The following is a 53,792-nucleotide window of genomic DNA, read 5'->3' on the forward strand; positions in this document are numbered from 1 at the left end:
TGTGCCGACTGGCAGGGTGCCGAAGAAGCCGCCGCGTCGATCAGGTCGTCCGGAGGGACGGCCGAGGCGGCAGGGATCGACGTCCGCGACCCCGCCGCCTGGTCGGCGCTCGCCGCGGACGTGATGGCGCGTCATGGGCGCATTGACATCCTCGTCAACAATGCCGGCATAGCTGTTCCCGGCGACACGGTGATCGACGTGAGCGAGGAGGTCTGGGACCGCATCCTCGACATCAATGCCAAGGGCGTCTGGCTCGGCATGCGGGCCGTGTTGCCGGCGATGGTCGAACAGAAATCCGGCAAGATCTGCAATGTCGCCTCGACGGCTGCCCATATCGGGCTTCGCAACGCGGCCGCCTACTGCGCCTCGAAGGGCGCGGTGCTCGCTCTGACCCGGCAGGCCGGCGTCCAGTATGCGGCCGACAATGTCCAGATCAACTCCGTCTCCCCCGGTACGACGATGACGGGGATCCAGAAGGATATCACCGACGAGCAACGCGCGGCCTTTCTGCCGCTGACGCCGATCGGCCGTTTCGCGCAGTCGCCGGAAGTCGCCGCCGCAATCCTCTTCCTGTGCTCGGAGGGCTCGTCGTTCATCACCGGCGCCGATGTCAGCGTCGATGGCGGCATGGTCGCTCTCTAGGAGGCGGGAACGTGAAAGTCCTTCTGACAGGCGCGGCCGGCCTCATCGGCATGGCGCTCCGACCGCTGCTGGCGGCGCGTGGCCATGAAGTCTTGCCGATCGACATCACCGATTTCGGGCGGGACGATCCGGAGCTCCGGCTTGTATGGCTCGACGATCGACCGGCGCTCGAGGCGCTCATTGCAGGGGCTGGCATCGAGGCCATCGTGCATTGCGGCGCCATCTCGGGTCCGATGCTGGCCAAGGGCGAGCCGCTGAAGCTCGTTTCGGCGAATATCGATGCGACGGCGCTGCTTCTGGAACTTGCGCGCCGTAACGCCATGCGCCGTTTCGTATTCTGCTCCTCGATCAGCGTCTATGGCAGTGTCGGCGACGGCTTGATCACCGAAACGACGCCGCTCCGTCCAACATCGATCTACGGCGCCACCAAGGTCGCCTGCGAGCAGCTCATCCAGGGCTTCGCGGCCGAGTACGGGCTTGATGGCGTCAGCCTCAGGATCGCCCGTGTCTACGGTCCCTACCGGCGCGCCAATTGCTATCTCGGTTCTCTGATCCGGGATGCCGAGCGCGGCGAGGAAACCACGATCCCGTGCGATCCCGCATTCGCCTACCACTATGTCTATGTCGACGATGTCGCCGCGGCGATCGCGGCGGCGCTCGAAAGCAATGACCTGCCGCACCGGGAATACAATATCAGCGCCGGCGCGGCGCTCACCATGCCCGAGATTGTCGAGGCCGCCCGCATCGCGATTCCGCAGCTGCGTGCGCAGCTTGTTCCAGGCCGGGACGATGTTCCCGACATCCAGCAGGCCTTCGATATCACGCGCGCCGCCGCGGACATCGGCTGGCGGCCGGATTTCGACATCGCCAGGGGCATCACCGCGTATCGAGACGCCATTCGAAGTGGCCGTGTGGCCCCGTGAGAAAAGAAAAGACCCTCCAATGACCGAACCGCTCACTCCCCTCCTGGCCGCTGACTCCATCCTCGACGCGGGCGCTCGGTCTCTCGTCGAGGCGCTGTTCCTGCGCGAACAGCAGCGCGTACGGGCGCTTCCGAGTGATGATCCGCTCAATCCGATCCGGCGTCGGCGCGTCGAGATTACCCGCACCGAGATTGCCGGCCAGCCCGAGACACTTGCGAAGACGCTGGATACACAGGCCGCCGACGTCGCCGCGATCGCCCGTGACCTCGGTCGTGCGCCGCTCTCGCGCATCGTGATGACCGGATGCGGAGATTCCTGGGCCGTGATGATGGGCGCGCGCCTTCTCATGGAGCAGTTGCTCGGCATTCCCTGCGAACCGATGCAGGCGCTCGACTTCGCTTACTACTTCAATCGCCCGATCGGTCCGGAGACGCTCGTCGTCACGTTGAGTTCGACCGGCACGACGCCTCGCACGGTCGAGGCGCTCATGATGGCCAAGGCGCTCGGCGCGCGCACCCTCGCCCTCAGCAACACTCCTGGCTCGGCGTTGATGGCGGAAGCCGAGTTCGCACTGCTCGTCCATGCCGAGCGCAAGGGCTGGCCCACCCAGGCCAGTACGGCGTCCATGGGCCTCCTGATGGCATTTGCTATCGCACTCGGCCGCGAACGGGGACTGGCCGCGTCGGCTGTCGCGCCCTATGCCGCGGCGCTCGATCGGATCGCCGGGCAGATCGATGCGGCCATTCCCGCGACGGAGCCGACGATCGCCGAGATCGCGGCGCGCGAGGCGAGCGGCGGAATGTTCCTGTTCGCTGCCGGCGGGCCGAGCTACGCTTCAGCCTTCTTCGGCGCCGCCAAGGTCAAGGAGTGCACGCCTGACCACGCTCTGGCGATACCGCTCGAGGAGTTTCATCATTTTCACTCCCAGAAGAAGGGCGAGCCGCTGTTCCTGACGGCGCCCGCCGGTCCTTCGCGTCATCGGGCCCGCGACACGGCGGAGGAGGGGAGGAAGGCCGGCGGCACAATCTACGCAGTCGTCACCGAGAGCGATCCGCTGCTGTCGGACGTCGCCGATGCCGTGATTTCCCTTCCGGCGATTCCGGAGCCGCTGGCGCCGCTCGTCTACACTGTTCCGGTTCAGCTCTTCGCCTATCATCTCGCCATGGCGAAGTTTGCCGCGGCGGAACGCGCGATGTCCTGACGATCATGGCGCCCCGGCTTCTCTGTCTCGGCAATCTGACGATCGATACCGTCGTTCTGCCCAATGGTGAGGAGCACTTCGACTGCATCGGCGGCGACGCACTCTATTCCGTGCTCGCCGCACGGCTCTTCGAAGAGGGAGCGCGGATGCTGGCGCCGATCGGCGACGACCTGCCCGCATCGACACTGGCCTTCATCGAGGCGGGCGGCTTCGCCGAGGCGCTTCCGAGGCGCGCTCGCCCCACCCTGCGGACCAGCGTCGTCTATAGCGGCCCCGATGATCGCCGCTGGACCTTTGCCTATGACGAGGCCGATTTCTTCGACCTCTCGCCCCGGCCTGAAGACATCCCCGCTGAAGCGCTCGGCGGCGACGCTGCGGTCCTCCTCGCCATGAGCCTCAAAGCCCAGGAAGACCTGGTGCCGTTCCTGCGGCGTGGCGGGACGCGGATGATCGCACTCGATCCGCAGCAGGACTATCTGCTTGGAAACGAAGTACGGCTGATGGCCCTCATTGGACAGCTCGACATCTTCATGCCGAGCGCCATCGAGGCAAAGCGCCTGCTGGGGACCGAGGACTGGTCCAGCGCCGCCCGTCAGTTTGCGGCGCTTGGTCCGTCGATGGTGGTGATCAAGCTCGGCGGCGAGGGGTGCCTGATCCATCACGCGCCATCCGGTCGCGACATCAGGATTGCTGCCGCTGCGTCGGATGTGGTGGACACCACTGGCGCCGGCGACAGTTTCTGCGGCGGCTTCATGGCTCGGCTCGTTCAGGCGCCCGACGATCTGGAAGGCGCGGGATGGGCCGGATCGCTGGCAGCCGCCGCCGCACTGTCAGATTTTGGCGCGCGCGGGATCATGCGCGCCGAGGCGGGGACCGTTCGTGCCGCATGGCGCGACAAGCGCACTCCATCCGGTTCCGCGTCCACACACCTCGCTTGAAGAAATGCCTCTTTGATGACACCGTCGCAAAATTAAACAGGTCAGACCTCTGATGTCAGTTGACAGGGGTGACGTCTGTTTGCATTCTGAATTCAATTCAAGGGTGATCGCTTTGGACGATCTTCAAATCAGTCAGTTGTCGAGCAGGATCTGGAAGGCGGGGCTCCCGCGCGAGGATCTCGTCGCACGTGTCTCGGCGGCGATCCGCGAACAGATCCAGGCCGGCGAACTTCAGCGTGGCACGCGGCTGAAGGGCGAGACGGAGCTTGCACGGCAGCTTGGTATCAGCCGGCCGACCTTGCGTGAGGCAACGCGGATGCTGGCTCAAGAAGGGCTGATCGAGATCAAGCATGGCGTCGGCACCTTCGTTGCCGAACACCTGCCGCATGTGCGCGGCACGCTCGATGTGATGCGCTCGATGTCGGCCCTGATCCGGGCCGTCGGCGGCGAGCCGCGCGTCCGCGAACTGAAGATCGAGCTCACCGCGGCCAGCGACGCGATCGCCGAAGTGCTTGGACTTTCGCCGCGCGCGCCGATCGCGGAGATTTCGCGTGTTCGTCTGATCGACGATAGGCCGCTCGCGCTCGGCTATGAATATATCCCTCTCTTCGATGCCGAGCGTGAATACGCGCTGGTCGAGGGCTTCGATGGCGGCTCGATCTATGAATTCATGGCCAAGGGCCTCCGCCGGCAGCTGGTGCGGAGCGAGATGGCGGTCACCGCGGTCGCGGCCGGCAAGGCGCAGGCCGAGCGGCTGGAACTGAAGCCGCGGGCGCCGCTGCTGCTGATGCGCGAAGTGCATTACGACGAGAGCGGCCAGCGCGTGCTCTATTCCGTCAACTACCACAATTCGGAAGTCGTCGACTTCAGCCTCATGCGCACATGGGTGTCGTCGTGAGCAGCGGTTACAGCGCGTTCGGCAACCTTTCGATCGACGATCTCGTCTTCGCGGACGGCACCACGAAGTGGCGCGTCCCCGGCGGCAACGCGATGTACGCAGCGCTCGGAATGGCAGTCTGGCAGGCCGAGGCTCACGTAATAGCCCCTTTCGGGTCCGACTATCCGATGGAGGGGCTCGACGTGAAGGTCGATGTCTCCCATTCCCCGCGCCTGCCGAACAGCCTGCGCAACTGGGGCCTCTATGAAGACGACGGCTCCCGGCACTTCATCTTCCGCTTCGCGACCCGCAACTGGGAAGCCTTCAGTCCGCGCGCGTCAGCCGTCGTGCCCGGCCTGCAGGTGGCGGCGCATCTCGCGCCGATGCCGTGGCCTGTCCAGGCGGAACTCCTGGCGACGCTCAGGGACTGCGGGACGCGGCTGATCTCGATCGACTTCGATGATCGCGATCTCGCCAATACCGGCCTTCCGCGGGTGACCGAGCTTTTGCGCGTCGTCGATCTGTTCCTGCCGAGCCGGCAGGACGCGGCTGCCATGTTTCCGGGCGCATCGCCTGTCGAGGCATTGCGCCGACTGCGCGAACTCGGCCCCGACGTACCGCTGATCGGCATCAAATGCGGCGCCGATGGCAGCATCGGGCATGCGGTCGGCAGCGCCGATCTGATCCGCGTGCCGGCGGTTCCGGTGGAAGTCCACGACGCAACGGGGGCCGGCGACACTTTCTGCGGCGGGGCGCTCGTCGGTTTCAGCATCGATGGGGAAGCCGTCGACGCGCTGCTGCACGGCGCCGTCTCGGCCTCCTTCTGCGTCGAGACATTGGGACCGGCGGGCCTCGCCGGAGCCACTCAAGAGATTGCCGAAGAACGGCTCGAGGCGCTGAGGCAGCGCGTGGAACTGCAGCCGATCTGAGCGAGGACGCTGGCTCCGGCCGGCAAGGAAACCGGCTTGGGCCGGGAACAAACGATCGACAAGGAGCAAGCGGTGCAAAACGAAAAGACGATCATGTTGCAGGAAATTGCGATGCAGCCCGCATTCGTCCGCGACAATATCGACGAGATGCTGACCTTCATGCGCGGCGTCGTGGCCGATCGCGAGCCGGGTACCCTCCTGCATGGCTTCATGATCGGTTGCGGTGACAGCTATTGCGCCGCGCTCGCCGCGCGCATGCACATGATGAAGATGACCGGACGTTTCATCGAGCCGGTCGAGGCGCTCGAGTTCTCGCGCTACCTGGTCAATGATCTTCCGCCGTCGAGCTTCGTGTTCGGCATCTCGAATTCGGGCACGGTCTCGCGCACGATCGAGGGTGTCCGGAGTGCGCGTGAGAAGGGGGCCTGGACCTTCGGCGTCACCGTCAGCGCCGACAACACGCTCGCGAAGACGGCCGAGACGCTGATCAAGGTCAACGCGACGCCGAACATCAAGGAACAGCCGGATGGGACGCGCGTCGTCACCCCCGGAACGATCACCTATACGGCGAGCATGCTCGGCCTCTTCATTGCGGGCATCGCTGTCGGCGAGCGGCTCGGCCATCTCGACGCTGCGGCTGTCGACAAGCACATCGCCGAGTTGCACGCCCTCGCAGAGGCGATGGCGGTGGCCGACAGCCATGTGAAGACGCTCGCCGAGTCCATCGCCGCGAGCTTCACGCCCGACAGGAAGACGGTCATCCTCGGCGGCGGGCCCAACTATGCCACCGCCTATTTCGGCATGGCCAAGTGGTTCGAGGGGCTGACCCGTCCGTGCCACCCGTCCGAACTCGAGGAATGGGCGCACGAGCAGTATTTCTTCACCGACGAGCAGACCGACACGATCATCATCCTGCCGCCGGGGGCCGGCCACAGCCGCGGCCTCGAGCAGGCGCAGGCCGCTCGTGACATGGGCTCGCGCGTCATCATCATCGGCGAGATCGGCGATGCCGAGGCCGAGGCGGCTTCGGACATCTATTTCGCGATGCCGAAGGTTCCCGAGACCCTGTCGCCGTTCCTCTACAAGCTGCCGTTCGAATACCTTTCCTGCTTCATTGCCGACAAGCAGAACATTGCCTTCCTCGGCTTCGACAACCGCAAGCGCCAGGAAGTCAATTTCCGCCAGATCTTCAATTCGGCGCAGAAGAACGCAGCGGGGGCGGCTGCCTGATGAGCGAGCTGCTCTCCCTCGTCCGGGCGGGCGCCAAGCCTGTCATCGGCATGGTGCAGCTTGGCGCTCTGCCTGGCAGCAGCCGCTATCGGGGTGCCGGCATCGCCGACATCCTGGCGCCGGCTGTCGCCGAGGCGGAGGTCCTCGCCTCGAACGGCATCGATGTTCTAATGGTCCAGAATCTCGGTGACGTTCCGACCGACCTCCATGCCACCAAGGCGCAGGTCGCCTGGATGACCCGCGTGACGGCGGAGATCCGCCAGCGCTTCGGCAAGCCGGTCGGGCTCAACCTGCTGGAGAACGATGCCGAGGCGATGTTCGCCGTAGCCTCGGCCGCCGATGCCGATTTCGTCCGCATCAAGATCTTCGTCGGCGCCATGCTGACCCCGTTCGGCGTGGAGAGCGCCCAGGCGCATACCGCGATCCGCGCGCGGACCAGCTGGAATGCCGAGAAGGTCGCGATCTTCGCCGATGTGCATGATCGCACCGGTCGGTCGCTCGTTCCCGGCAATTTCGAGGACGACCTCGATTATGCGGTGCGCCTCGGCACCGCCGATGGACTCGTCCTGACGGGCAAGACCAGCGCCCAGACCTATGAGTTCATTGCCACCGCGCGCCGGGTTGTCGGCTCCGTGCCGATCCTCGTCGGCGGTGGCGTGACCGAGACGAATCTTGCGGAGGTCAATGCCGTCGCCGACGGCACGATCGTCAGTTCCTCGCTCAAGGGCGGCGGGACGGCGTTCGGTTCCTTCGATCCGGAACGCGTCCGATCCTTCATGGCCGTGGCCAGAGGAGGGATGTCGACCACCTGACGATACGACAAGAGAGCGAAGCTCCGCGTCACGCAGAACAAGTTCTTTCAGAGGAGCAGGGAAATGAAGAGACTTCTTTCTACATTAGGCTTTGCGGCTGCCGTTATCGCGAGCCTCGCGATACCGGGGGCGGCCGAGGCCGCCAAGCTGCGCGTGGCGATGATCACGTCGGAGTCCGGCCTCGGCGATCGCTCGTTCAACGATATGATGAACGAGGGAATGAAGAAGGCCGAGAAAGACCTCGGCATCGAATATGTCGTGATCCAGCCGCGTTCGATCTCGGAATTCCAGTCGACGCTGGCGCGCGCCGCAGGGCAGGGCTTCGACTTCATCGTCGGCTCGTCTTTCGACATGATCAAGCCGATGCAAGCCGTGGCAGCCGCCTTCCCGGACCAGAAGTTCGGCCTCGTCGATGTCGGCCCCGATCCGGTCGCGCCGAACGTCGTGTCGAGCGTCACAAAGGATTGGGAGGGCTCGTTCCTGGTCGGCGTCATCGCCGCCAAGACGACGAAGACCGGCACGATCGGCTTCGTCGGCGGCAAGGACATTCCGATCATCCACCGCTTCTTCGTCGGCTACTACTACGGGGCCAAGATGGCGGACCCCAACGTGAATGTGCTCGAAAGCTATTCGGGCACCTTCACCGATCCGGCGGCCGGCAAGGAATACACGCTCTCGCTCATCAACCAGAAGTCGGACATCAACTTCGCGGTTGCAGGTGCAACGAGCGCCGGCGTGATCGATGCGGCCAAGGAAACCAAGACCTTCGCTATCGGCGTCGACTCCAACCAGAACTATCTGGCCCCCGGTTCGGTGCTGACCTCGATGGTCAAGCGCGTCGATACCCAGGCCTATGACATGATCAAGTCGGTCTCCGACGGCAGCTTCAAGGGCGGCACCGTCCTCTATTACGGCTTGAAGGAAGGCGGCGTCGACGCTGCGATGGACCAGTATAACAAGGGCCTCATCGCCGATGACGTCCTGAAGCAGGTCGACGCGCTCAAGCAGAAGGTCATCTCCGGCGAGATCGTCGTGCCGAACTACTTCGACCTCAAGGCAGGCCAGAAGGAAATGGGCACCCCGCCGCTGGCCTCCCCGCCTTCGGTGATCAACAAGGCAGGCTGACCGCTGCAGCGCGAGGCGCGAAAGCGCCTCGCGTCGCTTCCGATCTCTAGCCCGGGTGGTCCGATGGACGGTTCTCATCTTGTCGCCATGCGCGGCATCGTGAAGTATTTCGGGGATTTCGTGGCGATCCACGATGCCTCTATCGATATCCGGCCAGGCGAGATCCATGCGCTGGTCGGAGAGAATGGCGCCGGCAAGTCGACGCTCATGAACCTGCTCTACGGCCTGTTGCCGCGGACAGGCGGCGAGATCTTGCTGCGCGGCCGACCCGTTCACTTCAGCAGCCCTGCCGAGGCGATCGCATCCGGCATCGGCATGGTGCACCAGCACTTCAAGCTGGCACCGTCATTTACGGTTGCCGAGAACATCATCGTCGGCAGCGAGCCGGTGAAATCTTTTGCCCGTCTCGACCTCAAGGCGGCTGAAGAGCAGACGGCGGCGCTGAGCAAGCGCTTCGGCCTCGATCTCGATCCACGCGCCGTGGTGAGCACGCTCCCCGTCGGGCTGCGCCAGAGGGTCGAGATCCTGAAGGCGCTCTATCGGGACGCCGAGGTGCTCATCCTCGACGAGCCGACGGCGGTCCTGACGCCGCAGGAGACCCATGAACTGTTCCGAACGATGCGCGTGCTCGCCGACAGCGGCCGCTCCGTCATCTTCATCACCCACAAGCTTCGCGAGGTGCTCGCCGCCTCCGACCGCATTTCGGTGATGCGCCAGGGTCGCATCGTCACCACGCGCGACAATGACGGTGTCACCGCCGAACAGATCGCGAGCCTGATGGTCGGGCGCAGCGTGCTGCTGCGCGTCAACAAGGTGGAGGCAAAGCCGGATCCCGAGCCGGCGCTTATCATCCGGAACCTGACCGTGCGCAGCGATCGCGGCGCCACCGCCGTCGACGGCCTCTCGCTCCAGGTTCGTCCGCGCGAGATCGTCGGGCTCGCGGGGGTGCAGGGAAACGGCCAGGACGAACTCGTCGAAAGCATCGCCGGCCTTCGGCGACCCGTCTCGGGCCACATCGCCATCTGTGGCGTGGAACCTGCAACGGCCGACCCGCGCGCCTCTCGCCAGGCGGGGCTCGCCTATATTCCGGCCGATCGCGGCAGGGTCGGACTGTCGCTGCAGAGCGCGATCTGGGAAAACATGACGCTCGGTCACCAGAACGAATTCCGGAGAGGGCCGCTCCTGCGGGCCGCCGCTGCCCGCCTCAGGACGCGCGAACTCATCCGCCGTTTCGATGTGCGCGGCGCGCGAGAGGACACGCCGGCAGGCGCACTTTCGGGGGGCAATCAGCAGAAAGTGCAGCTCGCACGTGAACTGACGCGCTCTGCGCCCCTGATCATCGCGGAACAGCCGTCACAAGGCGTCGATATCGGCGCCATCGAATCCATCCACCGGATGCTCGTCACGATGCGGGACGACGGGCGCGCCGTCTTCGTGGTCTCCGCTGATCTCGACGAGATCTTCTCGCTCTGCGACCGCATCCTCGTCATCTATCGCGGCCGGATCGTGGGCGATTTCGACAGCCGTACCGTCGATGTAGAGGAGGTCGGCCGCCTGATGGGTGGGATCACCGACGGTCACGACGGCCATCACGCGGATGGAGGAACAGGCCTGCCAAACGTGGCGGCTGAGATGAGGGTTGGACAGTGACGGACGTTCCGCTGCATCGTACCGCGAGCTTCTCCCCGATTCGATTTCTGCGCCCGCTTATCGGCCCCGTGAGCGCGGTGGTCGTCGCCTTCGTGATCGGCGGCCTTCTGGTGGCGCTGCTCGGCCAGAATCCCCTGACGGTCTATGGGCTCCTGCTCAGCGGAAGCCTTGTCGGCTGGGCCAATCTTTCGGTCACGCTGCAACTCACGACGCCGCTGATTTTCACCGGGCTCGCCGTAGCGATGGCGTTCCGGGCCGGCATCTGGAACGTTGGTGTCGAGGGTCAGATGTTGATGGGGGCACTCGCAGCCGGCATCGCCGGTTATGCCCTGCCGGTGCCGGCGCCGTTCCACGTTCCGCTCTGCATTGTCGCTGCGGCAATCGGTGGTGCCCTCTGGGCGGCCATTCCGGCGCTGCTCCGCGTCTATCTGAACGTCAATGAGCTCGTCATCTGCCTGATGCTCAATCCGACGGCGCTGCTCGTGACCGGCTATGTCGCGACGCATCCCCTGAAGGCGCCGGGGCCGACCAACAAGCTCCCCGACATCCTCGACAGCGCCCGCTTCACGAATTACTCGATCTTCTCCCAGCTCAATACCGGCATCTTCGTCGCCGTGGCGCTCTGCGTGGCCTTCGCGATCTTCAACCGGTCGACCGTGCGCGGCTTCGAATGGAAGCTGATCGGCCTCAACCCACGCTTCGCGCATTACGGCGGCATCCGGGTGCGGCGGGATGTGCTGACGATCATGATGGCGAGCGGCGCCGTCGGAGGCCTTGCGGGCGCGGAACAAGTGCTCGGTGTCTACGGCGCCTTCTACGACAACTTCTCGCCCGGCTACGGCTTTGACGGCATCGCGGTGGCGATGCTCGCCGGAAATCATCCGCTCGGCGTGATCGTGGCAGCCTTCCTGTTCGGGGCGCTCAACAGCGGCAGCTCGGTCCTGCAGATGGAGCTCGGCATCAGCAAATATCTGGTGCAGGTCCTGCAGTTCATCGTCGTCCTGATCCTCGCGGCGAAATTTTCCTTCGCCTTCCTGAAGCGCCGCTCGCCGGACGACCGTGTGCCGCCGGCAAGTCCCGTGCCCCAATCCGGCCAGTCCCACGTCACCGAAACCTGAGAGGAGGCTCGCATGCTGTCCGACATCGCCTATTCGGCCATCCGCATCTCGACGCCGCTGATCTTTGCGGCGCTCGGCGGCCTCTATACCTTCCAGGCGGGCATGCTCAACATCGCCCTCGACGGCTTCATGATCATCGCCGCCTTCGCCGCGATCGCGACAGCGTTCGCGACCGGCAGCCTCACGGCCGGCGTGATCGCGGGCGTCCTCGCGTCCATGTTGCTCGCGGCATTCCTCGCGCTGTTCAATCTCCGTTTCCGCGCGCATATCTTCATCGCAGGTATCGCGGTCACCTTCCTCGCCTATGGATTGACGGCTCTCCTCCTCAAGAGCGTTCTTGGGCAGGACGGCGTCTTTGCGTCCGACCAGATCCCGACCTTTCCGGCGATCCAGATTCCCTTTGTGCGCGACATTCCCATCATTGGCCCGCTTGTCAGCGGACATACGCTCCTGGTTTATGTCGCTTATCTCTCGATCCCGGTCGTCGCATGGACGCTTTATCGGACGCGCTGGGGTCTGCGCGTGCGGATCGTCGGCGAGGCCGAGGATGCGGCGCTCGCGGCGGGCATCCGTGTCGACTGGATCAAGTTCCAGACGATGCTCATCAGCGGCCTCTTCTGCGGTTTGGCCGGCGCCTATCTCTCGCTCGGCTATGTCTCGCTGTTCGCCAAGCAGATGACCAATGAGCGCGGCCTGATCGCGCTCGCCGCCATTTTCTTTGCCAAGGGGCGGCCGGTGCGAACGGCCGCGGTCGCTCTGCTGTTCGGTCTTGCCACGGCGCTCTCCGTGCGCCTGCCGCAGGTGACGGGCGCCGCGCCGCAACTCCTCCAATTGATCCCTTATCTCGTGACAATCCTCGCCATGGTGATCGTCGGGATCCGCACCACCCGTGACAACGCGCATAATGGCGGCTGGCGCTTCGACCAATAGCGCCCACGCATCCACGCGACCCATCGAGGACAGAATGGCAGTTTCACTCGAACGAGATTTCATCGGCTATGGCGCGAACCCACCCGATCCACGTTGGCCCGGCGGGGCGCGGCTCGCGATCAATTTCGTGCTCAACTACGAGGAAGGCTCGGAATATAGCATCGGCGATCGCGACGGCGTGACCGACAGCGGCCTCGTCGAACTGCCCTCGCCAGTTCCACGCGGAGAGCGCGATCTCGCCGCGGAATCGATGTTCGAATATGGCAGCCGCGTCGGCTTCTGGCGGCTGATGCGCATCTTCGCTGAGCGCGAGATGCCGATGACGGTCTATGCCTGCGCGCTGGCCCTCGAGCGCAACCTCGATGCCGCCGCGGCCATTCGTGCTGCGGGACACGACATCTGTTGTCATGGCTGGCGCTGGATCGAGCACTTCCGCCTCGACGAGGCCGAGGAACGCCGACACATCCGCCTCGCCATCGAGAGCCTCGAACGCACCATGGGCGAGCGCCCGCTCGGCTGGTACTGCCGCTATGGGGCCAGCGTGAACACGCGCAGGCTGCTGATGGAGGAAGGCGGCTTCCTCTATGACAGCGACAGCTACAATGACGAGCTCCCCTATTACGTGCTCGCAGAGGGCCGGCCGCAGCTCGTCGTTCCCTACACGCTCACCAACAATGACGTGAAGTGGGGGACCGCGAATTTCGGGACGGGCGCCGACTTCTTCACCTACCTGAAGGAGAGCTTCGACGTCCTCTATCAGGAGGGTGCCACGGCCCCGAAAATGATGAATGTCGGCATGCACATGCGCCTGCTCGGCCATCCGGGTCGCGCGTCCGGCCTGATGCGGTTCCTCGACTACATCGCAGAGAAAGACGATGTCTGGGTGTGCCGGCGCATCGAGATCGCGCGGCACTGGCTGCAAACCCACCCCTATCGGGAATCGTGACATGCCGCGGATCACACTCCAGCTCATCAGCGCCGAGGCCTTTGCCCCGTTCGGACAGCTTCTCCCGGCCGCCGCCATCGGCGCGCCGCGGCCGACCTTGATCGACGAACTGGTCAATTCGCGGCCAAGCGCCAGGGCTCGCCTCAACAGGTCGGCTTTCGCGCCGACATCGCTGCCACTCACGGCCCTTCGCGTCGAGCGGCATCTTCATTCAGCGCAGGCCTTCATCCCCTGCGGCGCCTTGCGATACCTGGTGCTCGTGGTGCCGCCGCGCGCATCCGACGGCATGCCGGATGCCGCCCGGGCGCTGGCCTTCGCCGTGCCTGGCACGATGGGCATCAATTACGCACCCGGCGTCTGGCATCATCCCATGACCGCGCTCGATGGTCCGGCAGAGTTCGTAACGCTCACTTTCGTTGATGGCACCGATGGCGACGAGGAATTCGTGACGCTCGACGAGGCTGTCGTCATCGACGAATGAGCGGCACGAGGCGGCGGACCGCCGCTCGAAGATTGCAGCGGGCGAAGCCCGCGCGACGGGAGGAATGACGATGAATGTCGCAGGCCCCTTGCGGCTCGCACCCTTTGCCGGGCGGCCGCATCCCGATAATCCCGGTACCGCGTTCTCGCTCGATCCGGTCGAGGCCGTGCGCGTCAACCTGTCCGCCTCCGAGCGGCGCGTCGCCTCGCTGGGCGGACGGCGGACGGTCAAGAAGGACTGGCAGGCTGCCTGGCTGGTGCGGGCGATCGAGTGCATCGACCTGACGACGCTCGCCGGTGACGACACCGAGGGGCGCGTGCAGCGGCTCGCCGCCAAGGCCATGCGGCCGTTGCGCCCGGATATCCAGGCGACCCTCGGCCTTTCCGGACGCCGTGTCACGACCGGAGCGGTCTGCGTCTATCATCGCTTCGTCCGCGCCGCCGTCGAGGCCCTCGAAGGATCGGGCATCCCCGTGGCCGCCGTGTCGACGGGATTTCCCGCAGGTCTTTCGCCGCTGTCGACGCGCCTTGCCGAGATCGAGGCGTCGGTTGCGGACGGCGCCCGGGAGATCGACATCGTCATCACTCGTGAACACGTTCTGCGCGGCGACTGGCGGGCGCTTTATGACGAAATCCGCGCCTGCAAGGCGGCCTGCGGGCCCGCTCACATGAAGACCATCCTCGGCACGGGCGATCTGCAGACGCTGCGCAATGTGGCGCGCGCTTCGTGGGTCGCGATGATGGCGGGCTCGGACTTCATCAAGACCTCGACAGGAAAAGAGGCGGTGAACGCGACGCTGCCGGTGACGCTCACCATGCTGCGGGCGATCCGTGACTATCGCGCGCTGACCGGCCATCTGGTCGGCTACAAGCCGGCCGGCGGCATCTCCACCGCCAAGGACGCGCTGACCTATCTCTCCCTCGTCAAGGAAGAGCTCGGAGGCGACTGGCTGCAGCCCAATCTCTTCCGCTTTGGCGCCTCATCGCTGCTGGCCGATATCGAGCGCCAGCTCGAGCACCATGTCACAGGCGGCTATGCGGCCTTCAGCCATCACGGCATGGCCTGAGGGGACAAAACGATGTCGATTGCAGAGATTCTCGAGACGATGGAATACGGTCCCGCCCCCGAAAGCGACAAGGAAGCCCGCGCCTGGATCCGGTCGCTCGGTGGCGAGACGAGGCTGTTCATCGGCGGCAGCTTTAGGAAGGCGAAATCCGGCGAGAGCTTCCCGACAATGTCTCCCGCGACGGGCGAGGTGCTTGTTCGCGTCGCGGCGGCCGGCAGCAGCGACGTGGACGCCGCGGTCAAGGCCGCGGCGAAGGCCCAGCCGGCATGGGCGAAGCTCTCGGGCCATGCGCGCGCCCGCTATCTCTATGCGCTCGCCCGTCTCATCCAGCGGCATAGCCGCCTGTTCGCGGTCGTGGAGACGCTCGACAACGGCAAGCCGATCCGCGAGACCCGCGACATCGACATCCCCTTGGTCGCGCGCCATTTCTACCATCATGCCGGCTGGGCGCAGCTGATGGAGAGCGAGCTTGCCGATCGCACGGCCCTCGGCGTCTGCGGTCAGATCATTCCCTGGAATTTCCCGCTGCTGATGCTCGCCTGGAAGGTCGCGCCGGCGATCGCGCTCGGCAATACCGTCGTGCTGAAGCCGGCTGAATACACATCGCTGACCGCGCTGCTCTTTGCCGAGATGTGCCAGAAGGCCGGGCTTCCGCCGGGCGTGGTCAATATCGTGACGGGGGACGGGCGCACCGGCGAGGCGATCGTCGAACACCCTGGAATCGCCAAGATCGCCTTCACCGGCTCCACCGATGTCGGCCGCTTGATCCGGGCGGCCACTGCCGGATCCGGCAAGAGCCTTACGCTCGAACTCGGCGGCAAATCTCCGTTCATCGTCTTCGACGATGCTGACTGCGACGCTGCCGTCGAGGGTGTCGTCGACGCCATCTGGTTCAACCAGGGCCAGGTTTGCTGCGCCGGATCGCGCCTCCTCGTGCAGGAGAGCGTCCATGATCGCTTTGTCGGCAAGCTCAAGGCCCGCATGGAGACCCTGAGGGTCGGCGATCCCCTCGACAAGGCGATCGACATCGGCGCCATCGTGCACCCGGTCCAGCTGGAGCGCATCAAGCAGCTGGTCGCGACGGGCGTCGAAGAGGGCGCCGTATTGCATCAGCCCGGCACTTCACTGCCGGAAGGGGGCTGCTTCTATCCGCCGACGCTGCTGCTCGGCGTGCAGCCGTCCGCCACGGTGTCGAGGGTCGAGATCTTCGGGCCGGTCGCCACTGTGATGACCTTCCGCACCCCGGCCGAGGCCGTCGAACTCGCCAATAACACCGAATTCGGCCTCGCGGCCTCGGTGTGGAGCGAGACCTTGTCACTCGCCACCGACATTGCGGCCAAGCTCCGCTGCGGCGTCGTCTGGGTCAACGGAACCAATATGTTCGACGCTGCTGTCGGGTTCGGCGGCTACAAGGAATCCGGCTTCGGTCGCGAGGGCGGCCGCGAAGGCCTTTCGGCCTACACGCGTCCGAAATGGCAGGCGAGGGCGCGCGCGGAAGCGCTGGCCCCCGTCCTTCCACCCGTGTCCGACTTCCCGGCTGGGGCAGGGCTGGACCGGACCGCCAAGCTCTATGTCGGCGGCAAGCAGATGCGGCCCGACGGTGGCTATTCACGTTCTGTGGTCTCGCCCGCCGGTGCGTTTCTCGGCGAGGTCGGCGAAGGCAACCGCAAGGACATCCGCAATGCTGTCGAGGCCGCGCGCAAGGCAAGCAGCTGGGCTTCGGCTTCGGAACATGCCCGGGCGCAGATTCTCTACTACATCGCCGAAAATCTCGAGGCCAGGGCAGGGGAGTTTGCCGATCGCCTCGCGTCCATGACCGGGCGTCGCCGACAGGAGGGCCTGCGGGAGGTTGCGGCGAGCGTGTCGCGGCTGTTCGCCTATGGCGCTTGGGCCGACAAGTTCGATGGTGCCGTTCATCGCCCGCCGATGCGCGGGGTCGCGCTCGCCATGAACGAGCCGGTCGGCATCCTCGGCATCGCTCCGCCCGAGGAACGGGGCCTGCTCGGGCTCGTTTCGACACTGGCGCCCGCCATCGCCATGGGCAACCGGGTGGTCATCCTGCCATCGACGTCCGAAGTGCTCGCCGCGACCGATTTCTACCAGGTCCTGGATACGTCGGACGTCCCTGCCGGTGTCGTCAACATCGTGACGGGCCTGCGTGCCCCGCTCGCACGGGAACTCGCGGCTCATGCCGAGGTCGACGGGCTCTGGTGGTTTGGCGACGCAGCGACTGCGCGCACGATCGAGGTGGCCTCCGTGTCGAACGTGAAGCAGGTGTGGGCCGAGACGCTGCAGCGCGACTGGTATTCGGCCCTTGAGGGCGAGGGCCGGGAATTCCTCACCCGCGCAACCCAGGTGAAGAACATCTGGCTGCCCTATGGCGAGTGACGGGCGCGGGCCTGTTCCCGCGACAGCCGGCAATGCACCGTGCCGAGGTTCTTGCGGCATTCTGCGATTTTCGTTCTCGCATTAGGGTCGACCGGCTGGAACGGCTCCATGCAACGCCACCGCAAGCCGAGCCCGTCCGACACGGCGTGATCGGCCTCGCCCGCATTGTCGAATTGGTCAGCTCTGCGTGCATCGCCTGTCTGGTGATGACAAATCCGCGTTGAACGCACCAGGCGGCCGGATGCCCCGGCAGGTCCATCACGCTCCTCGCTGAGCTTCCGCCCGCGCGAGACGCCGGAGGAACATAACGCTTTACATAACAGTTTTGCGCAAAATACATATTTGTTTGTTGATGAGGCGAGGGCGGCATGCGCAAAAAAGGCCTCGTCACGGGCATCGTCATGCGTTGCCCGCTGCTGCCGAGTGAAGGGCTGAGGAAACATGCTCGAGAAATACAGCGCGTCGGCCGACACACTGCGAACTCCAAAATGGTACGGTACCGCGACCCGCTGGACGCAGCTGACGCTGGTCGAGGATGATCCGCTTCTGTTCGATCCCGATTTCTGGATCGACATCTTCAAGCGCACGAAATCCAACGCGACGTGCCTCAGCGCCGGCGGCTATATCGCCTATTACCCGTCCAAGGTGCCCTACCATTATGTCAGTCGGCATCTTGGTGGCACCGATCCGTTCGGCCGGCTCGTCGACGGCGCGCGCGCGCTCGACATGCATGTCATGGCGCGCGTCGATCCGCATGCCGTCCACGACGACGCCGCTAGCGCGCATCCGGAGTGGATTGCCGTTGATCGTGACGGCAACAAGCGCCGCCATTGGGCGTTTCCGGAAGTCTGGGTGACATGCGCTTACGGCGACTACAATCAGCTCTTCATGCCGGAAATCATCCGCGAGATCGTGCGCGACTATGATGTCGACGCCATCTTCGCTAATCGCTGGCAGGGGCACGGCATCTGTTATTGCGAGGCCTGTCATCGTCGCTTCCGCGACGCAACCGGCTTCGCCCTGCCGCCGTCCATCGATGCATCGAACCCCGTGTCGCAGGCATGGGTGCGGTGGCGGCGCGAGCTGCTGTCGCGGCTGATCGTGGAATGGGACGAGGAGGTCAAGGCGATCAAGCCGCATGCGAGCTTCATCCCCAATATGGGGGGCGCCTCGCTGATGGAGTTCGATCCCGCCCTGATCGAGCGGCATTGCCCGTTCCTGTGTGTCGACGACCAGGGACGGCATGGCACCGAGCCTGTCTGGATGGCTGGTCGGAATGGCAAGCGCATGCGCGCCACGTTCCCGGAACGGCCGGCCGTGCTCATCACCTCGATCGGGCCGGAGGAAGTCTATCGGTGGAAGGACGCAATCACGACCGCGCCGGAGATCCGCGCCTGGGTCAACAATGGCACCGCGCATGGAATGCTCGCCTGGTTCACCAAGTTCAACGGCAAGGTTCCGGACGACCGCTGGGTTGCTCCGATCGCGAAGAGCTTTGATCTGCAGGCGCGTGTCGAATCGTCTCTCGTCGCCACGACCCCGCAGGCCGAGATCGCGATCCTCGATCCCGCGACCACATTGCGGCACTGGGGGCCGGAGATGCGCAAGGAGGTCGAGGCGGACGACCTCGGCTTCTATCATGCCCTCGTCGAGGCGAGGCTGCCGTTTGAGCTCCTGTCCGATCAGGCGATGACGGCTGAGAGCCTTGATCGCTTCAAGGTCGTGGTGCTCGCGAATTCGAGCTGCCTTTCCGATGCGCAATGCGCGATGCTCGAGGCCTATGTCGCCCGCGGCGGCAACCTGGTGGCAGCCTTCGAGACCGCAACACGCGACGAGGCCGGACGGCAGAGGCCGCGGCTTGGCCTTGGCGACCTTTTGGGCGCCGAGTTGCGCGGCCCTTCCGACGGCCCGGTCAAAAACAGCTATGTGGCGTTCAGCGGCGAGCACCCGATCCGCGACGGCTTTGACGGGGCCCAGCGCATCATGGGCGGAACGCGCCGCCTACCTGTTACGGCAGGCGCCGGCACCGATATTCCGTTGCTGCATGTGCCAGACTTCCCGGATCTTCCGATGGAGGAGGTCTATGTCCGCGACGAACCTCGTGATCCCGCCATGATCCTCCGCAGCCATGCCGGCGGCGGACGAACGGTCTATCTCCCCTGGAATATCGGCGGCATTTTCTGGGAGGTGCAGGCGCAGGACCACGGTCGGCTGATCGCCAATTCCGTCCTGTGGGCGCTCGGCGACCGTCCGCAGCTGGAGATAATCGGCCGGTCGATGCTCGATGTCGGTTTTCGCGCCTCGCCTGACATGCTCGTCGTGACCATGTTCAATCTGACGAACCCGATGATGATGAAGGGTCCGATGCGCGAGGTGTATCCCGTGGGGCCGCAGACGCTGTCTGTCGCCTTGCCCCCGGGCTGCACGGCATCGAAGGCGACCTTGCTTGTCGCTGGCAGGACCGTTGAAGGCCGGCCCGTCGATGGTCGTCTTGTGATCGAGGTTGACGGCATCGAGGAACTCGAAGTCATGCGCATCGATCTCGATCGTCTCTAGGACCTCGTAACCGAGAAACATGTGATGAGCGAACCCATCCTGCTCACTGGCGCGGGCGGCAAGGTTGCCGCGATGATCCGTCCCTATCTGCTGGCGCATTTCGGTGCCGTGAAGCTCACGGACTTGCGTCCTCCCGAAGCGCTCGCTCCCGGGGAGGAATTTCATCAGGCCGATCTCACCGATCTCGACCAGGCGCACGCCGTCGCGAAGGGCGTCCGCGGCATTGTCCATCTGGCAGGCCTGCCCGGTGAAAACACCTGGGACGCGGTTCTCGACGCTTCGATGAAGACGACGATCAATGCACTTGAGGCCGCGCGCCTCCTGGGGATCGAGCGCTTCGTCTTCGCCAGCTCAAATCACGTCATCGGCTTCTATCCGCGCAGCGAGCGGCTCGACGGCAACGAGCGGATGCTGCCGGATTCGCGCTATGCCGTCGCCAAGGTCTTCGGCGAGGCGGCGCTCTCGCTCTACGCCGACAAGTATGGCATGCGGACGCTGTCGATCCGGATCGGCACCGCGATAGATCGTCCGCGCAATGTCCGTGAGCTCTCGACCTTTCATCACCCCGAGGACATCGCACAGCTGATCGCGATCGGCATCGAGCACCCCGATGTCCGCAACGACGTGGTCTGGGGTATTTCGGACAATGCCGATGCCTGGTGGGACAATGGCAGGGCCGAAGCGCTCGGCTACAAACCGCGCTACAGGGCGGCCGATTTCGCCGATTCCTTGCCCGCGGGGACTGCATCGGGCGATCTGGCCGATCTCCTTCAGGGCGGCGGGCTGACCAGCCTCGAATTCGACGGCGACCCGAATCTCTGGGGAGCCAACGCCCTAAAGAGAGACTAACAGAACATAACAAAGCCAATTATGTTGGCTGCTTATTGACATTAAAAGTCCGTAACTGACATAAAATACTGGCTCGCGGTCGACATAACTACGCAAAACGGCAGTGCCGGAAAATACGGCCGGCGAGCCAGGGATGGCAGTTCACCGAGGATGAGCTGCTTCGTCTCATGGGTGGAGATTTCCGGGAGGATAACGTGAAGCTCACTGACCTGAATGGCGCAGCTGCGCGGCGGATTGCGGTCGCCGCAGCTCTTCTCATCACAACGGCTCTGCCTGCCCTGGCCGACAGTCTCGGTCCCGTGGAAGGCGAGATCACCTTTTCCTGGTTCGGCGGCCAGTCCCGCGCCGACAAGACCCATCGCATCATCGAGCTGTTCAAGGCCGACAATCCGGGCGTTTCGGTCGTCGAGCAGAACTCCGATTGGGACCCTTACTGGCAGAAGCTGACGCTGCAGGCTTCCGCCAACAACATTCCCTGCACCGTGATGATGCAGAACCGCTGGCTCGCGACATTCGCTGATCCGAACATATTGCTTCCGCTCGACGACTATGTCGCCAGCGGCGCGATCGACGTGAAGGGGATTCCCGAGAGCGCCATGAATTCGAGCCGTGGCGCCGACGGTCACCTGTATCAGATCCCGTCGAGTGTCTTCTTCAACGGAGTCATCTTCAATCGCACCTGGCTTGAGAAGGCCGGCCTCAAGGTCCCGCCCTCGAATTGGACCTGGGACGATATGACGAACCTGCTCGAGCAGATGAAGGGCAAGGTTCCGGAAGGCGCCGTCGCGGCGCACAACATGGCCATGGAAAATGACATGTTCGTCAGCTGGGTGCAGTCCCATGGCGACAAGGTCTTCGACAATGGCAAGGTCGCCTTCTCCAAGGCAACGCTCGCCCAGTGGTTCGAGTACTGGGAAAAGCTCCGCAAGGACGGGGTGACGGATACGCCCGACGTCATGGTCGAGGAAAATGGCAGCCTGATCGAGACGTCCGATATCGCCAATGGCCGGACGTTCATGACGGCGCGTCCGCCGAACCGTCTCGACAGCCACCAGAAGGTGATCGATGCCGTGCGGCCCGGTGAGCAACTGGCGGTTTTGCCGGCTCCGGCCGGCCCGGCAGGCGGTGGCTGGGATGTCGGTTCGAACGGGATCGCCATCGGCGCTCACTGCCCTGCGAACCTGATCCCCGCCTCGATTGCCTGGCTGAATTTCTTCACGCAGGATTCGCGCGCCGCGAAGATCTATGAATCGGATCTCGGCCCGGTCACCGTCGATCGCCTGCAGGAAGAGCAGATCTCAAGCCCCGACACCAGCCGCGGACAGAAGGATCAGATCCTGATGTTCCGCCAGATCGCTCCGCAGGCCAAGCCGATCCTCTGGCCGGCCAATAGCAGCGGCCTGCTGGCACAGGCATTGAGCCGCAACTACCAGGCCGTCGCCTTCGGTCAGGTCAGCGTCGACGAAGCCGTCGACCAGGTCTTCGCCGACCTGTCGTCCATCGGCAACTGAGCGATCGCGCTATCGGAGCCGCCCCCGCCCGTTGGGGGCGGTCTCCTCGAACCTTGCCGCGCCAGAGGGCTGTTGCGTCCAAGCGCGTCCTGAGAACGGAGGCCGTCGATGTCTGAAGTTGAAACCTCCGTTGCAAGGCCGAAGCCTGTCAGGGTGAGGCCGCCGCCCAACACGTCGCGGTCCAGTCTGTCCCGGATGGAAAATCGTGCCGCCTATTGGTTCCTGTTGCCTTGGCTGGCCGGCTTCTTCTTCATCACGGTCGTTCCAATGCTGGCGTCGGCCTATTTGTCCTTCACGGACTACAGGGTTCTCAAGCCGCCGCAGTGGGTCGGTCTGCAGAACTATGTCGCCATGACACACGATCGGCGCCTGTTCGTCTCGGTTGGTGTCACGCTGCGCTATGTGCTCATTTCGGTTCCGCTGGTGCTGATCTTTTCGCTGGCCGTGGCGGCGTTGCTCAACCGCGGCCTCAAGGGGCTCGCGATCTATCGGTCGCTGTTCTACGTCCCATCGCTGATCGGCGCGAGCGTCGGCATCGGCATGCTCTGGCGCGAAGTTTTTGGTGCGCGCGGCATCTTCAACAGTTTTCTGGCGCTCTTTGGCATCAAAGGCGCCGGGTGGATGTCGAGCCCTGGAACGGCGCTCTACACGGTCATCGGGCTGAACGTCTGGACATTCGGCGCCGCCATGGTGATCTTCCTCGCGGCGCTGCGGCAGATCCCGGAATCGTATTACGAGGCGGCCTCGCTCGATGGCGCCAATGCATTGCAGAAGTTCCGCCGGATCACCTTGCCGCTTCTGACGCCGGTGATCTTCTTCAATCTTGTGCTCAACACGATCGGCGCCTTCCAATCCTTCACGCAGGCCTTCGTCGTCTCAGGCGGCACGGGCGGGCCGGTCGATTCGACGCTGCTCTATACGATCTATCTCTACCAGCGTGCCTTCCAGCACCTGGAGATGGGCTACGCCTCGGCGATGGCCTGGGTCCTGCTCGCGACGATCGCCGCGTTCACGGCGCTGCTGTTCTGGTCCTCGCGCTTCTGGGTGTTCTATGGTGACTGACCGACGGCTTGACAGCAGGTCCCTGGCCGCGCATCGCCGCACGCGCAAGCTGCGGCGCAACCTGCGCGGGATCGGGCTGCATGCGATCCTGATCGTGCTTCTGATCGCAATGCTCTATCCTGTGATCTGGATGGTGCTGAGCTCGCTCCGGCCCGAGGACGAGATCTTCGGCGGGCTGGGATTGATCCCGAAATCCTGGACGATCGAGAATTATGTGAAGGGCTGGCAGCTTTCCGGCAATCCGACCTTCGCGGCGTTCTTCATCAATTCTTTCATCATCTCGGCGCTTGCGGTCGTCGGCAATCTGATCTCCTGCTCGATGGCAGGATATGCGTTTGCTCGATTGCATTTCCCTTTCAAGTGGCTGTGGTTCGCGCTGATGCTGGGCACGATCATGCTGCCGATCCATGCGCAGATGATCCCGCAATATATCTTCTTCCTGAAGATCGGCTGGGTGAACACGATCCTGCCGCTGGTCGTGCCAAAGTTTCTTGCCACCGATGCTTTTTATATCTTCCTGATGGTGCAGTTCATGCGGTCGCTGCCGGCAGAGCTTGAGCAGGCGGCGGTGCTGGATGGCGCGTCATACTGGCAGAGATACTGGCGGATCATTCTGCCGCTGACCATGCCGGCGCTCGTCACCACGGCTGTCTTCACATTCATTCATACCTACAACGACTTCCTCGGCCAGCTCATCTATCTGACCGACGTCAAGAGCATGACGGTGCCGGTGGCGCTCAGGCTGTTCCTCGATCCGAGCGGCGGCCAGTCCTCGGTCGGCGGCCTCTTCGCCATGGTCGTGCTTTCGATTGCCCCGGTGCTCGGGTTCTTCCTCGCGTCGCAGCGCTTGCTCACCAAGGGTATCGCCACGCAGGGCTTCAAGTAATTCGGAGAAAAACTTGGCAAGCGTTAGTCTCGAAGGACTTACGAAGTCCTATGGAAACGGTGTGCTGAAGGCGGTCAACGATCTCAACCTGGAGATCGAAGACGGCGAGTTCGTGGTGCTTGTCGGCCCGTCAGGCTGCGGCAAGTCCACCGCGCTGCGCATGATCGCCGGCCTCGAAGAGATCAGCGACGGCGGGGTTTGGATCGGCGACCAGTTCGTCAATGACGTGCACCCGAAAGACCGCGACGTGGCGATGGTCTTTCAAAACTACGCGCTCTATCCGCACATGACGGTGTTCGACAACATCGCCTTCGCCCTGCAGATCGCGGGCATGCCGCGGGACGAAATCCGGCGCCGCGTCGAGGATGCGGCTCGAACGCTGGAGCTGACGGACTATCTGAAGCGTCGTCCAGGTCAGCTTTCCGGCGGGCAGAGACAGCGCGTCGCGATGGGCCGTGCCATCGTTCGTCAGCCGGCGGTCTTCCTCATGGACGAGCCGCTCTCGAATCTCGACGCAAAGCTGCGTGTGCAGATGCGCGCCGAGATCTCCAAGCTGCAGCGTCGGCTCGGCGTCACCACGATCTATGTGACGCATGACCAGGTCGAGGCCATGACCATGGGCGACAGGGTGGCGCTGCTGCGCGATGGCAACTTGCAGCAGGTGGCCCCGCCGTCGGTCATGTATGACGAGCCCGCCAACATGTTCGTGGCGGCGTTCCTCGGATCACCGAGCATGAATCTGTTGTGGGGCGAACTCGGCGAGGTCTCGGCGTCGGGCACGACGCTGAAGCTCGGCGGGCAGACCCTTCTGCTGACAACCGAGAAAATTGCTGGTCTCCGAAGGCTCGGCGCTTACGCCAATCGGGCGGTGGTGGTGGGTATTCGCCCGGAGGACATTTACCCTGCCGCCGATCGGCCGGGGGCGACGAGCAAGATCCGGTCAAACATCGATCTCGTCGAAGCGCTCGGTTCGGACAAGGTTCTGCATTTCTCGATCGACGCCCGGCAGGCGCTGGTGAAGAGTTCGGACAGTCTCGACGAGCTCAACCATGGCGAGGCAGGGAAGGCGCATTGCGTCGCCCGGCTGAATGCGCGCACCCCGCTGCGTATGGGCGACGATGTCGATCTGGTCTTCGATACCGACCGGCTGCATTTCTTCGACGGGGAAACCGGTGAGGCGATCCGATGACAGGGAGCCTCGCGCTGGTTTGCAATTCACGCGACAAGACCATCGGGCTCTACCGGCTTTCGCTTGAGGGCCGGCTTGAGGCGAGGGGCTCGGTGCCGTTGGCTGGAGAGGGGAGCAACGGTCCGTCGCCGCTCGCTTTCAGTCCGGACCGGCGGATCCTCTATGTTGCCTTTCGCGGCGGCGAGCCGGCGGTCCTCAGCTTTCGCATCGATGTCGCCGCGGCGGGCCTCACCTATCTGGGCACGGCGCCGACGGCGGGCAGCATCGCCTATTTCTCGGCCGATCCGACGGGACGGTTTCTGTTCTGCGCCTCCTATGGCGGCGGCACGGTCTCCGTGAATTCGATCGGAGCGGACGGTGTCGCGGGTGGTCCGGTCGCGGTGCTCGATGTCGGTGAAAAGCCGCACTGCACCATCCCTGTCGGGAACGATGGCATGGTCCTCGTTCCCTGCGTCGGGACCGACAGGATCGAACGTCTGGTCTTCGACAAAGCCGGAGGAACGCTTGAGAAAATGTCGCCCCCGGCGGTGCAGTTGGCGCCCGGCAGCGCCCCTCGCCATCTCGTTCTCCACCCCAATGGCCGTTTTGCCTATGTCGTCGGCCAGGAAAGCGGGTCCGTGACGGTGCTGGCCTTGGCGGCCGATATGACGATGACGGTCGTGGAGACGCATGACATCACGGCAGCGGGGCATGTCGGGGCGCGGCTCGCCTCGGACATTCACCTCACGCCGGATGGCGGATTGCTCTATGCGAGCGAAAGAGAAAGCAATGTCGTCGCCGGTTTCATCGTCGACCCGAAAACGGGCCGGCTCACGCCGGCCGAGAGCCATCCCGTGCCTGACACGCCGCGCGGCTTCGCCATCGATCCGACTGGCCGCTTCCTCGTCACGCTCGGCGAAAACACAGCGAGCGCACTCGTCTGCGCGGTGGATCCGTCGACAGGCCGACTGACGGACCTGCATCGGCTCAGCACAGGCGCCGGGCCAAACTGGATCGAAATCCTGCCTGCCTAGGGCCGCTCGACAATTAGCTTCGCGAAAGGCGGGCGGTCGCTGTCGTGTTTATCTGCCATTGCCGGGTCAAGTCCGGCAATGGCAGGAAAAGGAACCGTGGCGCGACGCGAACCCTGGATGTCGATGCTACCCAAGGCCCGCTCTTGTTGCCCATTGCCGCGACGCCTCGCCGGCAGCGCTTTCAGGAGCGTTGCCGGCGAGCCCGCGTACAGTGGGTTCAGCCGATCGGGACGATGAGCGCATCACGCGCCGAAACCTGCACCTCGTTGCCGCTCGCAAAAGCGTCCTCCCCCGCCCAATAGGGCGTGCCGAACGAGAGTTCGCCCGATGCCAGATCGACCGTCGCGCGCTGCGCGCTCCGCGTCGGATTGATGAGCCAGAGAACGCGCTGTCCGTCAGGGCCGACGTGTAGCCGTCCATGCAAAGCGGGGTTCGAGAGGCTCAGCGCTTGCCGGCGACCGGCCCAGCGCAGCACGTCGGAGAAGTATGCGAGGTTCTCGGGGTTGCTTTCCTTGAAATAGGCAATGCCGGGATGTGTGCCCACCAGCAAAGTGCGCCCCTTGCCAAAGCTGTTCTCGACCACGGCAATCCGCCCGTCCGAGAATGAACCGCGGATGGAGCCGGTGGTCGGCGCGTAGCTCTGCAGGAAGCCGCCGCCCTTCAAGGGCCTGCCATCGAACGAGAGACGGATGCGGTCGCCAATGTCGGGCATGAATTCGACCTCGGCCTCCTTCGCGCCGAACACATGATCGAGCCCGTTATTCGGCTGCACGGTGCCGACCTTGCCGCGATCTCCGAAATAGCCGGGCGTCGCCTCGGAAATGAGCGTTCCGCCTGCCTTCACCCAATCGGCCAGCGCCTTGGCGTGAACGGCGGTGAGCATGATCGGGTAGGGCGCGTAGATCGTCTCGTAATCGGCGATGTGATCGATATGCACCCAGTCGGCCTGGATGCCGTTATCGAAGAAGCCTCGATACGCTCCCCACATCGCCTCGCGATAGGTCTCGGGCCTGTGGTTGGCGTTGAGCAGGTAGTCCCAGGCCTGCGCCTCGGGGATGACGAGAATGGCGACATCGCCCTTGATCGGCCGCGCTTCGAAGAGAGGCTTCTGGGCCGAAGCATTGGCCCAGCGGGCGAGGCCGCTTGCCATGTCGGAGCGGGGCGTCCGCGAGCCGTCCATGCCGTAGGATCCGAATGCGCCGAACAGGGGGCCGTCGAGCAGCGGCCGGAAGCGGAGGTTGAGCACGCCCGTCGCGCCGGCCGCGAACGACGTCATGGTCAGCGTGCGGATGTCCTCGGGATCCATCACGCGGCCGTCTTCCTTGTCGCGGCCGAGCACCTGCGGCTGCAGCCAAAGGGGCCCGCCGGGACGCTCGGCATGCCACCACTTCTTGCCGCGACTAGCGGCCCGCGTGATATCGGGACCGAAGAAGTTCTGCCAAGGCTTGAAGCCCCTGCGGCTCGGGACCCAGGTCAGTCCATAAAGCTCGACCTTCGAAGCAGCGAGCCAGTCGTCCGAGCCGTGGGCAGCCATGTTCGGAATGGCGCCGCCAACACCATGCGCCGCGATCATGCAATCCTTGTCGACCGCGCGGATCGCGTCGATCTTGAACTGCATCTGATCGTAATAGTTGTGCCGCTTGAACTCGAGCCAATCGAAGTTTTCGGGATAGGCAGCCACCTCGCGCGGCGGCTCGATGTCGTCCCATTCCGCATAGGAATAGCGATACCAGGCACGCGCCAGCGTATCGAGATCACCATACTTCGCCTTCAGCCACAGGCGGAAGTCAGCCTTCATCGGCTCCGAGAAGTCGACATCCGCAGCGTAGTTGACCTCGTTCCAGACGTCATAGCCAAGCAACGCGGGATGGCCCACATAGCGTTTGGCGAGGGCCGTCAGGAACGCTCCGACGGCCTGCTTCACCTCCGGCGCATTCATGGTCAGAGCGCCGGCGCCGCCGCCATTATTGGCAAAGCCGCCAGTCGCCGCGCTGACACCCATGTTCGAGGTCAGTGGCCGGCCATCGGCATGAAGCTGACGGGCGTGCGCGAAGCGTCGATAGGCCCAGTCCGGAACGGTGTGGCTCATTTCGGCGATCACGGTCTTGATGCCGTTCTTCGCTGCGAGGTCCATCTGACGGTCACAGTCGTCCCAGTCATATTCGCCCGGGCGGCGCTCGATGGCGGACCACATGAACCAGTGCCTGAAGACGTTCAGGCCATCCTCTGCGGCGGTGCCGTAATCACGTTCCCAATCCTCGGGCGGCGGATTCGACTTCCGGAAATAGACCGCCCCGAATGGAACTTGCGGCAGCTTGTCGATGGGCATTGGCGTTTCCTTCGCGGATTATTCGCTTCTCAGCTCCGTTCCGGGCCGAAAGCGTGGGGAGAGGGTCCGATCTAGGCGCCGCGGCCCGATAGCGCCTTGAGGGTGAGGATCAGAGCGGAGTGATCCTTGTCGCCGTCGCCGCGCGCGATCGCCGCGTTCATGACCTGCTGGGTCGCGGCGGTACTGGGCAGCGCGAGATTGAGGGCCTTGGCCGCATCGATCGCGAGTGACGTATCCTTCCGATGCAATGCGATCCGGAACCCTGGCTCGAAGGTGGATTTCGTCATGCGCTCGCCATGCACTTCGAGGACACGCGAGGATGCAAACCCGCCCATCAGTGCCTGGCGGACCTTGACGGGATCCGCGCCGGCGGCCTCTGCGAACAGCAGCGCCTCTGCGACGGCTTCGATGGTGAGGCCGACAATGATCTGGTTGGCCACCTTGGCTGTCTGGCCGTCGCCGTTGTCGCCGACCAGCGTGATGTTCTTACCCATGGCCTGAAAGAGCGGCAGCGCGCGGGCGAAGGCCTCTTCCGGGCCGCCGACCATGATCGTCAGCGTCGCATTGCGGGCCCCGACCTCGCCGCCTGAAACGGGGGCATCGAGATAGGAACAGCCGAGGGCCTCGACACGCCAGGCGAAGTCCTTGGTCGCGATCGGCGATATGGAGCTCATATCGATGACAAGCTTGCCGGGCGACAGCGCCTCGGCAATGCCGTCGGCGCCGAACAGCACGCCTTCGACATCGGGCGTGTCGGGAAGCATCAGGATGATGACGTCGGACGCTGCGGCGACTTCGCGCGCGCTCTCCAGCGCCTTGCCGCCCTTGTCGACGAGATACTGCGACACTGGCTTGACCCGATGCAGCGCCAGCGAATGCCCAGCTGCGATGAGCTGCTCCGCCATGGGCCGTCCCATGACGCCCAGGCCGATAAAACCGATCTTCATGGCAGTTCCTCAGAGATAGGGAGTCATCCAGCCGAGCCCGGCGGTCGTTCCGGCCAGGGGCCGGTATTCACACCCGACCCAGCCGCCATAGCCGAGGCGATCGAGCTCGGCGAACACGAAGCCGTAGTTGATTTCGCCGGTGCCGGGCTCGTTGCGCCCGGGATTGTCCGCGATCTGCACATGGGCGATGCGTTCGCGCAGCCGGGCATAAGTCGGCAGCAGGTCGCCCTGTGAGACCTGCGCGTGGTAGAAATCATATTGGATGAACAGGTTGTCGGAGCCGACGGCGTCGAGCAGCCGTTCAGCGTGATGCGTTGTCGAAACGGCGAAGCCGGGAATGTCGCGGAGGTTGATCGGCTCGATCAAAAGCTGGATGCCCGCGTCGGCAAGCCGCGGCGCCGCGTATTTCAAGTTGGCGACCAAGACCGCGTCGCGCTCCGCCTCCGTACTGCCGGCCGGCGCGATGCCCGCGAGGCAGTTGATACGGGTGCAGCCCAGCGCCGCAGCGTAGCGAACCGCCGTGTCGACGCCTCGCCTGAACGCCTCCACGCGGTCACCGAGGCAGCCTATGCCGCGCTCGCCGCCGGCCCAGTTGCCCGCCGGCAAATTGAACAGCGCCTGCGTCAGCCCGTTCTCACCAAGAGCTTCGGCTATGGCTTCGGGCGTCTCTTCATACGGAGACACATATTCCACAGCCCCGAACCCGTCCCTCGCAGCGGCGGCGAACCGCTCGATGAAAGGGAGATCGGTATAAAGAAAGGAAAGATTGGCCGAGAATTTAGGCACCGTGCGCTCCCACCCATCCGGCAATGCCCCGATGACGCGCGACATCATCGGCACACCCGACGGCCGGATCGCATGCATCGGCACGACCCTTCCGGGGGCGAACGTCGCCCTCATGAAAGTCGCATCGTTATTGCTAGAAAACGTGCCTTTAGTCGAATGTTAGGTAAAGCGTTATGTTCCGCTGGCATGGATTTCATGCCGCGGTTCCGCATCGGCTGGATGGATCAGGCTGCTGCCGGCTGCCTATAAACGCGCCCAAACGACGCCCAAATCGCGCCCGGATCGGTTCATTGGGGCGATGCCCTCGCAACGAGTTGCAAAGCGCTCATTCTCGCGGACGAGGCGACCGACGATGGGGTGCAGTCAGGCCTGGAAATCAGACCGTAGGCTCGAGGTCCGGCTTCTTCTCGCGGCTGGTCTGCGCCGCGGGACCGGCCGAAGCCCGATTGATAAGCCGACTGGCAACATGAACGCGCAGCGGCAGGTCACGCGGAATGCGGTCATGGATGCGGTCGTCCAGCATCCGGACGCAGGCGGCGCCGATCTGTTGGCCGTGGACGCGCACCGTGGTCAGTTGCGGCGAGATCTGGGTTGCGGCCGAATAGTCGCCGAAGCCGACGACCGATGCATCTTCCGGAATACGATAGCCGAGCCTCAGGAGTTCGGAGATCGCCGTCACCGCCAGTCCATCATGGGCGCAGAAGAACGCAGTAGGGTAGAGGCCCTCGGCATGGACCGCCCGCAGATGTTCGGTGAAGCGAATTTCGTCGTTGAACTTCATCTGCAGGAACTTGATCTGCGGCAGTCCCTCCAGAACCTCACGAAACCCGAAATAGCGCTCGATCCGCCCGCGATATCCAGGCGTACCATGCACATAAGCGATGGTGGTGTGGCCGAGGCGCGCGAGATACTCGGCAACGGCCGAGCCGGACTCGTGGTCGGTTCCGCCGACGAAATCGACCTGTTCGAGCGGTTCGAGCCAGCCGGTGCGGACGATCGGAACACCCAGGGAATAGATGCGGGTATAGGTCGTGCGGTCATGCGGGCCGACAAGGGCAGCGCCGTCACAGCCCCGGATAAAGGCCTCGACCTCGTCCGGGAGATGGGTCCAGCAGATGCGCACCTGATAGCCACGCTTCTGCGCCTCGATCTGGACGCCGTTCTGCACAAGCAGATGCAACTCGGAATTGATCAGATCGGTATCGTGGAAAACGAGGCCAAGCGTCATCACCTTGGCGATAGTCTCAGCGCGTGTATAGCCGAGCTCCGCCGCCACTTCCTGAACACGCCGACGCGTCTCGTCGCTCACGCCGCTCTTGCCCGAAAGCGCCCGCGAAACCGCGAACTTAGAGAGGCCCATCTGCGCGGCGATCGCTCCGAGTGTGACACGTTCCACGGTTGGCTTTTCCTGCTGCTAACGATGCAAACTAAGGCGAACGACAGGCTAACGCAATCTTCCGGCCTGCCTTTCCGGATCGCTACAGCGCCCCTCCTTCCCATTCACTTGGCGCATTCGCGCTGGTGCGGCCGCGCTGCCCCCAGTTCAGCAGGCGAGCGTGATTTGAACGGCAAGGCCCACCGGTCTCGAATGCGCGAGCAAGGCCGAAGGCACGGACCGAAGACCTGGCCGGTCGCTCATTCTGTCGAGTCGGTTGGCAATCCGTCCTCCCTTGCGGCAGCACGGCATCACGCCAGGGTGGGATGGCCGGGTCAGCCAGGCAATGACAGGAAAGGGAGCTGTGGCGCGACGAGGATCCGCGGCCGCCCTATCTGCTGGGCAGGCAAAACCGTCGAGACCCAATCTCGCGGTAGTCGAAACGCAAATTTTGTCGACAAGAACATCCGGATATCATTATGTTGTATGATGCAACTATCTGGTCGCTCCATTGATGCCATTGTCGCAAACGGTTGACTCGATCCGCGCCTCTTCGCGCCAGCTTGTGCGCGAACTGGGGTTCACCGGAAATGCGTTTGCCGGTACCGAATTGTCGCCTTCTGCGGTCCATGCGCTGATCGAGATTGAGCAGGGCGGGGTGGCCGCCCGCGATCTCGGCGCGCTGCTGCATCTCGAAAAGTCGAGCGTGAGCCGGATGCTTCGGAAGCTCATAGCATCCGGGGACGTTGTGGAGGAAACTGGCGAGGACGACGGTCGCGTGAAGCTGCTGTCGCTCACAACGGCCGGCAGAGACCGGCTGGCCAATATTCATGGTTTCGCGCGCGCGCAGGTTATGGGTGCGCTTGCAAAGCTGACCGCCGAGCAAGGTCAGATGGTATTGGACGGGCTGCGTCTCTACGCCAGAGCCTTGGCAGGGCCGCCGGCGGCTTCGGCGGTCGAGCTCAAGACAGGATATCGACCTGGTCTCATCGCACGCATCACCGAAATGCATTCAGTTTATTACACGCGAACATCCGGCTTTGGGCTGGCGTTCGAGTCCGTCGTCGCCAGTGGACTGGCCGAGTTTGCAGGTCGCCTAGGCAAACCTCAGAACGAGATCTGGTCGGCAATGAGCGGCGGCGATGTCTTCGGGTCCATCGCTATCGATGGAGAAGATCTCAGGCCAAGCATCGCACATCTTCGGTGGTTCGTGGTCGATGACGCGATGCGCGGCTCCGGGGCCGGCAAGAAGCTTCTGGATGCAGCATTGGCCTTCGTCGATCAGCGGGGCTTCGCGGAGACGCACCTCTGGACGTTCTCCGGGCTGGATGCGGCACGGCACCTCTATGAAACGCGAGGATTCAAACTGGCCGAAGAACGCCCCGGCTCTCAATGGGGCAGTGAAGTCCTCGAACAACGATTTGCCAGGGCCGTGCCCTGACCAAATACGCTCGGCGGCATCGACCGTCTGCCAGGCTCGCCGGCTAGCGCGCAACGCGACGGAGAACCGGAGGAATCTGGCGCGCCGGGTGAGATGAAACGGGGGCACCCTTACGTCGCTGTTGTTTGTATCTACTGCGATCTCCGGCGAGAAGCCGGACCTCAGTCGTCCATACCGCCTCGCCGCTGGTAGCGCGGTAGGCGCGGTTCGGCAATGGGACGACCATGGCGAGTTCCGCGTTTGCGGCCGCTTCGATTTGCACAGTTCGTCCTTCCGCCCGTTAACCGCGGACTAGGTACAGGTGCCGGGAGGCATATGCGTTTGGTATCGGGGCTTCGTCGTGCATTCAGATTCCCGCGTACCACTCGTATCCACGGTCCTCCCAGAAACCGCCCTTACCACCCCAAAGGTCGCCGAAGCTTTCGACGATCTCGATGCTCATGATGTATTTGGCCTGCTTGTAGCCGAGCTGCCGCTCCACGCGCAGCCGGAGCGGAGCGCCGTGTCCGACCGTCAGGTCCGCGTCGTTCATCGCGTAAGCGAGGATCGTCTGCGGATGAAACGCGTCGATGAGGTCGACGCTCTCGTAGTAGCGGCCGCTGCCGTCGAGAGTCTTCTCCAGTTCATCGGCGCAGTGGAAGACCGCGAAACGCGCGTTGGGTTTCAACCCCGCTGCCTGAAGCACGAGGCCGAGTGGCACGCCGGTCCACTTGCCGATCGCGCTCCAGCCCTCGACGCAGTCGTGGCGGGTGATCTGGGTACGCGAAGGAAGCTTCTTGAGGTCCGCCAGCGAGAATTCCAGCGGCCGATTCACCAGACCGCCGATCTTCAGCTTCCAATCGGCGAATCCGTTCTCATGCAGCGCGGCATATTCCTCGGAGTCAGGCGCCTGCGTGCCGTTGACCCGGAACGTCGGCGAAATTTCCGCCGCCGAGAATTCCCTCGCCAAGGGTCTGTGCCGCAGCAACATGCGTTGCGCACCCATCGTCAGCGCTTCGGCCGATCGCAACACGGCATAGACGTCAGGGTTTTGTTCGAGGATGCCGTAGCCGCCCACCGCGAGCGCCCCAGCTGCAACCGTGCTGCCGATGAGGAAGCGCCGTCTAGTCAGAAGACTAGTCATGCGTCAGGGCCCTCGTTCCGGATGGCATAGCGGCCTGTGATCATCGAACGCATGTTGTTCCAAGGCCCGGACAGAATGACCATGGCGACATGAACGATGACGAACAGAACAAGCAGGGATGCCGAGATGAAGTGGATGGTGCGGGCTGATGGTCGTCCTCCGAAGATGTCGAGAAGAACTGGAAAGGCAGCATCGATGCCGGGTGACATTGTCAGCCCGGTCAGCACCATCAAAGGCAGCAATCCCGCGACGACGATGATGTAGGTGAGCTTCTGGAGCACATTATAGTGCCGGGCCTTCTCTCCCTCCGGAAAGCGCAGGCGAGCGTGATCGAGGATCTCCTGCCAGAGGTGGCGCGGTGCGAGCTCGTGGCGGTTCAGCGCCAGATCACGGCGGAAATGCCCGCTCAAGAGATTATACGTCAGATAGACGAAGCCATTGATGACGAAGAGCCAGGCAAAGAAGAAGTGCCAGCGCCGGCCCGCGGCGAGATCCTGATAAGACGGCAGCGTGAGCCAGCCCGGAAATGCCCGAGGCGTCCACTGGCCTTCCATCTTCGACAGGCCCAGCACGCCGGTGGTCCCAATGGTCATACCGCCCACCGTCACGAAGCCGCGCGGTTCGCCATTGCGCTCATCCGCGCCGATCGTGATGAAAGCGCGATCGTCATCCGCGCCATATTGGCCCCAATGGAGTCGCGGATAGGCATTGAATATCTGGAGTCCGCTGAAGATCAGAAAGCTGAGACAAAGCACATTCAGCCAATGCGTCAGTCGGGTCACGATCGAGTGCCGCCGGACCAGGATGGTCCTTCGGTGTGACGTTGATTGATGCCTCTCCTCATTCATGGGTCGATCCCGACAGGTTGGCTGAGTGAGCTGGCGCCGCGCGCGACGCGCGAAATCGAAGTTTCCACCGGCCGGGCGATTGGGAGGCGGGCCCGACCGGTGTCGTCATCGGCTCACATCGGCGGGACAACACCGTTTTTGCCGACGACAACCTGCCGCGCGGTGATCGCGCCGCCTTCCGTCTTCTCGCCAGAGACGAAGACAACCGCTCCCGACGTCAGATCAGCCTCAGTTGCCGGGGCGAGAGTGACGACGGGCGTTCCGTCCGGAATGGCGATCTTCTTTTCCTTGCCGTGGTAGGAGACGGTGACAGTTCGCCCGCTCACTCCCTTGACTGCGTCCGCGACCGTAGCGTTGGTCATGGTGCTGTTGGGCTTCAGATCCCAGCCGAAGCTGCCTTCACCGGCTCCTTTCAGGGCGGCCGGGAAGATCAGCACCTCAAGCGCGCCATCGCCACCGTCCTTGGTGGGTAGCGAAGCGATACCGACATAATCGCCAGGCTTGATGTCAGAGATGGCCGCACGCGCAACGCTCGAAACCATCCCTCCTTGGGCGAAAGCGATGTTGGCGGTCTGGCCTTCGCGCGTCTTCACCGTCAACGTACCGCCGTCGAAGCTGGCGATGGAACCGCGCACGCGGATCGGCTCTCCCTTGGGGCTTTCCGCAAAAACCGGCGAAGTGCTCGCGATGAGAGGCAGTGTGACAACAGCGACCGCAAAAAGGGCCGGCACAAGTTTCCGAAGCATGTCATCTCCTTCATACCTACTGATAGGTAGTCTCATGGCGCGAGGGGGGCGGCTATGCGGCGCGCCAAGTGACCGCAAACGCCGAAGTTCAACCGAGGCCTACCAACTACATGGTAGACGTCACAGATATACGGATGTCGTCAGTTTCTCCGTTCACTGTCGAGCCGCAGTGAGCCTCTCGATCAAAGGCTGGGTGACAGCCGCGAATACCGCAGGATCACCATAAGCCCTTGCCGAGAGCATGGCACCATGCACGGTCGCGATGAACGTTTCCGCTTCGGATCGAGCGGTACCAGACAGTTTCAAAGTCCCCTGCTTCGCGCCTCGCTCTATCACTGATGTCAGCCAAGCCGAGAGGAGACGAAAATACTCTCTGACCTCCAGAACGACCTCCGGGGGCAGGACCGGGATTTCGCTGGCAAGCAAGGCGCACACGCAGAAAGGTCTTGACCCATCGCCGATGCACGCCGCCCAGTATTCTGTGTAGGCGCGAAGCTGATCAATCGGCTCTTGAAGCGCAAGATGCGCGAGCGCCGCCTCGGTGTCCTCGCGATAGCGCGCCACAAGGGTGCGAACCAGATCAGCCTTGCCAGGGAAATGATGATGAATGCTTGCCTTGCGAATGCCGACCGCCTCGGAGATGTCGGCGTAGCTGAAGCCGTTGTATCCACCTGCGATGATCAGCGATCGGGCGCAGCGGAGAATGTTGTCGGAGGTGGTTGCCAAATTGCTCATGCATGCTACCTACCTTCTAGTAGGAAGCCCGTCAAGCGCCTATGAGCTTCTGCTATGAAAACGGTCGATCGGACAGGGAAATGATGAACACGTCTAGCGATTTTGAGACCAGATTGCGCACGATCGAAGACAAGCTCGCCATCTACGAATTGATCGCCTCGCATCCGCCAAGCGCCGACACCGGAGCAGCGGACTATACTGTTTCGGTCTACCGCGAGGACGGCGTGTTTGACCGCGGACCGACGCTCGACGGTGCGAAAGGCGCCAAGGACATCGCAGCATTCATACAAAGACCGGAGCATCGCGAGGCGATTCGAGGCGGACTCGCCCATTTTACCGGCCTGCCGCTCGTCGACTTACGAGGCGATGCGGCGATTGTGACGTCTTATCTGATGATCGTTCACCTCGACCAGGAAGGCGAGCCGCGTGAGCTTGCCAATCATGGCATATCGACCGGTTACCGGATTCACCGCGCCGTCGTGAACCGCTGGGAACTCGAAAAGCGCCACGGCCGCTGGATGATCGCCAAACGAACGCTCCTGCCCGTAGATGGCTCCGACATTCACCAAGAACTGCTACAGCGTGGCCTGAGTGAACTTCATTTCGACAGGGAAATCGGCGCTGCCCAGGCGGAGGGCGAATGACCCCAGCCAAGAACCAGAACCGGGCAACGTTCCGCGTCTATGATCGTGGCGAGCTCGATGCATCACGCCGCATCTCCGAGCACCGGATCGCAGCGCGGAACGGCAAGGAAACGACTTGAGGAACGTCGGGAACGCAATTTCCGAAGCGTTGCCACAAATACTCAAAACTAATGAAAAAGTGGCGCGCCCGAAGAGATTCGAACTCCTGACCCCCAGATTCGTAGTCTGGTGCTCTATCCAGCTGAGCTACGGGCGCCTGCCGATCTGATCGTGAAGAATTCTTCCGACCAGTGCTGCGCCCCGGAGGGCGTCGGCGGCGTCTAACTAGCCGCTCGACCGGAGGATTGCAAGCGCCCTTTTCCCGTCTCTCCACAGGGGCGTGCCGGCATCGGCATCGGCCGCAGGCAGCGCTTGGCGATTGTGGCTGCGAGCTTGGCGGGGACAGCTTCTTTCCTTCGCTGGCGCATGTCTCGACCTGCCTGGCCTCAGCGCGCCTGGGCCCGGCGGGCGCGGTCGAAGGCAACGGGGCGGTCGGGGAGGGTGATCTCGAAGACGGCTCCGGGGCCGTCGCCGTCGACAAGCAGGATCGTGCCGCCATGGGCGCGCACGATCTCGGCTGCGATGGCGAGCCCAAGGCCCGTGCCGCCGGGGCGCACGCCGCCCTGGAAGGCTTGGAAGAGGTTCGCGCGGGCTCTCTCCGGCACGCCCGGACCCGTATCGCAGACGCGTACCAGGGCCACGGCGCCCTGGCGCTCGGCCTCGATGCTCAAGCGGCGGATTACCGCCGGATCCGGCTCGCCATCCATCGCCTGGACGGCGTTGCGGCAGAGATTGAGCAGCACGCGGAACATCTGGTCGGGATCGGCATCGATCTCGAAGCCGCCTTCGACTTCAATCTCGCAGTGGATCGTTGCGTGGCTTTCGAGGCCAAGCACCTCAACGACATCGCGGACGACCCGTGACAGCGCGACCAGGCGGCGGCTTGGCTCCCGTTCGCGCGCCCGGCCATAGGCGAGCGTCGTCTGGCAATAGTCGATGGCGCGGCCGAGCGTCGCCACGAGGCGGGGTGCGAAACGCTGCACGGTGGGATCGGGAAGGGCGGCAATGCGGTCCGAGAAGAGCTGCGCCGACGCCAGCAGGTTGCGGAGGTCGTGGTTGACCTTCGAGACGGCGAGGCCGAGATCGGCAAGATGGGTCTTCTGCAACAGCGTGTCCGAGAGCTGGCGCTGCATCGCCGCCAGTTCCTCCTCGGCAACGCCGATCTCGTCGGCGCGTCCGCTCGGTGTGATGATGCGTGCCTTGTCCTCGGGATCCTCGGAGAAATGGACCATCGCCTGTGACAGGCGCCGCATCGGCCGGACGAACAGACGCTGCAGGCTGATATAGATCGGTATCGCGGCGATGATCGAGATGAGCGCCGACAGCGCGAGAATCGTGCCGCCGAACCGCAGCATCGCCGAGCGCAACGGACGATCACTGATCACGAGTTCGAGGCTGTTGCCGTCATGCGTCGGTCCGATCACGCGCAGCGTGCGCGGTTCGAAAGCCAGAAGCGTCGAGAAGGCGGCGCCGATCGAACCGGGTGACATCGACTCGCGCAGGTCCACGGTTTCATCGACCGTCGGCGGCATCTCGATCGCGGCCAGAAGACGGGTCGCGTCGCCGGTGCGCGCAACGATCGCGGTGGCGCCGACTGTTGCCAGCAATTGATCCTGCACGCGGCGCGGTACGTCGCTCCAGGCGGCCGAATCGAGCAGGATGCTGGCGGCCTGCGCCGTCGCCAGCCGGTCCTCGAGGAATCGCAGGCGGAAGGTCGCCATGGTCGGCACGAAGCCGGCAATGCCGGTCACCATCACGAAGATGACGGTGAGAATCATGAGCTTGACCGAAAGGCTGGGCACGCGGCGACGTCGTGCCGCGGCGGGACGATCCGCTGCCGGCGCAGTCATGGCTTCCGCATCCCCGGCCTGCTGGCGCGGTTCAGACATGCCGCCTGTCCTCCTCTAAATCGCGCCATGCCGAAGCGGGCATTCCGAATGCCATCTTCGAAAGCCCGCGCTTCCTGGGGTTTCAGCCTCACCCCTGCGCCGAACGCGATCAGCCCTTATGATGCGACAGGGTGCCTCCTGCCGTCAAACCGACGCGATTCGCCGGCTTTATGGCGATGCTGCTGATCGGTCGGCATGGCCATTTGAAGGCGCGAGAGGTCGGTGCGGCGCGTTGACTTGGTCGGACCTTCTCCGTATAAGCCGGGCTCGACGAGAGCAGGCTGCATGCGTGCTGAGGTCGCATGCTGATGCATGCCTGGCTTCGGAGCGGGCCCGCCGCGCCTCCGGATGTGAAACAGATTGAATGAGGGCCGCCCCAGGCGGTGACGACCCATGAAGCGTACTTATCAGCCCAGCAAGCTCGTCCGCGCCCGCCGGCACGGCTTCCGCGCCCGTATGGCCACCGTTGGCGGCCGCAAGGTCGTCGCGCAGCGCCGCGCCCAGGGCCGCAAGAAGCTGACGGCCTGACGCTTTCGGCCAGCAACGCAGCCGGCCGGCGCCTGGAAAGGCTCGCCATGGATCGACAGAAGACCATGGGGCGTCTCAAGAAACGCGCCGAATTTCTAGCCGCCGCCGGTGGAGCTCGCGCTTCCCGGCGCGGTTTTTTGCTGCAGAAGCGGGATCGTGATGGCGAGGTCGGGCCTCGCTTCGGCTTCACCGTCACCAAGAAAATGGGCAATTCGCCGGAGCGCAACCGCATCCGTCGCCGCCTGCGCGAGGCTGTGCGTCTGGCCGCCGCGCCGCATGCGAGCCTCCGCGCCGATTACGTCCTGATCGGCCGCCGCGCCGCACTGTCGCAGCCCTTCGAAGACCTGGTGCGCGACCTTATCTCAGGCCTTGCCTCGTTCGATCGCCCGCCCGCTTCCACGCCGTCGCAACGTTCGACAACGACGGCGCCTGACGGGGGTCGCACGCGGCGCCTCGCCGCACCGAACGAACCCGCCCTCATGGGCCCGACCGACCGTTCCGCCGAAAGATCCGACAGATGACCGACAATCGCAACCTGATCCTGGCCGTCGCCCTGTCGATCGCGGTCGTGTTTGGCTGGCAGTATTTCATCGCCGGGCCGCGCCTCGATCAGACGAAGCGCGAGCAGGCCGCCGCAACGGCTGCCAATACGCCCGCCGCAACGACCGCTGCAGGCACGACACCGGCTGCCGGCACGACGACGCCCGCGACAGGCGCGCCGACGCAGGTGGTCGGGACCGGCGACATGACGCGCGAGGCGGCCCTTGCCGCGACGCCGCGCGTTCCCGTTGAAACCCCCTCAGTTTCGGGCTCGATCAATCTCAAGGGCGGACGCCTCGACGACCTGCGTCTCAAGGGCTACCGCGAGACGGTCAACCCGAACAGTCCGACGATCATCCTGCTGTCGCCCTCGGGTGCGCCCAATGGCTATTTTGCCGAGTTCGGCTGGGTTGGCGCCGCCGCCGGCACGACGGTTCCCGGGCCGGATACCATCTGGACCGCACCGGCCGACGCCAAGCTGACGCCCGATACACCTGTTACGCTGACCTATGACAATGGCGCGGGGCTCACCTTCAAGCGCATCATCTCCATCGATCCGAGCTTCATGTTCACGGTGCGCGATGATGTGACGAACGCGACCGGCCAGCCCGTTTCACTCTCGCCCTATGGCCGCGTCGCGCGCCTCGGCGAGCCGACGGTCGCCGGCTATTACATCCTGCATGAGGGACTCATCGGCTGGATGGGCGACCAGCATCTGCAGGAGATCACCTACGCCAAGATCAAGAAGGAAGGCCCGCAGAGCTTCGCCGATGTCGCCAGCGGCTGGCTCGGCATCACCGACAAATATTGGGCGACCGCGATCGTCCCGCGTGACCGCACGCCGTTCACCGCGCATTTCTCGCATGTCGATACCGGCCAGGGCCTCTATCAGACCGATTTCCAGGGCGCCCCGATCCAGGTGGCGGCCGGCGGCACCGCGACGACGGAGAATCTCGTCTTCGCCGGCGCCAAGCAGGTGTCGATCATCGACGGCTACCGTGACGATCTGAAGATCGAGCATTTCGACCTCCTGATCGACTGGGGCATGTTCTGGTTCTTCACCAAGCCGCTGTTCTACGTCATCGACTATTTCTACAAGCTCTTCGGCAATTTCGGCGTGGCGATCCTTCTGGTCACCGTGCTCGTCAAGGCCATCTTCTTCCCGCTCGCCAACAAGTCCTACAAGTCGATGAGCGCGATGAAGAAGGTGCAGCCGGAAATGGCTGCGATCCGCGAGCGCTTTGCCGATGACAAGGTGAAGCAGCAGCAGGCATTGATGGAGCTCTACAAGAAGGAGAAGATCAATCCGCTGGCCGGCTGCTGGCCGGTGCTGATCCAGATCCCGGTCTTCTTCTCGCTCTACAAGGTGATTTTCATCACCATCGAAATGCGCCATGCGCCGTTCTTCGGCTGGATCCACGATCTTTCGGCGCCCGATCCGACCAATATCTTCACGCTGTTCGGCATGATCCCCTGGTCGCCGCCGCATCTCCTGATGCTCGGCATCTGGCCGATCATCATGGGCATCACGATGTTCGTGCAGATGCGCCTCAATCCGGCGCCGGCCGACCCGGCGCAGCAGGCGATCTTCACCTGGATGCCGGTGATCTTCACCTTCATGCTCGGCTCGTTCCCGGCCGGCCTCGTGATCTACTGGAGCTGGAACAACACGCTCTCGATCGCCCAGCAATATGTGATCATGCGGCGGCAGGGCGTCGACGTGAACCTGCTCGGCAACATCATGGAAACCTTCAAGAAGAAGCCGAAACCGGGTTCTCAACCAGCGACGGCAGTCGCCACCACGGGTGGCGCGGCCAAGCCTGCCGCCACGTCGCGGCCGGCCAATGCCAACAAGCCCGGGCCGAAATCCGGTCCCGGCAAGCCGACAAAGGCCAAGACCTGATGCTGAAGGGCGCGACCCCGATGCGAAAAGGCCTGGACTGATGCCCGAGATCAGCGACGACGAGCTCGCCCGCATTCGCGAGGAGGCCGACCGGATTGAAACCGGCCGGCTGTTCTTCGCCCGCCCATGGAACTTCCTGCGCTCGGTGCCCTCGATCGAGACGCTGCCGCCGATCGCTGAGACCGAGATCGCGTTTGCCGGCCGCTCGAATGTCGGCAAGTCGTCGCTGATCAATGCGCTCACCGGCCGCAGCGGCCTTGCGCGCACATCGAACACGCCAGGCCGCACTCAGGAACTCAACTACTTCTCGTCGGGCGCCGGCGTCATCGTCGTCGACATGCCGGGTTACGGTTATGCCGAGGCGCCGAAGCAACTGGTCGATTCCTGGAACCGGTTGATCCGCGACTATCTGCGCGGCCGCGTGACGCTGCGTCGCGTCTATGTGCTGATCGACGCGCGCCATGGTCTCAAGGCGAACGATCTCGAAACGCTCGATTTGCTCGACAGCACGGCCGTCTCCTACCAGATCGTGCTTACCAAGGCCGACAAGCTGAAGCCCGGCGTTCTCGAGCGCATCGTCGACGACACCGCGGCCGCCATCAAGCGGCGCCCCGCGGCGCATCCGACGATCATTGCCACATCGTCCGAGACTGGCCTCGGCATGGATCGCCTGCGGGCAGAAATCGCCGCGCTCGCCGTCTGACCGCCGATGGCGCGGCGTCATTGTTCCGCCATGTCAAACTCGTTATAGAGCGCTGCCCCGAGCGGAGATATCCCATGACCGACCCCCGGATCACCTCCGGCACCGACCCGGTGCTGACCGCGCAGCTGATCGCCACGGCGCTTCCCTATATGTTGCGCTACGACGAAAAGACCGTCGTGGTGAAGTTCGGCGGCAATGCGATGGGCGACGAGGAACTCGGCAAGGCGTTCGCCGAGGACATCACGCTGCTGAAGCTCGCCGGGATCAATCCGGTGGTGGTGCATGGCGGCGGCCCGCAGATCAACGCGATGCTTGGGCGCCTCGGCATCAAGTCCGAATGGGCGGCTGGGATGCGCATCACCGACAAGGCTACCGTCGAGGTGGTCGAGATGGTGCTGGCCGGCTCGATCAACAAGGAAATCGTCCAGACGATCACGGAAGCCGGCGGCCGCGCCATCGGGTTGACGGGCAAGGACGGCAACATGGTCACGGTGACCAGGCTGACCCGCAAGATCGTCGATCCCGATTCGAATATCGAGAAGATCGTCGATCTCGGCTTTGTCGGCGAGCCGAAGACCGTGCGCACCGAAGTGCTCGAAGTGCTGGCGAAGTCCGAGATCATCCCCGTGCTGGCGCCGGTCTGTGCCGGCGAGGATGGCGAGACCTATAACGTCAATGCCGATACCTTCGCCGGTGCGATCGCCGGCGCGCTTCACGCCTCGCGTCTCCTGTTCCTCACCGATGTTCCCGGCGTGATGGACAAGGACAAGCACCTGATCAAGGAACTGACCGTCGCCGAGGCAAAGGCGATGATCGCCGACGGGACGATCTCGGGCGGCATGATCCCCAAGGTCGAGACCTGCATCGAGGCGCTCGACCGGGGTGTCGAGGGTGTCGTCATTCTCGATGGCAAGACGCCGCATGCGGTGCTGCTCGAGCTCTTCACTGAGCATGGCGCCGGAACGCTGATCAAGCGCTGAACATGGACAAGCCCCCGCTTCGCGACGAGCCGGATCTGGAGCGCTTCGCGCCGGTCCGTTCCTGGGTGTTCGATCTCGACAACACGCTTTATCCGCGTCACTCGAACCTCTTCGCGCAGGTTGACGTCCGCATCCGCGACTATGTCCAGAAGCTGCTGTCGCTTGGGCAGGACGAGGCGCAGCTCCTGCAGCGCGACTATTATCGCCGCTACGGCACGACCTTGCGTGGGCTGATCGTCGAGCATGGCATCGCCCCGGACGACTTCCTCGAATATGTGCATGACATCGACCACTCATCGGTCGAGCCTGATCCGGTGCTGGCGCGCGCGATCGCGCGGCTGCCTGGCAAGCGCTATATCCTCACCAACGGCTCGCGGGCACATGCCGAGAAGGTGATGGCCCGCCTTGGGCTCGGCAGTGGGTTCGAGGATATTTTCGACATCGTGCGCGCCGATCTGCTGCCGAAGCCTCATCCTGATACCTATGCGCGTTTTCTCGGCGAAAACGGCGTTTCGCCAAGCGAGGCGGCGATGTTCGAGGATCTCGCGCGCAATCTCGAGGTGCCCAAGGCGCTCGGCATGGCGACGGTTCTCATCGTACCGCGCGGCACCGAGCCGATCCTTGCCGAGGCCTGGGAGACCGAGGGCAGCGAAGGCGCGCATATCGATTATCTGACGGATGATCTCGGCGCCTTCCTGACGCGCATCGTCGACGGTCTCGGCGCGCGGACCACATCCCCCTGAGGTGCCGACGCCTCATGCGTTGACATCGCGGCAATCGCCGATATCGTCCCGGCCGACTTAATGGAGCCGGATACAGCCATGACATCAGCCGATCTCGCCAGCCTGCAATCGACCATCGAGGCCGCCTTCGAGGATCGGGCCACGATCGGTGTCGGTACCAAAGGCGCCGCGCGCGAGGCGGTCGTCACCGCGCTCGATCTGCTTGATAGCGGCGCCGTCCGCGTCGCCGAGAAAGTCGATGGCGACTGGGTCGTGCATCAGTGGCTGAAGAAGGCCGTTCTCTTGTCCTTCCGCCTCAATCCGATGGTCGCGATTTCGGGCGGTCCTGATGGCGCCCGCTGGTGGGACAAGGTGCCGTCGAAATTCGATGGCTGGGGCGATGCCGAATTCACCCAGGCCGGCTTCCGCGCCGTGCCGGGATCCATCGTTCGCCGCTCGGCCTATATCGCGCCGAACGTCATCCTGATGCCGTCCTTCGTCAACCTTGGCGCCCATGTCGCCGAGGGCACGATGGTCGACACCTGGGTCACGGTCGGCTCCTGCGCCCAGATCGGCAAGAACGTGCATCTCTCGGGCGGTGTCGGGATTGGTGGCGTGCTGGAGCCGTTGCAGGCCGGGCCGACCATCATCGAGGACAATTGCTTCATCGGCGCGCGCTCGGAAGTGGTCGAGGGCGTGATCGTCGGCGAGGGTTCGGTCATCTCGATGGGTGTGTTCATCAGCGGCTCGACCAAGATCATCGATCGCGAGACGGGCGAGGTCCATATCGGCCGGGTGCCGCCTTATTCGGTCGTCGTCTCGGGTTCGCTGCCAGGCAAGCCGCTGCCGAATGGTGCGCCTGGCCCCTCGCTCTACTGCGCCGTCATCGTCAAGCGCGTCGACGAGCGCACTCGCGCCAAGACCTCGGTCAACGAATTGCTGCGCGACTGATCCGCTTAAGTTAGGCGCCGCTCTCGACGAGCCGCGCCAGCTGCTCGGTCACGGTGCCCCAGCCGTCATGGAAGCCGAGCGTCTCGTGCAGGGTCCGGGTTTCCGGGTCCTTGTGCATGGCGAGAGCCGCGTATTCGGTGCCCTCGGCATGGTCCTTCATGGTGATCACGGCGGTCATGAAGGGCTCCTTGCCCGGCCGCCAGCCTGCAGTCAGCGTGTCGGTAAAAACGAAACGCTCCGCCTCGTCGGCGGCAAGGATACAGGCGTCGATATGCGGCACGAAGGCGTCGCCGTTCTCGCTCATCTCAGTGAGCAACGCTCCGCCGGGCTTCAGGTCGAGCGTGACGACACGGCAGAGCGAAGGCGCCGGCAGGAACCAGCGCTCGAGCTTGGCCGGCTCGGTCCATGCCTGCCAGACGCTGAGGCGTGGCGCCTTGATGATGCGCTTGACCACGAGGTCGCGGGCGGGGTCGAATGGCCGGGTCATCGCGGGGTCTCCTTCGGGTTTGCAGTATCGGCGAGAAACTGTTCTAGCCGGTCGGTGCGCGCTTCCCAGAGCTTGCGCTGGGCCACGAGCCAATCGTCGACGATCGCGAGCGGCGCGGTCTCGATCGCGCAGGTGCGGACACGACCTTGCTTGCGGGTCGAGATCCAGCCGCTCTGCTCAAGCACATGAATGTGCTTCATGAAGGACGGCAGGGCCATGTCGAAGGGCTCTGCCAGCTCGCTGATGCTCGCCGGACCGCGCCCGAGCCGGCCGAGTACCGCGCGGCGCGTCGGATCGGCGAGCGCCTGGAAGAGGCCATCGAGGGCGGGCTGATACTGTTCCATATGGCTAAGTATCACAGCGCAATAGTTAGCACAATGGCTCAGTGATTGCTGGGCGGAGCGCATTTCGTCGGTTGCCGGATGCCACCGGCTGGCCGATCCTGCGAAGCCGAATCGCGACGGCTCCCGCCAGAAATCCACCCACCTGCCACCAGGAGACAAGAATGACCGAGGTCCGTTTTGCGCCGGGCGAGAGCCTGCTCGTTGCCGCGCGCGGGACAGGCCCTGAGCACGGGCTCTGGTGTTTCGTCGGCGGGTCGGGTGGCTGGCACGGATCGCAACTCGCCACGGTGGGACAGCTCTCGTCACTCTGTCGCCATCCGACATTGCCGGTGGTCTATGGCAGTGGCAGCGTCCGCGGCGTGCTGCTCGCGTGGCGCGTCCAAGGGGCGGTGGCGGATCCGATAGGCGAGGCGGAGAGTGGCGATGATCCCTGCTTCATCGCGGTCGATCCGACCGGGCGTCTGCTGGTCGCCACCAATTACGGCTCGAGCGACCTGACATTGATACCGCTCGCCGCAGATGGCAGCTTCGAGGGCCCTCTCGCCAAGCTACCGCTCGAAGGCGGCGGCCCCGATTCATCACGGCAGGAGGCGGCGCATCCGCATCAGGCCCTGTTTCACGATGCAATGCTCTTCGTCATCGATCTCGGCGCCGACCGCATTCGCCGCTTCTCCGTCGACCCCGGAAAGCGCGGCGGCGCTGTGCTTGCACCGGCCGGCGAAATCCATGTGCCGCCGGGCACGGGGCCTCGCCATGGTGCGTTCCTGCCGGACGGCCGGCTTGCCTTGAGTGGCGAGCTCGCCTCGAACGTTGTGGTCGGCGCTCTCCAAGGTCCTGCCGGCTGGGCCGGCACGCCGAGTACCCTGCGGACCGGCTCGGCCAGGACGCGCACGGACCGCAATTATCCGGGCGATATCCAGCGATCGGAAGATGGCGCGTTCGCCTATCTCGCCAACAGGGGCCATGACACGATCGCGGCGTTCGATATGCGGGGCGCAGCGCCGAAACTCGTGGCGGAGATCGATGCCGGGGCAGCATGGCCGCAGCATCTCCTCGTTCATGGCGGCCACTTACTGATTGCCGGTTGGGATTCCGCCCGCGTGATGGCGGTGTCGCTCGGCGATGACGGCTTCATCGGGGCGGCCGAGCCGCTGTTCGATTGTCTTGGCCCCGGCTGGCTGTTGCGGTACTCCGCCTGATCTTGTTGCGCGCAGGGGTTGATTCGTACCAATCTCGCGTCGACGTGAGAGCGGGGAGGGGATGATGACGGCAGTCGAATTGCGAAGCGGCGTGATCGAGAAGCCGCTTGCGCGCCTCGCCCCTGTCTACGTCATCGTCGGCATTTCCTATCTCGGCTATGCGATGATGGCGACGCTCTTCGTGCCGATGATGTTATCGCCGACATCGCCTTATGTGCCGGCGGGCGCTTCGATGCAGATGCGCTCGCTGCTGCTCGGCGTGTTGCTGATGCTCTATCCAATGGCACAGGTGGTAGGCTCGCCGGTGCTGGGCGCCTTGTCGGATCGCTTTGGCCGGCGGCCGGTGCTGGTCGCTTCGCTTGCGGTCACGACGATCGCCTATGGCCTCATCTGCCTCGGTCTCGCCGCTCACATGCTGTGGCTGCTCGCTCTTGCGCTCGCTGCCTGCGGTCTTGGGGAGGCGAATGCCGCGATCGGCACCAGCGTCGTCGCCGACACCACCAATCCGGAGGAGCGGCCGAAATATCTCGGCTATATGTGGTCGGTCGTCAGCGTCTCCTATGTGCTCGGGCCGGTTCTCGGCGGGGCGACCGCGGCGCATTTCGGCTATATGTTGCCCTTCCTGGCGATGTTCGCCATCCTCGCCGCGACCTTGGCCACGGTCTTCTTCTCGTTCCGAGAGACGCGCGTTCCGGATGCCGGCGCGCCGAAGCAGAGCATCGCTGCAAGCCTCGGCAATCTGCTGACCGTCGTCACCGACAAGCCGCTCCGCCTCTATTACCTCGTCAATTTCCTCGTCTTTGTGGCGTCGATGGGTTTTTGGCGCGTCATCACGGAATATCTGGTCGATGTATTCGATCTCTCGGTCGGCGAAGTCACGGTCGACTATGCGGCGCTCGCATTGACGGCGGGGATCGGCAATCTCGTGATCATGCCGCTCCTGGTGGGGCGGGTGGACATGCGTCGCCTCGGCATGATCTCGACCGTGCTTGGCGCTGCAGGGGTTCTCCTGGTGCTCGTGCCGGCCGGCGCCGGCGTCGCGGTTGCCTTCGGCGCGCTCGCCAGCATCGCGCTGGCGATCTCCTTTGCCTCGCTGAGCGGCCTCCTTTCCGCACGCGTCGGGCCCGAGCGGCAGGGCGCCGTCCTCGGCAACAATACGGCGCTCGGCTTTCTCGGCGAGGCGATCGGCGTCCTTGGCGGCTCGATGCTCGCAGGGATCTCCCCCATCCTGCCGATGGTATTGTTTGCTCTGATCGCTCTGATCGCGGTGATCATCCTGCGAACGCGCATCGCGCCGACCGACGCATCCACCCAAACAGCCGCGCCATAGATCCCAGCGGTGGCGGGCCGGGATCGGACAGGCTACCAAGGCGAGACCGTTCGTGCTGTCCCGGTGATCGTGGCCGCCGGACGGAGCCAGCGCTCTCCGCGCCGGCGTGTCAGCGAGGTTTGACCCGATGTCCGGTTTCCCACCTGCCGACTTTTCGGACCCTGATCTTGCGGCGAAAACGCCCGACCTGCGGGCGCTCGCTGAAATCCGCCTGTTCCGCCTCGAGGATGGCCCGGGCCGTGGCCAGCGCGTGCTGATCGCGCGCAATGCCGCGGGTGTCGGGTTCGAGGTCGCTGTCGATCGCGGCTTCGATCTTTCGGCGCTCAGCCTCGGGCAGGTCCAACTCGGCTGGCATTCGCAGAACCAGATGCGCTTCCCGCCCCAGCTCTCATCGAGCGAGAACGGCTTCGGCTTCCTGCGCAATTTCGACGGCTTGCTCGTCACCTGCGGGCTCGACTATTACGGGCCGCCGCGGCGCGCTACTGGCGATACCAGTGTCAGTCCTCACCGGCCCGAGCGCGATTTTCCGCAGCATGGCGAAGTCTCGACATTGCAGGCCTACCTTGCTGGCTATGGGCTCGATGCCGAACGTGGCGTTCTGTGGTGCGAAGGCGTGGTGCGGCAGTCCGGCGTTTTCGGCGATGTGCTGGAGCGGCGCCGCCGCATCGAACTCCCGCTCAGTGGGCACACCATCACTCTCGACGACCGCGTGACGAATTGCGGCTTCAATCCCGCGCCACATGCACTGCTCTATCATTTCAATTTCGGCTATCCGCTGCTCGATTTAGCGACTGAGCTCACTGGCGCCTTCGGCGATTTCGCGGCGGTCTTCGCCGATCTGCCGCCAGCGCCGCGGCAGGAGACGCGCGAGATCGTCGATCATCTGCAATTGCCACCGGACGCGAATGGCGATCTCAGTGTCGGCCTTCGCAACCCCGCGCTCGGCGGTATCGGCGTAACGCTGGCCTATCGTCAGGCGAAGCTGCCATCGCTGCTGGTCTGGCGTTCCTATCAATCAGGCGTGTTCGCGCTCGGCATCGAGCCTGGAACGATGTTGCCGCGCGTCGAGGATGGCCGGCTCATCGGCGATACGCTCGGGCCGCGTGCCAGCACGGACTATGGAATGGCCATCACGGTGACATCGGACGGGATCTAGCCCGCGGCGGACGGTATCTAGCCCGCGGCACTGGGGCGTCAGTGACGCGTTGGGGGCTTCGGCGCACGAACCATGCCGAGGCGCGACTGGCACCTGGCGCAGCCAAGCTGTTCGCCATCGGCTCCCTGGTCGAAGGTCAATTCATTCAGATGTCCGCAGTCGATGCAGCGGAGCGTCATCTGCTGGATTGTTTCGCTGTGGTGCATCCTCTCCTCGTCATGTTCGAGCGCACCCGTTATCTCAGCATACGCGCGAAGAACCCTCACGCAACCATCCATCCGTCCGCTTTCTCGTTTCGGCAGCACTCGTTGGATCGGCTGATAACAGCGCCTTGCCGGGATCGACGGCCGCAGTCACGACAAGAGGGCGGCCGCCGTCGTGGCGCGTTGATGGGCGGCCAAAAGCGCCGCGACGGCGCAGGAGGCGAGGCGGCTCTTTCGCGAGTCGGCGCGGCTCGTCAGGATGATCGGCACGCGCGCGCCGACGACGATGCCCGCTGCATCGGCATCCGCAAGAAATGTAAGGCTCTTCGCCAGCATGTTGCCGGCTTCAAGGTCGGGAACGACAAGGATGTTGGCGCGGCCGGCGACGGGCGAGCGTATATGCTTGATCTCGGCCGAGCCGAGATCGATCGCATTGTCGAGCGCTAGGGGACCGTCGACGATTCCGCCCGTGATCTGGCCGCGATCGGCCATCTTGCACAAGGCAGCGGCGTCGATCGTCGAGGGCACATCGGGATTGACCGTCTCCATCGCCGAGAGGATCGCGACGCGCGCGCTGTCGAAGTGAAGTGCCGCTGCGAGGTCGATGGCGTTCTGCACAATGTGGCGCTTTTCATCGAGCGTCGGCGCGATGTTGATCGCGGCGTCGGTGATGATCAGCGGATCGGCATGGCTCGGCACGTCCATGACGAAACAGTGGCTGATGCGCCGGGCCGTCCTCAATCCAGTGTCGCGCGCGACGACGGCGCCCATGAGTTCGTCGGTATGAAGGCTTCCCTTCATCACAGCATCGGCCTCGCCGGCGCGGACCAGCGCAACCGCCTTGTCGGCTGCGTCATGGCTGTGCGCAGCGGCCACACGGCGAAACGAGGCAATGTCGAAGCCGCCGGCCGTAGCGACAGCCTCGAGTTTCGCCGGTGGCGCCACCAGTATCGGCTCGATCAGGCCGAGGGCGGCGGCATCGAGCGCCGCCCCCAGCGAGACGTCGTCGCAGGGATGAACCACCGCGACGCGCAGCTTCGGCAGCGCCTTCGCGGCAGCGATCAGCTGGTCATATTTGTTGCGCCCGATCGCTTCGGCCGGGTTGTCCGTGACGACCATGGCGTGTCTCACTGGCCTTTCAGCGCTTCAGATAGGAGCCGATAAGGCTCAGCTCCGGTGCGCCCAGCCTGGCGGCGGCGCTGTCGCGCTGGTGCCAATGGGGATAGATCAGCCGCTGCAGGCTGACAGCATCGAGGCGGCTGCGTTCGTCGTCCGTCAGCTTCATCTCGGCGGCACCGAGATTGCGCGTCAGCTGGTGCTCATGGCGGGCGCCGATGATCACCGATGTGATGCCCGGCCGGCCGAGCAGCCAGGCAAGCGCGACTTCGGCGGCAGATGCGCCACGTGCTTCAGCGATCGCAACCAGCACTTCGATCGTGTCGTAAAGGCGGTTTTCGTCGGCGATTGGCGGCTCATGCCAATCATTGAGGTGGCGGCCGCCTTCGGCCGGCGTCTGGCCGCGACGATATTTGCCCGAAAGCAAGCCGCCAGCGAGCGGGCTCCAGACCAGCACGCCGAGACCCTGGTCGAGGGTGACGGGGATGAGCTCATATTCCGCATCGCGCGACTCGAGCGAATAGTAGATCTGCTGGCTGACAAGCGGCACGAAGCGATTGGCCCGGGATGTCTCCATCGCCTTCATCAGCTGCCAGCCGGAGAAATTCGACGCGCCGACATAGCGAACCTTGCCGGAGCGAACGAGCGTATCGAGCGCCTCCATGGTCTCTTCGAGGGGCGTCTGGCCGTCCCATTCATGCAGCTGGTAGAGATCGATTGCCTCGATGCGCAGCCGCTTCAGGCTCGCCTCGCACTGGCGGATGATGTGATGGCGCGACAGGCCCTCGTCATTCGGCCCGGATCCCATGGGGAAGCGGACCTTGGTGGCGATCACGAGATCCGCGGTGCGACCGTCGAGAACCTCGCCGAGAATCTCTTCCGACCGGCCGGACGAATAGGCGTTCGACGTGTCGATCAGGTTGATGCCCGCCTCGATGCAGATATCGAGCAGGCGGCGCGCTTCCGTCGTGTCGGTCGCGCCCCATTTGGCGAGACCGCCAACGCCGCCAAAGGTCGCGGTGCCGAAGGAAAGGGTCGAGACCTTGAGGCCCGAGCGACCGAGAAGCCGATATTCCATGGATGCGTTTCCTCTCCATTCAGCGTGACAGGCCCAGCGCCGGCGCCAGCCGGGACGCGGCCGGAACACTGCCCTTCTGTTTGATGAGGGCACGATGCGGGGCGGCGCTGGAAAGCTTGATCCGACCAAAGGGTCGGCCCGCGAAGGGTAGCTTAGATGGCGGGAGAGATCGAGAGGCGAGGGGAGGAATGGCTTGACCGTTCGGCACGTCCGGCCCTTCGCAAGCGCTTCGAAATCGCGCAAGCTTGCGTTTCCGGAGACCGCGCGTTCGCGGCCGGAAAGCGTCGATGGAGCGGCGGCCGAGAAGGGGCCATGCCGCGAGCGGCAAGGGGCCGCGCGACGGGTCGTGCAAGAGATAAACGGGAGGGGCCGGCGATGAGCGAGACGACAGCTAGCGGCGGGGCGGCGTTACCCGACCTAGACCATGCGCATTATCTGCGGCTTGCCTTCAAGGTCGCCGAGGCGGCGAAGGCCTCGGGACAACATCCGTTCGGCGCCATCCTGGTGGGCGGAGACGGTTCCATTCTGATGGAACAGATGAACGGATATCTGCCCGACCGCGATATGACCGGTCATGCCGAGCGCGTGATCGCAACGCGGGCGGGAATTGCCTATGGGCCGAGCTTCCTGGCGTCGGCGACCATGTACACCTCGGCGGAGCCTTGCGCGATGTGCGCCGGGGCGACCTATTGGGTAGGCATCGGACGGCTCGTGTATGGGCTCAGTGAAAAGCGGATGAAGTCGCTGACCGGCAATCATCCCGAGAACCCGACGCTCGATCTCCCCTGCGAGATCGTCCTCGCCTCTGGGCAGCGAAAGGTCGAGGTCATCGGCCCGATGCTCGAGGACGAAGCTGCCCAGTTGCATGAGGGGGTCTGGGGATAATTCCAGGCGCGGGCGAGGGGCGACCATCGCGGAAGCGCGCGGTTTACCGCCGTTTCGCGCGCCATGATCTTGGGACTTGCCCAGCGATTATCCACAGGCCGCCTCCGAAACCGGCAAAATGATCGGGCCGCCATTTTCGGCAGTTGACAGTCGGGGAGGTAAGCCGTACATAACGGCCATCGACGCAGCGGTTGACGCAGTTGACCGCGGGCGAAAAACTCGTCTCTGAGTTTTGTTTTTTGGTGCTTGACTGGTTGCCAATTGGTGGCTAGAGAATGCGCCGCGCCGACCGAAAGGTCCGGTGGAGATCGACGGTTTCTGCCGTCAGTTGTTTGACAATTTCATAGGAAGAAAGAGAAACGTAGGCGGCGTTGTCCTTGCGG

At 64.1% G+C, this 53,792-nt stretch carries 51 protein-coding genes and 1 tRNA gene (1 of these 52 only partly in view); 37 read left to right on the top strand and 15 right to left on the bottom strand.

Going from position 1 to position 53,792, the window contains the following annotated elements:
* The 16 genes from LB518_RS19930 to LB518_RS20005 form a co-directional block, all read left to right on the top strand.
* A protein-coding gene (locus LB518_RS19930; RefSeq protein ID WP_224579564.1) for an SDR family NAD(P)-dependent oxidoreductase crosses the window boundary here: on the top strand, window positions 1–642 show its 3' portion. Its footprint begins 114 nt before the window's first position; only the last 642 of its 756 coding nucleotides appear in the window; the start codon falls outside the window, past its left edge; its stop codon occupies window positions 640–642.
* Window positions 643–653: 11 nt separating this feature from the next.
* Window positions 654–1,565 (top strand): NAD-dependent epimerase/dehydratase family protein, encoded by a 912-nt coding sequence (locus tag LB518_RS19935; protein ID WP_224579565.1) that lies wholly within the window; start codon window positions 654–656, stop codon window positions 1,563–1,565.
* 19 nt (window positions 1,566–1,584) lie between these two features.
* Window positions 1,585–2,766, top strand: a complete 1,182-nt coding sequence (locus LB518_RS19940) for an SIS domain-containing protein (protein WP_224579566.1) — start codon at window positions 1,585–1,587, stop codon at window positions 2,764–2,766.
* Window positions 2,767–2,771: 5 nt separating this feature from the next.
* Entirely contained in the window at window positions 2,772–3,704 is a 933-nt protein-coding gene (locus LB518_RS19945) for a carbohydrate kinase family protein (protein ID WP_224579567.1), read from the top strand.
* A 112-nt stretch (window positions 3,705–3,816) separates the two neighbouring features.
* Window positions 3,817–4,602 (top strand): GntR family transcriptional regulator, encoded by a 786-nt coding sequence (locus tag LB518_RS19950; protein ID WP_224579568.1) that lies wholly within the window; start codon window positions 3,817–3,819, stop codon window positions 4,600–4,602.
* Window positions 4,599–5,510: a carbohydrate kinase family protein gene (locus LB518_RS19955; RefSeq protein WP_224579569.1), complete on the top strand. Its 912-nt coding sequence runs from the start codon at window positions 4,599–4,601 to the stop codon at window positions 5,508–5,510. The genes LB518_RS19950 and LB518_RS19955 overlap by 4 nt, the downstream gene beginning before the upstream one ends.
* 72 nt (window positions 5,511–5,582) lie before the next feature.
* Entirely contained in the window at window positions 5,583–6,740 is a 1,158-nt protein-coding gene (locus LB518_RS19960) for an SIS domain-containing protein (protein ID WP_224579570.1), read from the top strand.
* Entirely contained in the window at window positions 6,740–7,552 is an 813-nt protein-coding gene (locus LB518_RS19965; RefSeq protein WP_224579571.1) for a BtpA/SgcQ family protein, read from the top strand. Before LB518_RS19960 ends, LB518_RS19965 begins: the two co-directional genes overlap by 1 nt.
* 63 nt (window positions 7,553–7,615) lie before the next feature.
* The gene (locus tag LB518_RS19970; protein WP_224579572.1) at window positions 7,616–8,677 is read left to right on the top strand and encodes a BMP family lipoprotein; all 1,062 of its coding nucleotides are present in this window, start codon (window positions 7,616–7,618) and stop codon (window positions 8,675–8,677) included.
* A gap of 63 nt (window positions 8,678–8,740) precedes the next feature.
* Window positions 8,741–10,327: an ABC transporter ATP-binding protein gene (locus LB518_RS19975; protein WP_224579573.1), complete on the top strand. Its 1,587-nt coding sequence runs from the start codon at window positions 8,741–8,743 to the stop codon at window positions 10,325–10,327.
* On the top strand, window positions 10,324–11,445 hold the full coding sequence (locus LB518_RS19980) for an ABC transporter permease (RefSeq protein WP_224579574.1): 1,122 nt from the start codon (window positions 10,324–10,326) through the stop codon (window positions 11,443–11,445). The genes LB518_RS19975 and LB518_RS19980 overlap by 4 nt, the downstream gene beginning before the upstream one ends.
* A 12-nt stretch (window positions 11,446–11,457) precedes the next feature.
* Entirely contained in the window at window positions 11,458–12,375 is a 918-nt protein-coding gene (locus LB518_RS19985) for an ABC transporter permease (protein WP_224579575.1), read from the top strand.
* A gap of 34 nt (window positions 12,376–12,409) precedes the next feature.
* A complete protein-coding gene (locus tag LB518_RS19990; protein WP_224579576.1) occupies window positions 12,410–13,321 on the top strand; it encodes an allantoinase PuuE in 912 nt (303 codons plus the stop codon).
* Between the two features lies 1 nt (window position 13,322).
* The gene (locus tag LB518_RS19995) at window positions 13,323–13,802 is read left to right on the top strand and encodes an ureidoglycolate lyase (RefSeq protein WP_224579577.1); all 480 of its coding nucleotides are present in this window, start codon (window positions 13,323–13,325) and stop codon (window positions 13,800–13,802) included.
* A gap of 70 nt (window positions 13,803–13,872) precedes the next feature.
* On the top strand, window positions 13,873–14,868 hold the full coding sequence (deoC, locus tag LB518_RS20000) for a deoxyribose-phosphate aldolase (RefSeq protein ID WP_353619970.1): 996 nt from the start codon (window positions 13,873–13,875) through the stop codon (window positions 14,866–14,868).
* Between the two features lie 12 nt (window positions 14,869–14,880).
* On the top strand, window positions 14,881–17,256 hold the full coding sequence (locus LB518_RS20005) for an aldehyde dehydrogenase family protein (RefSeq protein ID WP_224579579.1): 2,376 nt from the start codon (window positions 14,881–14,883) through the stop codon (window positions 17,254–17,256).
* Here LB518_RS20005 and LB518_RS20010 read toward each other — a convergent pair.
* Window positions 17,244–17,729 carry a hypothetical protein gene (locus LB518_RS20010; RefSeq protein ID WP_224579580.1) on the bottom strand — a complete coding sequence of 162 codons (486 nt, stop codon included), beginning with the start codon at window positions 17,727–17,729 and terminating at the stop codon, window positions 17,244–17,246. The two genes, LB518_RS20005 and LB518_RS20010, sit on opposite strands and share 13 nt — an antisense overlap.
* On the opposite strand from LB518_RS20010, the gene LB518_RS20015 reads away from it, so the two are divergent.
* From LB518_RS20015 to LB518_RS20045, 7 genes are all read left to right on the top strand, one after another.
* Window positions 17,698–19,812: an alpha-amylase family protein gene (locus tag LB518_RS20015; RefSeq protein ID WP_224579581.1), complete on the top strand. Its 2,115-nt coding sequence runs from the start codon at window positions 17,698–17,700 to the stop codon at window positions 19,810–19,812. The two genes, LB518_RS20010 and LB518_RS20015, sit on opposite strands and share 32 nt — an antisense overlap.
* Before the next feature lie 24 nt (window positions 19,813–19,836).
* The gene (locus LB518_RS20020) at window positions 19,837–20,661 is read left to right on the top strand and encodes an NAD-dependent epimerase/dehydratase family protein (RefSeq protein WP_224579582.1); all 825 of its coding nucleotides are present in this window, start codon (window positions 19,837–19,839) and stop codon (window positions 20,659–20,661) included.
* A 194-nt stretch (window positions 20,662–20,855) separates the two neighbouring features.
* Window positions 20,856–22,172: an ABC transporter substrate-binding protein gene (locus LB518_RS20025; RefSeq protein ID WP_224579583.1), complete on the top strand. Its 1,317-nt coding sequence runs from the start codon at window positions 20,856–20,858 to the stop codon at window positions 22,170–22,172.
* A gap of 108 nt (window positions 22,173–22,280) precedes the next feature.
* Window positions 22,281–23,234, top strand: a complete 954-nt coding sequence (locus LB518_RS20030; RefSeq protein WP_224579584.1) for a carbohydrate ABC transporter permease — start codon at window positions 22,281–22,283, stop codon at window positions 23,232–23,234.
* A 109-nt stretch (window positions 23,235–23,343) separates the two neighbouring features.
* A complete protein-coding gene (locus tag LB518_RS20035) occupies window positions 23,344–24,120 on the top strand; it encodes a carbohydrate ABC transporter permease (RefSeq protein WP_224579612.1) in 777 nt (258 codons plus the stop codon).
* A 13-nt stretch (window positions 24,121–24,133) separates the two neighbouring features.
* Complete coding sequence (locus tag LB518_RS20040; RefSeq protein WP_224579585.1) at window positions 24,134–25,309, top strand: ABC transporter ATP-binding protein; 1,176 nt, start codon at window positions 24,134–24,136, stop codon at window positions 25,307–25,309.
* Window positions 25,306–26,322: a lactonase family protein gene (locus LB518_RS20045; protein ID WP_224579586.1), complete on the top strand. Its 1,017-nt coding sequence runs from the start codon at window positions 25,306–25,308 to the stop codon at window positions 26,320–26,322. The genes LB518_RS20040 and LB518_RS20045 overlap by 4 nt, the downstream gene beginning before the upstream one ends.
* Window positions 26,323–26,539: 217 nt before the next feature.
* Here LB518_RS20045 and LB518_RS20050 read toward each other — a convergent pair whose 3' ends face one another.
* The 4 genes from LB518_RS20050 to LB518_RS20065 all read right to left on the bottom strand — a co-directional run bounded on the left by LB518_RS20050 (window position 26,540) and on the right by LB518_RS20065 (window position 31,780).
* Window positions 26,540–28,651, bottom strand: a complete 2,112-nt coding sequence (locus LB518_RS20050) for a beta-galactosidase (RefSeq protein ID WP_224579587.1) — start codon at window positions 28,649–28,651, stop codon at window positions 26,540–26,542.
* 71 nt (window positions 28,652–28,722) lie between these two features.
* Window positions 28,723–29,598, bottom strand: a complete 876-nt coding sequence (locus LB518_RS20055) for a 2-hydroxy-3-oxopropionate reductase (protein ID WP_224579588.1) — start codon at window positions 29,596–29,598, stop codon at window positions 28,723–28,725.
* A gap of 9 nt (window positions 29,599–29,607) precedes the next feature.
* A complete protein-coding gene (gene hyi / locus LB518_RS20060) occupies window positions 29,608–30,384 on the bottom strand; it encodes a hydroxypyruvate isomerase (RefSeq protein ID WP_224579613.1) in 777 nt (258 codons plus the stop codon).
* Between the two features lie 376 nt (window positions 30,385–30,760).
* Window positions 30,761–31,780: a LacI family DNA-binding transcriptional regulator gene (locus LB518_RS20065; protein WP_224579589.1), complete on the bottom strand. Its 1,020-nt coding sequence runs from the start codon at window positions 31,778–31,780 to the stop codon at window positions 30,761–30,763.
* Window positions 31,781–32,273: 493 nt separating this feature from the next.
* On the opposite strand from LB518_RS20065, the gene LB518_RS20070 reads away from it, so the two are divergent.
* Window positions 32,274–33,200, top strand: coding sequence for a bifunctional helix-turn-helix transcriptional regulator/GNAT family N-acetyltransferase (locus LB518_RS20070; RefSeq protein ID WP_224579614.1), 927 nt, complete (start codon window positions 32,274–32,276; stop codon window positions 33,198–33,200).
* Between the two features lie 346 nt (window positions 33,201–33,546).
* On the opposite strand, the gene LB518_RS20075 is transcribed toward LB518_RS20070, so the two are convergent.
* The 4 genes from LB518_RS20075 to LB518_RS20090 form a co-directional block, all read right to left on the bottom strand.
* On the bottom strand, window positions 33,547–34,323 hold the full coding sequence (locus tag LB518_RS20075; protein WP_224579590.1) for a molybdopterin-binding protein: 777 nt from the start codon (window positions 34,321–34,323) through the stop codon (window positions 33,547–33,549).
* The gene (locus LB518_RS20080) at window positions 34,320–35,171 is read right to left on the bottom strand and encodes a cytochrome b/b6 domain-containing protein (protein WP_224579591.1); all 852 of its coding nucleotides are present in this window, start codon (window positions 35,169–35,171) and stop codon (window positions 34,320–34,322) included. Before LB518_RS20080 ends, LB518_RS20075 begins: the two co-directional genes overlap by 4 nt.
* Before the next feature lie 113 nt (window positions 35,172–35,284).
* Entirely contained in the window at window positions 35,285–35,917 is a 633-nt protein-coding gene (locus LB518_RS20085; RefSeq protein ID WP_224579615.1) for a hypothetical protein, read from the bottom strand.
* A gap of 153 nt (window positions 35,918–36,070) precedes the next feature.
* On the bottom strand, window positions 36,071–36,652 hold the full coding sequence (locus LB518_RS20090) for a TetR/AcrR family transcriptional regulator (protein ID WP_224579592.1): 582 nt from the start codon (window positions 36,650–36,652) through the stop codon (window positions 36,071–36,073).
* A gap of 113 nt (window positions 36,653–36,765) precedes the next feature.
* On the opposite strand from LB518_RS20090, the gene LB518_RS20095 reads away from it, so the two are divergent.
* Window positions 36,766–37,296 carry a nuclear transport factor 2 family protein gene (locus LB518_RS20095; protein ID WP_224579593.1) on the top strand — a complete coding sequence of 177 codons (531 nt, stop codon included), beginning with the start codon at window positions 36,766–36,768 and terminating at the stop codon, window positions 37,294–37,296.
* Window positions 37,293–37,415: a hypothetical protein gene (locus LB518_RS24720; protein WP_286198783.1), complete on the top strand. Its 123-nt coding sequence runs from the start codon at window positions 37,293–37,295 to the stop codon at window positions 37,413–37,415. The genes LB518_RS20095 and LB518_RS24720 overlap by 4 nt, the downstream gene beginning before the upstream one ends.
* A gap of 60 nt (window positions 37,416–37,475) precedes the next feature.
* On the opposite strand, the gene LB518_RS20100 is transcribed toward LB518_RS24720, so the two are convergent.
* Window positions 37,476–37,552 (bottom strand) — tRNA-Arg (locus tag LB518_RS20100).
* A gap of 229 nt (window positions 37,553–37,781) precedes the next feature.
* Window positions 37,782–39,284 carry a sensor histidine kinase gene (locus LB518_RS20105; RefSeq protein ID WP_353619971.1) on the bottom strand — a complete coding sequence of 501 codons (1,503 nt, stop codon included), beginning with the start codon at window positions 39,282–39,284 and terminating at the stop codon, window positions 37,782–37,784.
* 393 nt (window positions 39,285–39,677) lie between these two features.
* On the opposite strand from LB518_RS20105, the gene rpmH reads away from it, so the two are divergent.
* The 7 genes from rpmH (at window position 39,678) to dapD (ending at window position 45,611) form a co-directional block, all read left to right on the top strand.
* Window positions 39,678–39,812, top strand: coding sequence for a 50S ribosomal protein L34 (gene rpmH, locus LB518_RS20110; protein ID WP_224579594.1), 135 nt, complete (start codon window positions 39,678–39,680; stop codon window positions 39,810–39,812).
* 47 nt (window positions 39,813–39,859) lie between these two features.
* Window positions 39,860–40,333: a ribonuclease P protein component gene (rnpA, locus tag LB518_RS20115; protein WP_224579595.1), complete on the top strand. Its 474-nt coding sequence runs from the start codon at window positions 39,860–39,862 to the stop codon at window positions 40,331–40,333.
* Window positions 40,330–42,255 (top strand): membrane protein insertase YidC, encoded by a 1,926-nt coding sequence (gene yidC, locus LB518_RS20120; RefSeq protein ID WP_224579596.1) that lies wholly within the window; start codon window positions 40,330–40,332, stop codon window positions 42,253–42,255. Before rnpA ends, yidC begins: the two co-directional genes overlap by 4 nt.
* Before the next feature lie 40 nt (window positions 42,256–42,295).
* Complete coding sequence (gene yihA / locus LB518_RS20125) at window positions 42,296–42,958, top strand: ribosome biogenesis GTP-binding protein YihA/YsxC (protein ID WP_224579597.1); 663 nt, start codon at window positions 42,296–42,298, stop codon at window positions 42,956–42,958.
* A gap of 74 nt (window positions 42,959–43,032) precedes the next feature.
* Entirely contained in the window at window positions 43,033–43,938 is a 906-nt protein-coding gene (gene argB, locus LB518_RS20130; RefSeq protein WP_224579598.1) for an acetylglutamate kinase, read from the top strand.
* Between the two features lie 2 nt (window positions 43,939–43,940).
* Entirely contained in the window at window positions 43,941–44,681 is a 741-nt protein-coding gene (locus LB518_RS20135) for a pyrimidine 5'-nucleotidase (RefSeq protein ID WP_224579599.1), read from the top strand.
* 78 nt (window positions 44,682–44,759) lie between these two features.
* Window positions 44,760–45,611 carry a 2,3,4,5-tetrahydropyridine-2,6-dicarboxylate N-succinyltransferase gene (gene dapD / locus LB518_RS20140; RefSeq protein ID WP_224579600.1) on the top strand — a complete coding sequence of 284 codons (852 nt, stop codon included), beginning with the start codon at window positions 44,760–44,762 and terminating at the stop codon, window positions 45,609–45,611.
* Between the two features lie 10 nt (window positions 45,612–45,621).
* Here dapD and LB518_RS20145 read toward each other — a convergent pair whose 3' ends face one another.
* Both LB518_RS20145 and LB518_RS20150 read right to left on the bottom strand, forming a co-directional pair.
* Entirely contained in the window at window positions 45,622–46,098 is a 477-nt protein-coding gene (locus LB518_RS20145) for an SRPBCC family protein (protein WP_224579601.1), read from the bottom strand.
* A complete protein-coding gene (locus LB518_RS20150; RefSeq protein ID WP_224579617.1) occupies window positions 46,095–46,442 on the bottom strand; it encodes an ArsR/SmtB family transcription factor in 348 nt (115 codons plus the stop codon). Before LB518_RS20150 ends, LB518_RS20145 begins: the two co-directional genes overlap by 4 nt.
* A gap of 161 nt (window positions 46,443–46,603) precedes the next feature.
* On the opposite strand from LB518_RS20150, the gene LB518_RS20155 reads away from it, so the two are divergent.
* The 3 genes from LB518_RS20155 (at window position 46,604) to LB518_RS20165 (ending at window position 50,127) form a co-directional block, all read left to right on the top strand.
* Window positions 46,604–47,641: a lactonase family protein gene (locus LB518_RS20155; RefSeq protein ID WP_224579602.1), complete on the top strand. Its 1,038-nt coding sequence runs from the start codon at window positions 46,604–46,606 to the stop codon at window positions 47,639–47,641.
* Between the two features lie 64 nt (window positions 47,642–47,705).
* On the top strand, window positions 47,706–48,971 hold the full coding sequence (locus tag LB518_RS20160) for an MFS transporter (RefSeq protein WP_224579603.1): 1,266 nt from the start codon (window positions 47,706–47,708) through the stop codon (window positions 48,969–48,971).
* A 127-nt stretch (window positions 48,972–49,098) separates the two neighbouring features.
* Window positions 49,099–50,127 (top strand): DUF4432 family protein, encoded by a 1,029-nt coding sequence (locus LB518_RS20165; RefSeq protein WP_224579604.1) that lies wholly within the window; start codon window positions 49,099–49,101, stop codon window positions 50,125–50,127.
* A 353-nt stretch (window positions 50,128–50,480) separates the two neighbouring features.
* Here LB518_RS20165 and LB518_RS20170 read toward each other — a convergent pair whose 3' ends face one another.
* Together LB518_RS20170 and LB518_RS20175 are read right to left on the bottom strand one after the other, a co-directional pair.
* Window positions 50,481–51,449: a phosphate acetyltransferase gene (locus tag LB518_RS20170; RefSeq protein WP_224579605.1), complete on the bottom strand. Its 969-nt coding sequence runs from the start codon at window positions 51,447–51,449 to the stop codon at window positions 50,481–50,483.
* 19 nt (window positions 51,450–51,468) lie between these two features.
* Entirely contained in the window at window positions 51,469–52,524 is a 1,056-nt protein-coding gene (locus LB518_RS20175; RefSeq protein WP_224579606.1) for an aldo/keto reductase, read from the bottom strand.
* A 375-nt stretch (window positions 52,525–52,899) separates the two neighbouring features.
* On the opposite strand from LB518_RS20175, the gene LB518_RS20180 reads away from it, so the two are divergent.
* A complete protein-coding gene (locus LB518_RS20180) occupies window positions 52,900–53,409 on the top strand; it encodes a nucleoside deaminase (RefSeq protein WP_224579618.1) in 510 nt (169 codons plus the stop codon).
* Window positions 53,410–53,792: the final 383 nt, after the last annotated feature.

This window comes from Mesorhizobium sp. BR1-1-16, assembly GCF_020165495.1.
Classification (GTDB): domain Bacteria; phylum Pseudomonadota; class Alphaproteobacteria; order Rhizobiales; family Kaistiaceae; genus Kaistia.

Bases quoted from the DNA above. Each gene is read 5' to 3' on its own strand.
- LB518_RS19940 (WP_224579566.1), top strand. From the start codon at position 1,585: ATGACCGAACCGCTCACTCCCCTCCTGGCCGCTGACTCCATCCTCGAC.
- LB518_RS19945 (WP_224579567.1), top strand. From the start codon at position 2,772: ATGGCGCCCCGGCTTCTCTGTCTCGGCAATCTGACGATCGATACCGTC.
- LB518_RS19965 (WP_224579571.1), top strand. From the start codon at position 6,740: ATGAGCGAGCTGCTCTCCCTCGTCCGGGCGGGCGCCAAGCCTGTCATC.
- LB518_RS19970 (WP_224579572.1), top strand. From the start codon at position 7,616: ATGAAGAGACTTCTTTCTACATTAGGCTTTGCGGCTGCCGTTATCGCG.
- LB518_RS19975 (WP_224579573.1), top strand. From the start codon at position 8,741: ATGGACGGTTCTCATCTTGTCGCCATGCGCGGCATCGTGAAGTATTTC.
- LB518_RS19985 (WP_224579575.1), top strand. From the start codon at position 11,458: ATGCTGTCCGACATCGCCTATTCGGCCATCCGCATCTCGACGCCGCTG.
- LB518_RS19990 (WP_224579576.1), top strand. From the start codon at position 12,410: ATGGCAGTTTCACTCGAACGAGATTTCATCGGCTATGGCGCGAACCCA.
- LB518_RS19995 (WP_224579577.1), top strand. From the start codon at position 13,323: ATGCCGCGGATCACACTCCAGCTCATCAGCGCCGAGGCCTTTGCCCCG.
- deoC (WP_353619970.1), top strand. From the start codon at position 13,873: ATGAATGTCGCAGGCCCCTTGCGGCTCGCACCCTTTGCCGGGCGGCCG.
- LB518_RS20005 (WP_224579579.1), top strand. From the start codon at position 14,881: ATGTCGATTGCAGAGATTCTCGAGACGATGGAATACGGTCCCGCCCCC.
- LB518_RS20015 (WP_224579581.1), top strand. From the start codon at position 17,698: ATGCTCGAGAAATACAGCGCGTCGGCCGACACACTGCGAACTCCAAAA.
- LB518_RS20020 (WP_224579582.1), top strand. From the start codon at position 19,837: ATGAGCGAACCCATCCTGCTCACTGGCGCGGGCGGCAAGGTTGCCGCG.
- LB518_RS20030 (WP_224579584.1), top strand. From the start codon at position 22,281: ATGTCTGAAGTTGAAACCTCCGTTGCAAGGCCGAAGCCTGTCAGGGTG.
- LB518_RS20035 (WP_224579612.1), top strand. From the start codon at position 23,344: ATGCTCTATCCTGTGATCTGGATGGTGCTGAGCTCGCTCCGGCCCGAG.
- LB518_RS20045 (WP_224579586.1), top strand. From the start codon at position 25,306: ATGACAGGGAGCCTCGCGCTGGTTTGCAATTCACGCGACAAGACCATC.
- LB518_RS20050 (WP_224579587.1), bottom strand. From the start codon at position 28,651: ATGCCCATCGACAAGCTGCCGCAAGTTCCATTCGGGGCGGTCTATTTC.
- LB518_RS20055 (WP_224579588.1), bottom strand. From the start codon at position 29,598: ATGAAGATCGGTTTTATCGGCCTGGGCGTCATGGGACGGCCCATGGCG.
- LB518_RS20070 (WP_224579614.1), top strand. From the start codon at position 32,274: ATGCCATTGTCGCAAACGGTTGACTCGATCCGCGCCTCTTCGCGCCAG.
- LB518_RS20075 (WP_224579590.1), bottom strand. From the start codon at position 34,323: ATGACTAGTCTTCTGACTAGACGGCGCTTCCTCATCGGCAGCACGGTT.
- LB518_RS20080 (WP_224579591.1), bottom strand. From the start codon at position 35,171: ATGAATGAGGAGAGGCATCAATCAACGTCACACCGAAGGACCATCCTG.
- LB518_RS20085 (WP_224579615.1), bottom strand. From the start codon at position 35,917: ATGCTTCGGAAACTTGTGCCGGCCCTTTTTGCGGTCGCTGTTGTCACA.
- LB518_RS20090 (WP_224579592.1), bottom strand. From the start codon at position 36,652: ATGAGCAATTTGGCAACCACCTCCGACAACATTCTCCGCTGCGCCCGA.
- LB518_RS24720 (WP_286198783.1), top strand. From the start codon at position 37,293: ATGACCCCAGCCAAGAACCAGAACCGGGCAACGTTCCGCGTCTATGAT.
- LB518_RS20105 (WP_353619971.1), bottom strand. From the start codon at position 39,284: ATGTCTGAACCGCGCCAGCAGGCCGGGGATGCGGAAGCCATGACTGCG.
- rpmH (WP_224579594.1), top strand. From the start codon at position 39,678: ATGAAGCGTACTTATCAGCCCAGCAAGCTCGTCCGCGCCCGCCGGCAC.
- rnpA (WP_224579595.1), top strand. From the start codon at position 39,860: ATGGATCGACAGAAGACCATGGGGCGTCTCAAGAAACGCGCCGAATTT.
- yidC (WP_224579596.1), top strand. From the start codon at position 40,330: ATGACCGACAATCGCAACCTGATCCTGGCCGTCGCCCTGTCGATCGCG.
- yihA (WP_224579597.1), top strand. From the start codon at position 42,296: ATGCCCGAGATCAGCGACGACGAGCTCGCCCGCATTCGCGAGGAGGCC.
- argB (WP_224579598.1), top strand. From the start codon at position 43,033: ATGACCGACCCCCGGATCACCTCCGGCACCGACCCGGTGCTGACCGCG.
- LB518_RS20135 (WP_224579599.1), top strand. From the start codon at position 43,941: ATGGACAAGCCCCCGCTTCGCGACGAGCCGGATCTGGAGCGCTTCGCG.
- dapD (WP_224579600.1), top strand. From the start codon at position 44,760: ATGACATCAGCCGATCTCGCCAGCCTGCAATCGACCATCGAGGCCGCC.
- LB518_RS20145 (WP_224579601.1), bottom strand. From the start codon at position 46,098: ATGACCCGGCCATTCGACCCCGCCCGCGACCTCGTGGTCAAGCGCATC.
- LB518_RS20150 (WP_224579617.1), bottom strand. From the start codon at position 46,442: ATGGAACAGTATCAGCCCGCCCTCGATGGCCTCTTCCAGGCGCTCGCC.
- LB518_RS20155 (WP_224579602.1), top strand. From the start codon at position 46,604: ATGACCGAGGTCCGTTTTGCGCCGGGCGAGAGCCTGCTCGTTGCCGCG.
- LB518_RS20160 (WP_224579603.1), top strand. From the start codon at position 47,706: ATGACGGCAGTCGAATTGCGAAGCGGCGTGATCGAGAAGCCGCTTGCG.
- LB518_RS20165 (WP_224579604.1), top strand. From the start codon at position 49,099: ATGTCCGGTTTCCCACCTGCCGACTTTTCGGACCCTGATCTTGCGGCG.
- LB518_RS20170 (WP_224579605.1), bottom strand. From the start codon at position 51,449: ATGGTCGTCACGGACAACCCGGCCGAAGCGATCGGGCGCAACAAATAT.
- LB518_RS20175 (WP_224579606.1), bottom strand. From the start codon at position 52,524: ATGGAATATCGGCTTCTCGGTCGCTCGGGCCTCAAGGTCTCGACCCTT.
- LB518_RS20180 (WP_224579618.1), top strand. From the start codon at position 52,900: ATGAGCGAGACGACAGCTAGCGGCGGGGCGGCGTTACCCGACCTAGAC.